Annotated in this window: 53 protein-coding genes and 1 riboswitch (2 of these 54 running past the window's edge); of the genes, 38 read left to right on the top strand and 15 right to left on the bottom strand. The window is 70.7% G+C overall.

All coding sequences use genetic code 11. From position 1 onward, the window contains the following. The 3 genes from murC to H4281_RS25020 all read left to right on the top strand — a co-directional run. Positions 1–140, top strand: the end of a protein-coding gene (gene murC, locus H4281_RS25030; RefSeq protein ID WP_182893369.1) for a UDP-N-acetylmuramate--L-alanine ligase. It extends 1279 nt beyond the left edge of the window; 140 of the gene's 1419 nt are visible here — the last part of the coding sequence; the start codon falls outside the window, past its left edge; its stop codon occupies positions 138–140. Next, a complete protein-coding gene (locus H4281_RS25025; protein ID WP_182893368.1) occupies positions 137–1000 on the top strand; it encodes a cell division protein FtsQ/DivIB in 864 nt (287 codons plus the stop codon). Before murC ends, H4281_RS25025 begins: the two co-directional genes overlap by 4 nt. A 95-nt stretch (positions 1001–1095) precedes the next feature. Beyond that, positions 1096–1929 (top strand): NAD(P)H-binding protein, encoded by an 834-nt coding sequence (locus tag H4281_RS25020; protein ID WP_182893367.1) that lies wholly within the window; start codon positions 1096–1098, stop codon positions 1927–1929. Between the two features lie 215 nt (positions 1930–2144). On the opposite strand, the gene H4281_RS25015 is transcribed toward H4281_RS25020, so the two are convergent. Together H4281_RS25015 and H4281_RS25010 are read right to left on the bottom strand one after the other, a co-directional pair. Beyond that, positions 2145–2858 (bottom strand): DinB family protein, encoded by a 714-nt coding sequence (locus H4281_RS25015; RefSeq protein WP_182893366.1) that lies wholly within the window; start codon positions 2856–2858, stop codon positions 2145–2147. A gap of 117 nt (positions 2859–2975) precedes the next feature. Continuing rightward, complete coding sequence (locus H4281_RS25010) at positions 2976–3410, bottom strand: OsmC family peroxiredoxin (protein WP_182893486.1); 435 nt, start codon at positions 3408–3410, stop codon at positions 2976–2978. Between the two features lie 114 nt (positions 3411–3524). On the opposite strand from H4281_RS25010, the gene H4281_RS25005 reads away from it, so the two are divergent. Next, entirely contained in the window at positions 3525–4034 is a 510-nt protein-coding gene (locus H4281_RS25005; protein WP_182893365.1) for a DinB family protein, read from the top strand. Beyond that, positions 4031–4474: a mycothiol transferase gene (locus H4281_RS25000; protein WP_182893364.1), complete on the top strand. Its 444-nt coding sequence runs from the start codon at positions 4031–4033 to the stop codon at positions 4472–4474. The genes H4281_RS25005 and H4281_RS25000 overlap by 4 nt, the downstream gene beginning before the upstream one ends. On the opposite strand, the gene H4281_RS24995 is transcribed toward H4281_RS25000, so the two are convergent. Beyond that, the gene (locus tag H4281_RS24995) at positions 4461–5240 is read right to left on the bottom strand and encodes a DUF1295 domain-containing protein (RefSeq protein WP_182893363.1); all 780 of its coding nucleotides are present in this window, start codon (positions 5238–5240) and stop codon (positions 4461–4463) included. The two genes, H4281_RS25000 and H4281_RS24995, sit on opposite strands and share 14 nt — an antisense overlap. Next, on the bottom strand, positions 5237–6475 hold the full coding sequence (locus H4281_RS24990; RefSeq protein WP_182893362.1) for an SAM-dependent methyltransferase: 1239 nt from the start codon (positions 6473–6475) through the stop codon (positions 5237–5239). The genes H4281_RS24995 and H4281_RS24990 overlap by 4 nt, the downstream gene beginning before the upstream one ends. 72 nt (positions 6476–6547) lie before the next feature. Here H4281_RS24990 and H4281_RS24985 point away from each other — a divergent pair, with 72 nt between their 5' ends. From H4281_RS24985 to H4281_RS24935, 11 genes are all read left to right on the top strand, one after another. Then, positions 6548–7819 (top strand): NAD(P)/FAD-dependent oxidoreductase, encoded by a 1272-nt coding sequence (locus H4281_RS24985; RefSeq protein WP_182893361.1) that lies wholly within the window; start codon positions 6548–6550, stop codon positions 7817–7819. Further along, positions 7813–8547: a DUF1365 domain-containing protein gene (locus tag H4281_RS24980; protein WP_182893485.1), complete on the top strand. Its 735-nt coding sequence runs from the start codon at positions 7813–7815 to the stop codon at positions 8545–8547. The genes H4281_RS24985 and H4281_RS24980 overlap by 7 nt, the downstream gene beginning before the upstream one ends. Continuing rightward, positions 8540–9148, top strand: a complete 609-nt coding sequence (gene sigK, locus H4281_RS24975) for an ECF RNA polymerase sigma factor SigK (RefSeq protein ID WP_182893360.1) — start codon at positions 8540–8542, stop codon at positions 9146–9148. Before H4281_RS24980 ends, sigK begins: the two co-directional genes overlap by 8 nt. Further along, positions 9145–9906 carry an anti-sigma factor gene (locus tag H4281_RS24970; RefSeq protein ID WP_182893359.1) on the top strand — a complete coding sequence of 254 codons (762 nt, stop codon included), beginning with the start codon at positions 9145–9147 and terminating at the stop codon, positions 9904–9906. Before sigK ends, H4281_RS24970 begins: the two co-directional genes overlap by 4 nt. 228 nt (positions 9907–10134) lie before the next feature. Further along, a complete protein-coding gene (gene ftsZ, locus H4281_RS24965; protein ID WP_182893358.1) occupies positions 10135–11451 on the top strand; it encodes a cell division protein FtsZ in 1317 nt (438 codons plus the stop codon). Between the two features lie 243 nt (positions 11452–11694). Next, positions 11695–12408 (top strand): peptidoglycan editing factor PgeF, encoded by a 714-nt coding sequence (pgeF, locus tag H4281_RS24960; RefSeq protein WP_182893357.1) that lies wholly within the window; start codon positions 11695–11697, stop codon positions 12406–12408. Next, positions 12405–13148 carry a YggS family pyridoxal phosphate-dependent enzyme gene (locus H4281_RS24955; protein ID WP_182893356.1) on the top strand — a complete coding sequence of 248 codons (744 nt, stop codon included), beginning with the start codon at positions 12405–12407 and terminating at the stop codon, positions 13146–13148. Before pgeF ends, H4281_RS24955 begins: the two co-directional genes overlap by 4 nt. Before the next feature lie 82 nt (positions 13149–13230). Further along, positions 13231–13803, top strand: coding sequence for a cell division protein SepF (locus H4281_RS24950; protein WP_182893355.1), 573 nt, complete (start codon positions 13231–13233; stop codon positions 13801–13803). Positions 13804–13918: 115 nt separating this feature from the next. Beyond that, positions 13919–14191: a YggT family protein gene (locus tag H4281_RS24945; RefSeq protein WP_037367937.1), complete on the top strand. Its 273-nt coding sequence runs from the start codon at positions 13919–13921 to the stop codon at positions 14189–14191. A 54-nt stretch (positions 14192–14245) separates the two neighbouring features. Further along, a complete protein-coding gene (gene wag31 / locus H4281_RS24940; RefSeq protein ID WP_037812417.1) occupies positions 14246–15097 on the top strand; it encodes a DivIVA-like cell division protein Wag31 in 852 nt (283 codons plus the stop codon). Between the two features lie 152 nt (positions 15098–15249). Next, positions 15250–15858 carry a hypothetical protein gene (locus H4281_RS24935; RefSeq protein WP_182893354.1) on the top strand — a complete coding sequence of 203 codons (609 nt, stop codon included), beginning with the start codon at positions 15250–15252 and terminating at the stop codon, positions 15856–15858. On the opposite strand, the gene H4281_RS24930 is transcribed toward H4281_RS24935, so the two are convergent. Beyond that, positions 15803–16591 carry an ArsR/SmtB family transcription factor gene (locus H4281_RS24930; protein WP_182893353.1) on the bottom strand — a complete coding sequence of 263 codons (789 nt, stop codon included), beginning with the start codon at positions 16589–16591 and terminating at the stop codon, positions 15803–15805. The two genes, H4281_RS24935 and H4281_RS24930, sit on opposite strands and share 56 nt — an antisense overlap. A 64-nt stretch (positions 16592–16655) precedes the next feature. On the opposite strand from H4281_RS24930, the gene H4281_RS24925 reads away from it, so the two are divergent. Next, complete coding sequence (locus H4281_RS24925) at positions 16656–17999, top strand: MFS transporter (RefSeq protein WP_182893352.1); 1344 nt, start codon at positions 16656–16658, stop codon at positions 17997–17999. A 62-nt stretch (positions 18000–18061) separates the two neighbouring features. Here H4281_RS24925 and H4281_RS24920 read toward each other — a convergent pair whose 3' ends face one another. Beyond that, positions 18062–20809 (bottom strand): soluble NSF attachment family protein, encoded by a 2748-nt coding sequence (locus H4281_RS24920; protein WP_182893351.1) that lies wholly within the window; start codon positions 20807–20809, stop codon positions 18062–18064. Next, entirely contained in the window at positions 20809–22578 is a 1770-nt protein-coding gene (locus tag H4281_RS24915) for an HSP90 family protein (protein WP_182893350.1), read from the bottom strand. The genes H4281_RS24920 and H4281_RS24915 overlap by 1 nt, the downstream gene beginning before the upstream one ends. A gap of 446 nt (positions 22579–23024) precedes the next feature. On the opposite strand from H4281_RS24915, the gene ileS reads away from it, so the two are divergent. The 6 genes from ileS to H4281_RS24885 all read left to right on the top strand — a co-directional run bounded on the left by ileS (position 23025) and on the right by H4281_RS24885 (position 33459). Beyond that, on the top strand, positions 23025–26186 hold the full coding sequence (gene ileS / locus H4281_RS24910; protein WP_182893349.1) for an isoleucine--tRNA ligase: 3162 nt from the start codon (positions 23025–23027) through the stop codon (positions 26184–26186). 138 nt (positions 26187–26324) lie between these two features. Beyond that, entirely contained in the window at positions 26325–27716 is a 1392-nt protein-coding gene (locus H4281_RS24905) for an amino acid permease (RefSeq protein ID WP_182893348.1), read from the top strand. Positions 27717–27843: 127 nt separating this feature from the next. After that, positions 27844–29451 (top strand): penicillin-binding transpeptidase domain-containing protein, encoded by a 1608-nt coding sequence (locus H4281_RS24900; RefSeq protein ID WP_182893347.1) that lies wholly within the window; start codon positions 27844–27846, stop codon positions 29449–29451. A 151-nt stretch (positions 29452–29602) separates the two neighbouring features. Then, positions 29603–30298: an ArsR/SmtB family transcription factor gene (locus tag H4281_RS24895; protein WP_182893346.1), complete on the top strand. Its 696-nt coding sequence runs from the start codon at positions 29603–29605 to the stop codon at positions 30296–30298. Between the two features lie 99 nt (positions 30299–30397). Next, positions 30398–31876, top strand: a complete 1479-nt coding sequence (locus H4281_RS24890; RefSeq protein WP_182893345.1) for a potassium/proton antiporter — start codon at positions 30398–30400, stop codon at positions 31874–31876. Between the two features lie 96 nt (positions 31877–31972). Further along, positions 31973–32087: riboswitch (SAM riboswitch) on the top strand. Between the two features lie 40 nt (positions 32088–32127). Next, positions 32128–33459, top strand: a complete 1332-nt coding sequence (locus H4281_RS24885; RefSeq protein ID WP_182893344.1) for an aminotransferase class V-fold PLP-dependent enzyme — start codon at positions 32128–32130, stop codon at positions 33457–33459. A gap of 107 nt (positions 33460–33566) precedes the next feature. Here H4281_RS24885 and H4281_RS24880 read toward each other — a convergent pair whose 3' ends face one another. Continuing rightward, positions 33567–33959 (bottom strand): hypothetical protein, encoded by a 393-nt coding sequence (locus H4281_RS24880; protein WP_182893343.1) that lies wholly within the window; start codon positions 33957–33959, stop codon positions 33567–33569. 88 nt (positions 33960–34047) lie between these two features. Here H4281_RS24880 and lspA point away from each other — a divergent pair, with 88 nt between their 5' ends. Beyond that, positions 34048–34656 carry a signal peptidase II gene (gene lspA / locus H4281_RS24875; protein ID WP_182893342.1) on the top strand — a complete coding sequence of 203 codons (609 nt, stop codon included), beginning with the start codon at positions 34048–34050 and terminating at the stop codon, positions 34654–34656. Then, on the top strand, positions 34653–35579 hold the full coding sequence (locus H4281_RS24870; protein ID WP_182893341.1) for an RluA family pseudouridine synthase: 927 nt from the start codon (positions 34653–34655) through the stop codon (positions 35577–35579). Before lspA ends, H4281_RS24870 begins: the two co-directional genes overlap by 4 nt. 54 nt (positions 35580–35633) lie before the next feature. On the opposite strand, the gene H4281_RS24865 is transcribed toward H4281_RS24870, so the two are convergent. Beyond that, the gene (locus H4281_RS24865) at positions 35634–36992 is read right to left on the bottom strand and encodes an AsnC family protein (protein WP_182893484.1); all 1359 of its coding nucleotides are present in this window, start codon (positions 36990–36992) and stop codon (positions 35634–35636) included. A gap of 307 nt (positions 36993–37299) precedes the next feature. Here H4281_RS24865 and H4281_RS24860 point away from each other — a divergent pair, with 307 nt between their 5' ends. From H4281_RS24860 to H4281_RS24840, 5 genes are all read left to right on the top strand, one after another. Continuing rightward, entirely contained in the window at positions 37300–40614 is a 3315-nt protein-coding gene (locus H4281_RS24860; RefSeq protein ID WP_182893340.1) for a DUF885 domain-containing protein, read from the top strand. Then, positions 40611–41810, top strand: coding sequence for a fumarylacetoacetase (fahA, locus tag H4281_RS24855; protein ID WP_182893339.1), 1200 nt, complete (start codon positions 40611–40613; stop codon positions 41808–41810). The genes H4281_RS24860 and fahA overlap by 4 nt, the downstream gene beginning before the upstream one ends. Positions 41811–41894: 84 nt before the next feature. Beyond that, entirely contained in the window at positions 41895–42935 is a 1041-nt protein-coding gene (locus H4281_RS24850) for an LLM class F420-dependent oxidoreductase (RefSeq protein ID WP_182893338.1), read from the top strand. 159 nt (positions 42936–43094) lie between these two features. Next, positions 43095–44057, top strand: coding sequence for a Ppx/GppA phosphatase family protein (locus H4281_RS24845; RefSeq protein ID WP_182893337.1), 963 nt, complete (start codon positions 43095–43097; stop codon positions 44055–44057). Positions 44058–44098: 41 nt separating this feature from the next. Beyond that, entirely contained in the window at positions 44099–44302 is a 204-nt protein-coding gene (locus H4281_RS24840) for a hypothetical protein (RefSeq protein WP_182893336.1), read from the top strand. 39 nt (positions 44303–44341) lie between these two features. Here the strand turns inward: H4281_RS24840 and H4281_RS24835 are convergent, their stop codons facing one another. The 5 genes from H4281_RS24835 to H4281_RS24815 form a co-directional block, all read right to left on the bottom strand. Next, a complete protein-coding gene (locus H4281_RS24835) occupies positions 44342–46711 on the bottom strand; it encodes a glycoside hydrolase family 65 protein (protein ID WP_182893335.1) in 2370 nt (789 codons plus the stop codon). Then, positions 46708–47439, bottom strand: a complete 732-nt coding sequence (locus H4281_RS24830) for an HAD family hydrolase (protein ID WP_182893334.1) — start codon at positions 47437–47439, stop codon at positions 46708–46710. The genes H4281_RS24835 and H4281_RS24830 overlap by 4 nt, the downstream gene beginning before the upstream one ends. A 145-nt stretch (positions 47440–47584) precedes the next feature. Next, positions 47585–48742 carry an ROK family transcriptional regulator gene (locus tag H4281_RS24825; RefSeq protein WP_220507807.1) on the bottom strand — a complete coding sequence of 386 codons (1158 nt, stop codon included), beginning with the start codon at positions 48740–48742 and terminating at the stop codon, positions 47585–47587. A gap of 228 nt (positions 48743–48970) precedes the next feature. Then, entirely contained in the window at positions 48971–50275 is a 1305-nt protein-coding gene (locus H4281_RS24820; protein WP_182893332.1) for a carotenoid oxygenase family protein, read from the bottom strand. Positions 50276–50279: 4 nt separating this feature from the next. Beyond that, the gene (locus tag H4281_RS24815; protein WP_182893331.1) at positions 50280–50840 is read right to left on the bottom strand and encodes a hypothetical protein; all 561 of its coding nucleotides are present in this window, start codon (positions 50838–50840) and stop codon (positions 50280–50282) included. A gap of 89 nt (positions 50841–50929) precedes the next feature. Between H4281_RS24815 and H4281_RS24810 the strand changes: the two genes are divergently transcribed. Then, on the top strand, positions 50930–51454 hold the full coding sequence (locus tag H4281_RS24810; protein ID WP_182893330.1) for a PadR family transcriptional regulator: 525 nt from the start codon (positions 50930–50932) through the stop codon (positions 51452–51454). Further along, positions 51409–52014, top strand: a complete 606-nt coding sequence (locus H4281_RS24805; RefSeq protein WP_246412273.1) for an NUDIX domain-containing protein — start codon at positions 51409–51411, stop codon at positions 52012–52014. Before H4281_RS24810 ends, H4281_RS24805 begins: the two co-directional genes overlap by 46 nt. A gap of 23 nt (positions 52015–52037) precedes the next feature. Here the strand turns inward: H4281_RS24805 and mgrA are convergent, their stop codons facing one another. Beyond that, positions 52038–53066 (bottom strand): L-glyceraldehyde 3-phosphate reductase, encoded by a 1029-nt coding sequence (gene mgrA, locus H4281_RS24800; RefSeq protein ID WP_182893329.1) that lies wholly within the window; start codon positions 53064–53066, stop codon positions 52038–52040. Positions 53067–53238: 172 nt separating this feature from the next. Here mgrA and H4281_RS24795 point away from each other — a divergent pair, with 172 nt between their 5' ends. The 6 genes from H4281_RS24795 to H4281_RS24770 form a co-directional block, all read left to right on the top strand. After that, on the top strand, positions 53239–53598 hold the full coding sequence (locus H4281_RS24795) for a hypothetical protein (protein ID WP_182893328.1): 360 nt from the start codon (positions 53239–53241) through the stop codon (positions 53596–53598). After that, positions 53595–54338: a hypothetical protein gene (locus tag H4281_RS24790; RefSeq protein WP_182893327.1), complete on the top strand. Its 744-nt coding sequence runs from the start codon at positions 53595–53597 to the stop codon at positions 54336–54338. Before H4281_RS24795 ends, H4281_RS24790 begins: the two co-directional genes overlap by 4 nt. 19 nt (positions 54339–54357) lie before the next feature. Beyond that, a complete protein-coding gene (locus tag H4281_RS24785) occupies positions 54358–55122 on the top strand; it encodes a hypothetical protein (protein WP_182893326.1) in 765 nt (254 codons plus the stop codon). After that, the gene (locus H4281_RS24780; protein WP_182893325.1) at positions 55109–55600 is read left to right on the top strand and encodes a hypothetical protein; all 492 of its coding nucleotides are present in this window, start codon (positions 55109–55111) and stop codon (positions 55598–55600) included. Before H4281_RS24785 ends, H4281_RS24780 begins: the two co-directional genes overlap by 14 nt. A 156-nt stretch (positions 55601–55756) precedes the next feature. Then, positions 55757–56638, top strand: a complete 882-nt coding sequence (locus H4281_RS24775) for an AAA family ATPase (protein ID WP_009080300.1) — start codon at positions 55757–55759, stop codon at positions 56636–56638. Further along, positions 56635–57671, top strand: the 5' portion of a protein-coding gene (locus H4281_RS24770; RefSeq protein WP_182893324.1) for a vWA domain-containing protein. Its footprint extends 337 nt past the window's final position; 1037 of the gene's 1374 nt are visible here — the first part of the coding sequence; its start codon is at positions 56635–56637; its stop codon lies off the right edge, out of view. Before H4281_RS24775 ends, H4281_RS24770 begins: the two co-directional genes overlap by 4 nt.

The raw sequence follows: 57671 nt of genomic DNA, 5'->3' as shown, positions 1-57671 counted from the left end.
CCGCCTTCGACGTGGCCGCCGGCCTGGTCGCGGATCTCGTCCGGCCGGGCGACCTCGCGATCACCATGGGCGCGGGCGACGTGACGCAGCTCGGCCCGGAGATCCTGGCCGAACTGGACCGGAGGGCCGCGGGGGCATGACCGGGACCCGGCAGCGCCGTCGCTCGCCCGCGCCTCGTGCGGGCGAGGAGCAGCGTGCTGCCCTGGCCCGGGAACGACGCGGGCGGCGGACCGAGGAGGAACGCCAGCGCACCCGCGCCCGCACCTCCGCGCGGTCGGGCCGCTCGACGCGGGCTGCCGCGCGGAAGTCCCGGCCCACGCGCGGCAAGGAGATCCGCCGTCGCTGGGTGGCGCTGCTGACCGTGGTCACCCTGGTCGCGCTCGGGTACCTGCTGTTCTTCAGCTCGCTGCTCGCGGTGAAGACGATCGAGGTGCAGGGCGCCAAAACCGTGTCGGCGGACCAGATCCGCGCGACCGCCGCGGTGCCGCCGGGGCAGCCTATGCTGCGCGCGGACGTCGACGGGATCCGCGACCGGGTGGCCCAGATGCCGGGCATCGCGACCGTCGACGTGTCCCGGTCGTGGCCGACGACGCTGGAGATCGCGGTGACCGAACGGACCGCGATCGCGTTCTTCGACAGCGGTCCCGGCGGCGACGGGGTGCATCTCGTGGACGGCGGCGGGGTCGTGTTCAAGACGGTGAAGACGCGGCCGGTCGGGTTGCCCGAGCTGAAGCTGCCGAAGGTGTCGGTGGACGATCCGGTCACCCGCGCGGTCACTGCTGTGCTCGGGGTGCTGCCGGAGCAACTGCTGAAGCAGACGAAGACGGTCACTGCGCAGACCCCGGCGAGCGTGGAGTTCACGCTGTCCACCGGCAAGACCGTGCGGTGGGGGAACGCGGAGAACACCGATCGCAAGGCGAAGGTGCTGGCTGCGTTGCTGACGCAGCAGGGGAAGATCTACGACGTTTCCGCGCCGGAGCTGCCGACTATCACGTCTTAGGCCCTGTGCCGGCCGGGTGTCCCGGGTTTCGTGGCGCGGAGTTCTCGTATGGCGTACGCTCGTTGTGTTCGTACGCCATACGAGAAGGTGGGGGCATGACGGTTCTGGTGACGGGTGCGACCGGCAACGTCGGACGGCTGGTGGTTGACGAGCTGGTGGCGCGCGGGGTGCCGGTGCGGGCGTTGACAGTGGATCCCGAGCGGGCGGCGCTGCCGGACGGGGTTGAGGTGGTAGTCGGATCGCTGGCCAAGCCTTCTGCGTTGCCTGCGGCGCTGGAGGGCGTCGAGGCGGTCTATTTGGCGCCTTATGCGCGGACTGTTTCGCGGTTTTGCGAGCTGGCCGCGGGGGCTGGGATTCGGCGGGTGGTCGCGTTGTCCGGGTCCAGCGTGGGGGATGCGCATCCGATGTCCAGCGGGCATGGGTTCGCTGCGGTCGAGGCCGCTGTCCGCGGTGCGGGATTCGAGTGGACGTTTTTGCGGCCTGGGGCGTTTATGATGAATTCCTTGGGGTGGGCGTCTTGTATCCGGGAGAAGGGGGAGGTTCGGTCGGTTTATCCTGGGGCTGCTCAGACGCCTATTGATTTGGGGGACATTGCCGCGGTGGCCGCTCATGTGCTCAGCACTGAGGGACATGTGGGGCGGGTTTACGAGCTGAGCGGGCCGGAGGGGATTTCTCTGGAGAAGATGGCGGCGGCTATTGGGGATGCGTTGGGGAAAGCGTTGCCGTTTGTGGAGCTGACTCCGGAGGAGCAGGTTGCCGAGTGGGTCGGGGCTGGGTATCCGGAGGGGGTTGCTTCTTGGTTGCTGGAGAATTTCGAGGTTACTGATCGGGAGCCGCAGGTGCCTACCGGGGTGGTGGAGGAATTGCTCGGGCGGCCGGGGGTTTCGTTCGCGGAGTGGGCCAAGGTTAATGTTGCGGCGTTTTCCTGAGTGAAGTAGGTCGGCTCGTCGCCTGGCGGCGACATTGCGGTCGGGTGGTGAGACGGGCGCCCGATTTTTCAGTGTGACTACGGCGCGGGGGTGCTTGTCTAGGCGGGAAAGATGCCTTGACAAGCACCCCCGCGCCGTGTTTTTGGCTTCGTATCGGGGGCGGGGAGGTGTGGCTGCCCTGTGGGTTGGGTGCACCGGCTGCGGTTTGTGTGTGTTTAGTCCGCGTTTTCGATGAGGGTAAGGTCTCGCGTGCAGAAACCGTGGTGTTCGAAGGTTTCGTTGAGGACTGTGCCCAGGCATTGGCGTACTGTGCGGCCTCGTGCGTAGGGCGGCCAAACGTCGTCGTCGGGGACTGGGGCTTGTGCGGCTAGTTGGTCCGGGGCGACCGTGTTGAGCCAGGCCGCTAGTTCGGCGGCTTGGGCGTTGCGCACGTTCACGATTTCGTCCAGGGACGGGTTCAGCGAGAGGTCCAGTCCGTGTGCTTCGCGGTAGGGCTCGACGGTGGGGCCGATGCCCATGGGGGTGAAGTGCGCTGTCGAGCCCAGGCAGCAGCGGCGGAACCAGGAGTCGTGGACGAAGACCAGGTGGCGCAGTGTTTGCGCGGCCGACCATTCGTCGTTCGCGGAGCGGTGTTCGATGCCGGGAGTGCGGCGGATTCGCTCGATCGTCGCGGTCCAGTCCGCGTGGAGCCGGCGGGCCGCCTCGCGCAGGTCGGCGAGGTCATCGGAACGGATCAGGACGCGCACGGGGTGGCGGCGGTCCAGTTCGGCCTCTACGTACTGGCTGACTTCGACGCCGTTCACCACGAGGTTGGAGACGAGCCCGTCGATCACTGCGTCCTGCATGACCACGCCGATCAGGCGCGCTCCGGTCAGATCGCACTCGCGGAATTCCGCGTCGTGCAGGTCCTCGTCGACATGTCTTTGCATGATCCGCACAGTAGGCCCGAGCACCGACAAAACCGCGCCGTCCCGGTCGATCGCGGGTCGTGAGGGGAACCCCGAGGAGTCAGAGTCCCCGAGGGTTCCCCGCACGGAACGCGGGGGTCAGGCGAGTGCGGCGTCCAGGGTGATGGTGGTGCCGGAGAGGGCCTTGGAGACCGGGCAGGTTCGTTCGGCGGTCTTGGCCAGCTCGGCGAACTGGTCCGCGGTGACGCCGTCCAGTTTCGCGCGCAGGGTGATGGCGATGCCGCTGATTTCGAAGCCGCCGCCGTCGGCCGGGCCGAGGGTCACCTCGGCGGAGACGTCGATGTACTCGGCTTCCAGTTTCTGGGACTCCAGCACGCCGGACAGGTTCATCGCCAGGCAGCTCGAGTGGGCGGCGGCGATGAGCTCCTCGGGGCTGGTCCGCCCGTCCGGATCGCCCGCCCGGGTCGGGAAGGACACCTCGTAGGTGCCCAGGTTCGACGAGTCGAGGGTGACCTCGCCCTTGCCTTTCTGCAGTCCGCCGGTCCAGTGGGTGGTCGCGTCGCGGCTGGGCATCGCTGTCTCCTTGTGGCGGTCGAGGGATAGGTACCCCATGAAGGTAGTGTGCAATTACATTGCGTGCAAGCTAAATCCCTGAAAAGAGTGGCCGGGTGCGGCAGACTACTAGGCGTGACCGATGCTCCTGAACGTCCCGATCCGCCGATGGCGGGGGACGAGCGCACCCAGCTCGCCGGCTTCCTCGACTTCCTGCGCGCCAGCGTCGTGTGGAAATGCTCCGGGCTCACCGACGAGCAGGCCCGCCAGACGCACGTGCCCAGCGAGTTGACCACGATCGCCGGGCTGCTGTGCCATCTCACGCTCGTGGAGAACTACTGGTTCCGCGTCGTGCTCGACGGGCAGCCGGACGAGTGGGCGGATCGGCTCGAGATCGATCGGGACGCCGAGTTCCGGCTCGCGCTGGAGTTGCCGATGACGCAGTTGATCGCCGACTACGAGGCTGAGACCGAGAAGTGCCGTGCGGTCGTCGCGGCGAGGGGGTTCGACGACACAGTGCTGTTCAAGGGGGACAAACCGCTCACGGTGCGGTGGGTCGTCACGCACATGATCGAGGAGACCGCGCGCCATCTCGGGCATCTTGACCTGCTGCGCGAGCTGACCGACGGTCTCACCGGGGAGTGAGCCTCGATCGCGCGCAGCTGGTCGACGACCTCGAACTGCTGCGCGCGACCGTGGCGTGGAAATGCTCCGAACTCACCGACGAGCAGGCCCATTGGCCCGGCGAGCTGATGACCGCTGCCGGGATTGTGTGGCATCTCGCGCTGGTGGAGAACACGCTGCACGACGTCGTCGTCACCGGGCAGCCGCAGCGGTGGGCCGAGCGGCTGGAAGCGGGCCGGGACGCCGCGTTCGAGGTGGGCCTCGACCTGCCGATCGAGGAGGTGCGCAACGCTTACCGGGACAACGTCGAGATGTGTCGCGAGGCCCTGGCGGAGCGGTCGTTGGACGATCCGGTGGGGTTCGCGGACGATCGGCTGGTGACGGTGGGGGCGGTCGTTGAGTACCTGGTGAAGGAGACCTCGCGGCATCTCGAGTTGGTGCGGGAGCTCATCGGGGAGTGAGCTTTTTCGGGGGCAGCGGGAGGAAACCGCTGGTGCGGGCGATGTAGTCGGCGTAGCCCGGGCGAGTTTGCCGCATGCCTTTCTCCAGCATGGGCTTGCCGGTGCCGCGGGCGAGGGTGAAGGTCATCGCGACCGGGGACAGGATCGTCGCCGCGCCGGGCCACGTCGAGCACGCCAGCAGGTAGAGGCCCCACCAGACGCAGGCGTCGCCGAAGTAGTTCGGGTGGCGGGTGTAGCGCCAGAGGCCGGTGTCGAGGACTCGGCCCCGGTTGGCCGGGTTCGCGCGGAAGCGGCGGAGCTGCTCGTCGCCGACGGTTTCGAAGACGAAGCCGACCAGCCACCCCGCCACGCCGAGCCAGGCGGTGACGCCGAAACCCGTGCCGGACATGGCGAATTGCACCGGCAGCGAGACGAACCACAGGACCACGGCCTGCATCAGGTAGGTCCGCACGAAGATCCGGGCGCCGGGGTTCGGGCCGGCGCGTTCGGCGATCTGCTGGTAGCGCGGGTCTTCCGGCTTGCCGCGGTTGCGCAGGTGCAGGTGGACGGCCAGGCGCACGCCCCAGACGACGGTGAGCGCGGCAGTCGTCAGGCGCAGGGCGAGCGGGCCCGAGCCGAAGGGGAACGAGACCACGGCGACGAGGGCGAAACCTAAGCCCCAGAAGGTGTCGATGGTGTCGTAGCGGCGCCGCAGACGAGCGATGCCGAAGGTCAGGGTCACCGCGACCAGGGTGACTCCGGCGGTGAGGCCGAGCAGCGCGATCATGCCCACTCCCTCGTCCACGGCATCGCGGTGCGGCCGGTCGCGTCCGGGCGCACCGCGAGGATCTGGTCGACGCCCATGCGGTTCTCCTCGAAGGCGAGTGCGCCGCCGGCCAGATAAAGCCGCCAGACGCGGGCGCCTGCCTCGCCGATCAGCGCGACGGCCTCGTCCCAGTGCCGCTCCAGGGTGTCGGCCCAGGCTCGGACCGTCGGGACGTAGTGCTCGCGCAACGCGTGCACGTCGCGGATTTCGAAGCCCGCGGTTTCGAGGTGGCCGAGGGTGCGGCTGAGCGGGCGCATGGTCATGTCGGGGGCGATGTAGCGCTCGATGAACGCGCCGCCGCCGGGTGCGACCGCTCCGCGCGACATCTGCTGCAGCAGCAGGCGTCCGGTGGGCTTGAGCATCCGGCAGAGCGTGCCGGCGTAGGCCGGGTAGTTCTCCTCGCCGACGTGTTCGCCCATTTCGATGGAGGCTACGGCGTCGAAGGACTCTCCGGCGAGTTCCCGGTAGTCCTGCCGGCGGACCTCGACGCGGTCGTCCAGATCGTGCTGTGTCAGCCGGGTTTTGACGTGCTGCACCTGCTCGGCGGAGATGGTGACGCCGACGGCCTCGACCCCGTGGTGCTTCGCCGCGTGCACGAGCAGGGAACCCCAGCCGCAGCCGACGTCGAGGAGGCGCATGCCTGGCCGCAGGCCGAGTTTGCGGCAGATCAGCTCGAGTTTGTCGTGCTGGGCGCGCGCGAGATCGGCGTTCTCGGACCAGTAGCCCGAGGAGTACGCCATCGAATCGTCCATGAGCAGCTGATAGAAGGCGTTCGACAGGTCGTAGTGGTGCGAGATCGCGGAGCGGTCCCGGCCGAGGGTGTGCAGCTTCCCGCGCAGCCGGGCTTCCTCGGCGGGCGGTTTCGGCGGCAGGCCGAACACCCCGAGCCGGGCGGCCAGGCGGACGGCCTCGCCGAAGTCTCGTGCGGACAGCTGCGGCCGGTAAGCCCAGGCGCGGCGGAAACCCTCGGTGAGGTCGCCTTCGACGTCCAGGTCGCCGGAGACGTAAGCCCGGGCCAGGCCGAGTTCGCCAGGCGAGTACAGCAGCCAGCGCAGCGCGCGGCGGTTTTTCAGGACGACGGTCGGCCCGGCTGGCCCGGCCTGGTGCCCGTCCCAGGTGCGGACGGCGACCGGCAGCGGGCCGCCGAGGACGCGTTCGGCGAAGTCGGCGAGTCGGTGGGCTGCGGATTTCGGCATGCGGGGGATTCGGAGCCGGCAGCCGCGCGGATTGGTACCCATCCGTGCCGGGGCCGGCTCCGAATCCTCTCCGTGCACCACACCACGGGACAACGCATCGCTGTCATCGGCAGCGGGGTCGCCGGCCTCACCGCCGCGTACCTGCTGCAGCGCCGCTACGAGGTTCTGCTGTTCGAGGCCGACGACCGGCTCGGCGGCCACGCCCACACCCACGACGTGCCGAGCGCGCACGGCGGGACGGTCGCCGTCGATTCCGGGTTCCTCGTCCACAACGAGCGCACCTACCCGACGCTGCTGCGGCTGTTCGGCGAACTCGGCGTCCGCACTCGCGACACCGAGATGTCGATGAGCATCCGCTGCGACGGCTGCGGCCTGCAGTACGCCGGGGCGAAAGGCGTGCGCGGGCTGTTCGCGCAACGGAGCAACGCCGCCTCCGCGCGCTACCTGCTCATGCTGGCCGAGGTGAAGCGGTTCCACCGGCACGCCGCACGGCTGCTGGCCCGCCCCGAAGCGGGTGACGTCCCGCTCGGCGCGTTCCTCGCGATCGGCGGGTATTCGCGGTATTTCGTGGATCATTTCGTGCTGCCGCTGGTGTCCACGGTGTGGTCCGCCGATCGCACCGACACCATGCGGTATCCGGCGCGGTACCTGTTCGAATTCCTGCGCAACCACGGAATGCTCACCGTGCGGAATTCGCCGACGTGGCGGACGGTCGTCGGCGGTTCGCGAGAGTACGTCGAGCGGGCGGCCAAGCAGCTGACCGCGGTGCATTTGTCCACCCCGGTTCGCGCGGTGCGGCGGACCGCGCGCGGCGTCGAGGTGCGCGATGATGCCGATACGGCGCACCGGGTCGACCGAGTCGTGGTCGCGACGCACGCGGACCAAGCGTTGCGGCTGCTGACGGATCCCACTGGGGCGGAACAGAAGCTGCTCGGTGCTTTCCGCTACTCGCGCAACGAAGCTTGGCTGCACACCGATCCCGCCGTGCTGCCGACCGCGTCCGGAGCCCGGTCCTCCTGGAATTACCGGACGCCTGGCTGCGGGGCGGACCTGCACGCTGTCCAAGTCACTTACGACCTGAATCGCTTGATGGGCCTCGACGAAGCGACGACGTACGCCGTCACGCTCAATCCGAGCACGGGCCTCGATCCGGATGCGGTGGTCGCGAAAATGTCTTACGAACACCCGATCTACACGCCGGAATCGGTTGCCGCGCAGAGAAGCCTGCCGGAATTGAACGACGGTGTCGTCGCGTACGCCGGTGCTTATCAAGGCTGGGGATTCCACGAGGACGGCTGTTCCTCCGGCGTCCGCGCCGCGGCCAGTTTCGGGGTGACCTGGTGACCGCTCTCTACGACGCCACCGTCGCGCACGTCCGCCGGGCCGACCCGCCGTACTCCTTCGCGCACCGGATGTACCTGTGGCGGACCGATCTCGGCGACCTGCCGCGGCTGCCGTGGTGGCTCCGGCCGTTCGCCCGCTTCGACGGCCGCGACCACTTCAGCCCCGACGAACCCGGCGACATCCGGTCCAAACTGGACGCCTGGCTCGCGCACCGCGGGGTGGACTTGCGCGGCGGGCCGGTGACGATGCTCGCGTCGGCGCGCGTTCTCGGGTACGTCTTCAATCCGATCACGGTCTACTGGTGCCACACGCCGGACGGCGCGCTCGCCTGCGTGGTCGCCGAGGTGCACAACACCTACGGCGGCCGCCACGCCTACCTGCTCGGGCCCGGCGGGGACCTCGGGGAGCTCCACGCGGAGAAGGAGTTCTACGTGTCGCCGTTCCAGGAGATGGCGGGGGAGTACCGGATGCACCTGCCGCGGCCGGACGCGCTGCTGGCGTTGACCGTCGTCCTGCGGCACGACGGAGACGCCGCCCTGACCGCTACGCTGCGAGGAGTCCGCCGTCCGGTCGGGATCCGCACGCTCGCGCGCTTCCTGCTGGGCAGGCCGCTGCAACCGCAGCGCGTCGCCGCGCTGATCCGCCGCCACGGGCTCGCGCTCTGGCGGCGCAAAGCCCCGCTCGTCGCCCGGACCGGACAGAACACGGCAGGAGCCCTCCATGGATGAGAGCGCACGGGAAGAGAGCGCACGCCCGGCGGACCGGCTCTCCGCGGTGCCGCCGACCAGCGCCGAAGAACTCATGGCGCTGGTCGCGAAGGGGGACGAACGCGCCTTCGAACGGCTCTACGATCAGCTCGCCGGTCCCGTCTACGGGCTCGTCCGCCGCATCGTGCGGGACCCCGCGCAGTCCGAGGAGGTCGCGCAGGAGGTGCTCGTGGAGTTGTGGAAGACCGCGACGCGCTATTCGCCGGCGAAGGGCAGCGTCCTGAACTGGGCGATGACGCTCGCGCACCGCCGAGCGGTCGACCGGGTCCGGTCGGCGAGGGCGAGCACCGAACGCGAGCGGAAAGCGACTTTCGAAGCCGCGCGCGGGCGGCCGTTCGACGAGGTCGCCGAATCCGTCGCGACCCGGCTGGAACGCTCGCAGGTGCGGCGCTGCCTGAAAACGCTCACCGAATTGCAGCGGGAATCCGTCCTGCTGGCGTACTACCAGGGCTACACCTATCGCGAGGTCGCCGACGTGCTGGACACGCCGCAGGGGACGGTCAAGACCAGACTGCGCGACGGGTTGATCCGGCTGCGCGACTGCCTGGGGGTGACGGCGTGACCAGTCCGGAGATGCACACGTTGGCCGGCGCGTACGCGCTCGACGCGCTGTCGGAGGTCGAGCGGGCCCAGTTCCGCCGTCACCTCGAACAATGCGAAGCCTGCGCGCAGGAAGTGCGGGAACTGAGCGAGACCGCGGCCCGGCTCGGCGCGGCGATGGACGAACAGCCGCCGTCCGGGCTCAAGGACCGGGTGCTGGCGGAAATGCGCACGACGCGCCAGCTGCCGCCGCTGACCGGTTCCGGGGAACCGCGCCTGCGCGGACCGCGCCGCTGGCCGATGCTCATCGCCGCCGCGGCCGCTGTCGTCGGGCTCGCTCTGGCCGGCGTGTTCGGCGGGATCGCGCTGCATACCAGCAGCCAGCTGAACAGCGCACAGTCCGAATTGGACGCCGCGCGCGAACGCTACCTGCCGGTGGCCGAATTGCTCACCGCGCCGGACAGCCAGACCTCGCACGTCGCGTCGCCGCGCGGGGGCGGGGGCACGGTGGTGGTTTCGCGGAAACTCGACCGCGTGATGTTCATGCAGTCCGGGCTGCCGCCGGTCCAGTCCGGGCAGGTCTACGAGGCCTGGCTGATGGGCCCGGACCTCGCGCCGCGGCCGGCCGGCCTGCTGCCCGGGGGACCGTCGGGTTCGCTGGTCGTGGCGGACGGGCTGGCCGGTGCGCAGCAGTTCGCGGTGAGCGTGGAGCAGGCCGGCGGGTCGCCGTCGGGGAAGCCGTCGAAGGACGTGGTGCTGGTCGCTTCGGTGCCCGCATAGCAGACCGCGCGCCAGGCCTCGCGGCGGGTTCCGGCCTTGCGCGCGGCTTCGCGTTGTGGCAAAACACCTTTGCCGCTCACGGCGTGGCTACTGGATTAGAGCTTGCGCGGCGCCTACCGTCCTGCCTTGACGCCGGTGGTTGACATAACTCTCACTCTCGGGTTGAGGTTGAGGGTTTCCGGCCCCGGCGGGCGGCATGTGCACATCACGATCAGGAAGGCGGACCCGATGACGCCCCCGCACAACTACCTTGCGGTGATCAAGGTCGTCGGCATCGGCGGCGGCGGCGTGAACGCCGTGAACCGGATGATCGAGGTCGGCCTCAAGGGTGTCGAGTTCATCGCGGTGAACACCGACGCGCAGGCACTGCTCATGTCCGACGCCGACGTCAAGCTCGACATCGGCCGGGAACTGACCCGCGGACTCGGCGCCGGAGCCGCCCCCGAGGTGGGGCAGAAGGCGGCCGAGGACCACCGCGAGGAGATCGAAGAGGTCATCAAGGGCGCCGACATGGTGTTCGTGACCGCGGGCGAGGGCGGCGGCACCGGCACCGGCGGCGCGCCGGTCGTCGCGCAGATCGCCCGCAAGCTCGGCGCGCTCACGATCGGCGTGGTGACCCGCCCGTTCACCTTCGAGGGCAAACGCCGCGGCAAGCAGGCCGAAGAGGGCATCCAGCAGCTGCGCAACGAGTGCGACACGCTGATCGTGATCCCGAACGACCGGCTGCTGCAGCTCGGCGACATCGGCGTGTCCCTGATGGACGCGTTCCGCTCCGCCGACGAGGTGCTGCTCTCCGGTGTCCAGGGCATCACCGACCTGATCACCACGCCCGGCCTCATCAACCTGGACTTCGCCGACGTCAAGAGCGTCATGTCCGGCGCGGGCTCCGCGCTGATGGGCATCGGCTCCGCACGCGGCGAGGGACGGGCGATACAGGCCGCCGAGAAGGCGATCAACTCGCCGCTGCTGGAAGCGTCGATGGACGGGGCGCACGGCGCGCTGCTGTCCATCGCGGGCGGATCGGACCTCGGGCTGTTCGAGATCAACGAGGCCGCGTCGCTCGTGCAGGAATCGGCGCACCCGGACGCGAACATCATCTTCGGCACGATCATCGACGACTCCCTCGGCGACGAGGTCCGCGTCACGGTGATCGCGGCCGGGTTCGACGCGGGCGCGCCCACCCACAAGAAACTCGACCCGCCCGCGTTCGGCGGCAAACAGGGCAACGGCACCGCGTCCGCCGCGGCGGGCCAGGTCGGCGGCGGCTCGGCCGCGCAGACCCCGCCGCAGACCGGGGCCACGCCGGTGCCGCCGGCGGGCAGCTCCGGCTACCCGGTGGCTCCGCCGAGGACCCCGCCCTCCGGCCTGCCGCAGCCGGGCGCCGGCACCCCGCCGGGCGGCCTGCCCCAACCGGGCGGCGGCTCGCGCGGCTATTCGCCGATCGGCTCGGGCTCCGCGACGGGCGGCCTGCCGAGCCGCCCGACGACGGTCCACGACGACCCGACCGACGACGACGTGGACGTGCCGCCCTTCATGCGGCGCTGATCCGTCCGCTTTCCGTTTCCGGCAACGGCCGTCCCGACACGTTCGGGGCGGCCGTTGCCGTGTCCGGACCCTCGTGAGCGGCGATCCCGGTTAGCGCCGGCACAAACCACTCACGAGGGCCCGGACCCGACTCGCCCGGGCCAAGCCGGCTGCTGCGGCGGAGTGGCGATCCCGGTTAGCGCCGGCATCGCCGCGCACGAGGCTCGCCCCGGCGGCCGCCGCGGTTTTTGGCAGGATGGCGGGGTGCGAGTACGACGAGTGGTCACGACCAGGGCGGGCGGGGCTTCCCGGCCGCCGTACGAGAGTTTCAACCTCGGCGACCACGTCGGCGACGACGCGGGCGACGTCTACGCCAACCGCAAGCGGCTGGCGTCCGAGCTCGGTCTCGCCGAGGACAAGCTGGCCTGGATGGAGCAGGTGCACGGCCGCACCGCGACCGTCGTGGACGGCACCGAGACCTCTGCCGCCGAAGCGACCGACGCGCTGGTGACCGATCGTCCGGGCGTCGCGCTCGTGGTGCTGGTCGCGGACTGCGTTCCGGTGCTCATGGCGGATCCGGAAGCGGGCGTCGTCGCCGCGGTGCACGCGGGCCGGGTCGGCGCGCGCGTCGGCGTGGTGCCCGCCGCGCTGGAGGCGATGCGCGAACTCGGCGCCGAACCGGGCCGGGTCGAGGCGTTGCTGGGCCCGGCGATCTGCGGCGACTGCTACGAGGTCCCGGCCGCGATGGCCGCGGACGTCGAGAAACATCTGCCCGGCAGCGCCTGCGAAACGCGCAAGGGCACGACCGGTCTGGACCTGCGCGCCGGGCTCTGGCGGCAGCTGGCCGACCTGGGCGTCGGACGCGTCGGCGCGGATCCGCGGTGCACGGCGGAGGACAAGACGTTGTTCAGCTTCCGCCGCGACGGCACCACCGGCCGCATCGCAGGCATCACCTGGCTGGAAGAGGAGAAGGCGTGACCGGGGACCCGGCAGACCAGCGGCGGGCGGAGCTGGCGGCGGCGCTGGCCGCGGTCGAGGAGCGCATCGCGAACGCCTGCGCGGCGGCCGGCCGCTCCCGCGACGAGGTGCGGTTGCTGGGCGTCACCAAGACCTTCCCGGCGGCCGACGCCGCGTTGCTGACCGACCTCGGGCTGCTGAACCTCGCCGAGAACCGCGACCAGGAAGCAGGTCCGAAGGCGGCCGAGGTCGCGCAGCTGCGCCCGGAAGCGGCCCCGCGCTGGCACATGGTCGGGCGGCTGCAGCGGAACAAGGCGCGGTCGGTCGTGCGCTGGGCGGCCGAGGTCCAGTCGGTCGACTCGGCGCGGCTCGCCGACGCCCTCGCCCGCGCGGTCGCCGCCGCGCAGGAGTCGGGGGAGCGGACCGGACCGCTCGACGTACTGGTCCAGGTGAGCCTCGACGGCGACGTCGCGCGCGGCGGGACCCCGCTCGAGGAGCTCGACGCCCTCGCCGACCGCATCGCCCACACGGGGGAGCTGCGGTTGCGAGGCGTGATGGCCGTGGCCCCGTTAGGGGAGGACCCGGGCACCGCTTTTGCCCGCCTGTCCCACGCGGCGGAAAGAGTCCGGGCCCGGTATCCGGAAGCGGCTGACGTCTCCGCCGGAATGAGCCATGATCTGGACCAGGCGATCCGGCACGGCTCGACGTGTGTGCGTGTCGGAACCGCGTTGCTCGGCGGGCGCGGTTTAGCCTCGCCGTAGGGAGTCCGCCCGGTGGTCACGTTTCGTGTCCGGCCGGGCGGGGCACAACGGTGCGGGAGCGGCAAAGGGCTAGGGAGAGGCTATGAGCGCGCTGCAGAAGCTGAAGGCCTACTTCGGGATGGTGCCCGCGGACGAAGACGGCTACGACGACGGTTACGACGAATACGACGACGGCTACGACCAGCCGCCGGCGCGGTCCCGGGCGCGCTACCGCGACGTCGAAGAGGCTTACGACGAACCGGCCGCGCGCGTGCGGTCGCGGTCGATGGCGGCCGAGCCCGCGACGCACGGCGCGCTCGCCGTGGACCGCCAGCCGGAGCCGGTCGCCCGGCTGCGGCCGGTCGCCGAACCGGTCGCCGCGCCGGCCCGGGACCCGCTCAGCCGGATCACCACGCTGCACCCGACGAGCTACATCGAGGCGCGGGCGATCGGCGAGCACTACCGCGAGGGCATCCCGGTGATCATCAACCTCACCGAGATGGACAACGCGGACGCCAAGCGGATCGTGGACTTCGCGGCGGGGCTGGCGTTCGCCGTGCGGGGGTCGATGGACAAGGTCACCAACAAGGTGTTCCTTCTCTCACCGCCCGATGTGGACGTGACCGCCGAGGACCGCAGGCGGATCGCCGAGGGCGGATTGTTCCTGCGCGGGTGAACACGGCCGGACCGCTGGGCGCAGCCAGACGTGATTTTGTCGACTATGTCGCCCTCGGGGCGGCTGGTCGCGCCCAATCCGGCCGTCCCCCGCTAGAGTGGTCGCCGTGAATGCTGTGTGGCTTGCGATCTGGTACGTGCTGTTTGCCTTCTGGCTGCTGCTCACGGCCCGGATCGTGGTCGAGCTCGTGCGGACTTTCGCACGGGAATGGCGTCCCGCCGGAGGGGTTGCGGTGACGCTCGAGACCATCTACACAGTGACCGACCCGCCGGTGCGGTTGTTCCGCAGGATCATTCCGATGGTCCGGATCGGCGGCGTAGGACTGGACTTGTCGATTATGGTGCTGCTGTTGGTTGTGTTCTTCGCGATGCAACTGACACCCAGGTGATCGGGGAAAACCCGGGTGTGTCCTTGCAGGCCATGGAGTGCGTGAGGTGATCTGATGTCGTTGACCCCCGCTGACGTGCATAACGTCGCGTTCAGCAAGCCGCCCATCGGCAAGAGGGGCTACAACGAGGACGAGGTGGACGCGTTCCTCGACCTGGTGGAGACCGAGCTTGCCCGGTTGATCGAGGACAACAACGAGCTGCGCCAGCAGGTCGAGCAGCTCGACTCCGAGCTCGAGTCGACCCGCTCGGAGCTCGAGAACGCGAAGGTCGCCGGCCCGCCGCCGGGCCGCGACCCCGAGCCGTCGCGGCGGCTCGCCCCGGTGCCGCCGCCCGCTTCGGCGATGGAGCAGACCCAGGCGCACTCGATGGTCCCCGACAGCGGCGAGCCGAACGTCCAGGCGGCCAAGGTGCTCGGCCTGGCGCAGGAAATGGCCGACCGGCTCACCGCCGAGGCGAAGACCGAGTCCGACGGGATGCTGGCGGAGGCGCGGACCAAGTCCGAGCAGCTGCTGTCCGACGCCCGGGCGAAGTCCGACTCGATGGTGAACGAGGCGCGCACGCGCGCCGAGACGATGCTGAACGACGCGCGCACGCGCGCCGAGACGCTGGAGCGCCAGGCGCGCGACAAGGCGACCACCATGGAACGCGAGTCGCAGCGCAAGTACACCGAGACGATGAACAACCTGAACGCCGAGAAGGGCGCTCTGGGCAAGAAGATCGAGGAACTCCGCACGATCGAGCGCGAATACCGCACCCGGCTGCGCGGCTTCCTCGAGTCCCAGCTGCGCGAGCTCGACGACCGGGGCTCCGCGGCCCCGGCGTCGGCGTCCTCGGGTTCGAGCCAGTCCTCGACCGGAAGCAGCGGCCAGGGCTACTCGTTCGGCCCGCGCGCCGAGGCCGGCTGACCGAACCGCCGTACGCACCCCGCCGGATGACCTTCCGACCCGGCGGGGTTTCGGCGTGTCCGGGTCCGGCGCCGCCACGGTGGGGAACCGGCGGGGTACGCCGCGTGGGCGGGTCGCAGCGGGAAACCGGGCGGCGCGTGTTGTAATTCAGCGTGCTCTACATCGTCCTCCTTCTGGTGCTGGCGGCTCTCGGGCTGCTCGTCACGGCGCTCGTCACGGGCACCTCTCTGTGGGCCTGGGTTTCCATCGGCCTCTCCGTGCTCGCCGGGCTTCTTCTGCTCGTCGACTGGCTGCGCCGGCGCAAGCGCGCGGACGCGGACACCGGCTCGGAGGAGGACTCGGCCGAATCCGATGCGGACGCGGACGCGGCGGAGGAGAAGGGCGAGGAGACTCCGGCCGAGGAGGACGCCGAGCAGACCGCGCTGATCCCGGCGACGGGCGAGCTGGGCGATCCGGCGGACGTGCCGGAACCGGAGATCGAGAAGCCCGCCGGGGAAGCCGGACCCAAGTCCGAGGCGAAGGCGGTCCGCGACACGCCGCCCGGCGTGGAGGAGACCGCGCCGGAGGACCTCGAGGTGGTCAAGGAACTCGAGGACGAGGTCGTGGTCGTCGACGAGTACCCGCGCTACCACCTGGTGGACTGCGGCTGGCTGTCCGGCCGCGACACGATCCCGATCGGCGTCGGCGAGGCACGGCAGCTCGGTTTCACGCCGTGCGCGCGGTGCGGTCCGGACGCGGTGCTGGCCGCGGCGCATCGCTGACGCCCAGCACCTCCTCAAGCACCTTCGCGCCGGTTTCGGTGAGTTGAACCGCTCGGTGTGCCTTCGCGCGCGAGCGGAGCCATCCCGCGTCCATGAATCGTCGGGTCACCGCCGCGCCCAGGGCCCCGGCGAGGTGGTGGCGTTGCTCTGTCCAATCCAGACAGAACCGCAGCAGCGGTCGTCGGCTCTCCGCGGCCGCTGCGACATCCACGCCCAACGCCGCGAACACGTCGTCGGCAGCAGGTCCCAGCACGTACGGATGTTCTTGCAGCTGGGAGGAAATCCGGTCCCCGGGCCGTCGCTGGGTGGTCGGGTCGCCGTCCACAGTGGCCAGTGCGCCGCGGTCGAGCAAGGCGGCCGTGACGGCCACGCCGAGGCGTCCGGCGACATGGTCGTAGCACAGTCTCGCGGTGCGCAAGGCTTCCGCGCGCGTGCCTTCCCGCAGCGAGCGGACGGGGCGCGCGGGGGAGTGCCGGGCGAGGGCTTCCAGCAGATCCGGGGCCGCGCCGGCGATGCGGTAGAACCGGTGCCTGCCCGACTTTTCCGCCGTCACCAGCCCCGCGGCCAGCAGTTTCGACAGGTGCGCGCTCACGCCCTGCGCGGTCAGGCCCGCTTCGCCGGCCAGCACGGACGCGGCCAGCGACCGGCCGTCCGCCAGCGCCATCAGCACGCGGACCCGCGCCGGATCGGCGAACAGGGCGGCGGTGCGCGCGATGTCGGCGTCTCCTTCCATGCCTCCAGCATGCCCCCGGCACACTTCCACCGCGACGGAAGCGTTCCCGGTGTCTGCTGGACCCATGCGCACCGCGATCTTGTTCACCATGTGCGCCGGGATGTTCCTGGTGCAGCTCGACGTGACCGTCGTCAACGTCGCCCTCCCCACGCTCGGCAGCGAGCTGAACGCGAATGTTCCGCAGTTGCAGTGGGTGGTGGTCGGCTATTCGGTCGTGCTCGCCGCTTTGCTGCTGGCCGGGGGAGCGCTCGGCGACGTCGTCGGGCACCGCGGCGTGGTGCTGACCGGGCTGGCCGTTTTCGGGGCTGCTTCGGCGGCGTGCGGGCTGGCGCAGTCGGCGGGCTGGCTGGTCGCGGCTCGGGCGGTGCAGGGGGCCGGGGCGGCGTTGTTGCTGCCGGGCACGATGGCGGTGATCACCGGGACGTTCCCCGGCCGTACGGAACGGGCCCGGGCATGGGGGATCTGGGCCGGGATTTCAGCGCTCGCCCTGCCCGCGGGACCGTTGCTGGGCGGGATTCTCGTGCAGACGGCCGGATGGCGGCCGGTGTTCTGGCTGAACGTCCCGATCGTCGCCGCGGCGGCCGTCGCGACGCGGCGGTTGGTGCCGCCGGACGTCCGGAAACGGGGCCGCGTGGACGTTCCCGGGGCGGCGACCGCGGCGTTGGCACTCGGCTCCGGGGTGTACGCAGTGATCGCGAAGACGCCGTGGGTCGGACTGCTCGCGGTGGCGGCGGCAGTGGCGTTCGTAGTGGTGGAACGGCGTTCGGCGGCGCCGATGCTGCCGTTGCCGCTGCTGCGCTCGCGGCAGACGGCGGGCGCGAACCTGGTGTCCGCGGCGATGAACTTCGTCGGCCTGGGTTCGGTGCTGGTGTTCACGCTCTACTTGCAGGACGTCCTCGGCGCGGACCCGATCGCCGCGGCCGCGGCGATGCTGCCGATGTTCGTCCCGATGGTGCTGCTCGGCCCGGTCTCCGGACGGCTCACCGCGAGGTTCGGCCCGCGTCCGCAAATCGTGGCCGGGCTCCTTCTCGGCGTCGCGGCGATGCTGAACCTGCTGCGGATCGGCCCCGGCACCGGGTATTGGACGCTGCTCCCGACGCTGTTCGTGCTCAGCGTCGGAATGGGACTGCTGACCGCCGCCGTGGTGACTGCCGCGGTCGCCGACGCGCCGGATGAACGCGCGGGCATCGCGGGCGGGGTCAACAACGCGGCCCGGCAGGCGGGCGGAGCGCTTGGGGTGGCGGTTTTCGGTGCGGTGGCGGGAGAACCAGCGGCGCGCGGGTCGTTTGTGCACGGCCTGCACTTGCTCGGGTTGATCTCGGCGGGGCTGTGGTTCGCGGCTGCGGTGCTCGCGGTGGTGACGGTGCACGGGCGGGTTCGGGGCAAGCGGCTTGAGCCCACGGGGTGAGCCGCGGCCGGGACGATCTCCGTCGGGCCCGCCGGAAAACCCGTGGGCCCGACGGAGATCGCTTACTCCTCGTCGAGATTCGCCAGGAGGTATTCGAGCCGTTCGATCTGCTCCGTCGCCTCCGGCGGCAGGCCTTCGATCGCGGCCTCCGTTGCGGCTCGCGCTTCGGCGGGGCGGCCCAGCTCGACCAGCAGCTGAGCGCGCAGGCCCGCGGCGATCGCCGCCTCGGTGGTCGCGCCAAGGGCCAGGAACAGTTCGACAGCCGCGGTCGCCCGGATCAGCGCCTGGCCGGGCTGTTCCGCGGAAGCCAGCAGTTTGCCGCCGTTCAAGGCGACCATGGCTCGTTCCCAGAGGACCGGCGGCTCGTCGCCTTCGAGGTCCGCGGCGCTCTTTTCCGCTTCGGCCAGCACCGAGAGGGCCTGGTCCGATCCCTTCGCCCACTGCCACGTCAGCGCCGCCTGGCGGAGGTTGCGCACGGTGTCGACCGGGATTTCGGCCGTCCTGAAGTGCTCCGCGGCGCGCTGGTAGGACTCGGCGGCCTCGCCGTCGCGGTCGAGTTCGTCGAGGATGTCGCCGATGGTCTCGGCCGCCTGTCCGGCCGCGGGCTCGTTGCCTGCGGCGGCGAAATGCCCGAGCACCTGCTCCAGCAGGGCCAGCGCCGGATCCCGCTGGCTGAGCGTGCGGTGCGCCCCGGCGAGCAGGTAGCGCGCCCTGGCCAGTTCGTCTTCGTCGCCGCCCTTCTCCAGGACCTCGATCGCGGACTCGGCGGCGTCGGCGGCGGTCAGCGCGTCCCCGGCGCGCCCGGCCGCGGCGGCCAGCCCCAGCTGGGCGAGCGCGGCCCCGGTCACGTCTCCGGCCTCGGCCAGGTCGGCGACCTCGCCGCGGTAGTGGTCCGCCGCCTCCTCCGGCAGGTCGAGGTCGGACGCGAGCAACCCGAGGGTGTGCCGCACCTGGGCGCGCAGGCCCGGAGTGACGGCGGACTCGGCGCGCCGCACCGTGGCGTAGGCCGTCTCGAGGTCGCCGGTCGCGGCGGTCATCCGCCCGGCCATGAGCCGGGCCCACGCCGCCTGATCGGCGAACCCGGCTTCGGCGAACAGCTCCGCCGCGCGACCGGCCGGTTCTCGCGCCTCGTCCAGACGGCCGCTGCGGGCGGTGAGTTCGCCGCGCAGCAGCAAAAGCCGGGCGGTCAGGTCAACGGGTACCTCAGCGGCGACGGCGGCGTCGGCGCGGCCGAGGATCTCGAACGCGGCGTCGAGGTCGTCGGTCGCGGCGAGCGCCATGGACCATCGCAGCAGTGCGCGGACGTGCTGTTCCTGATCGCCGAGCCCGGCGAGCGCCTCGGCCGCGCCGGAGAGCGCGACGAGGGCGGCTTCGGGCTCGCCCAGCTGGTGCCGGACGAATCCGGCCTTGCTCGCCGCGGCGTGCCGGGCGACCTCGTCTCCCTCGGCCGCGAACAGTTCGGCCGCGCGCAGCCAATCGCGCTCGGCGGCTTCGGGGTCGGCGTCCACGGACGAACTGGCGGATCCGGACAGCCGCCGGGCGAGCAGCGATCCGGCCGGTTCCGGGCACAGTTCGTCGAACTTCGCCCAGACAGCTTCGGCAGCCGCGTCTTCACTGCGCCGGAGGTGCTTCTCGGCGAGGTCGGCCAGCTCCTCGGGAGTGTCCGGAAGCGACGGTGCGGCGGACTTCCGCGGCGGGGAAGCAGGACGCGGGCTGGTCAAGGACAGCGGAAGGTGGTCCACGATCGGCTCTGCGGCGAGGACGGCGCGGACCAGATCGCTCTGCTCGCCGGTCCCGTTCCGGGCGTCGAAGCGGGCCGCGATGCCCAGCGCGCGTTCGGAAAGCTCGTCGTGCAGTGCCTGGACGGAACTCTCGCCGCCGGGCCGCCGCACGGTCGTGCCGCCGTGCCCGGACTCGGCGACCAGCCGCAGGTTCAGCGCCGCGGCCGCGCAGAACTCCATTTCGACGAACGGGGAGGGCGCCTCGTCCAGCCAGCCGAGATGCCGTTCGAGGATTTCCAGCCCGCGCACGTGGTTGCCGGTGCGGGCGCAGAACCGGAGGTGGTGGGGGATGAGGTACACGTTCAGCCGGTTGTGCCGGATGGTGCGGTAGGCCTGCCGGTGCGCACTGGCCGCCTCCTCCAGCCGTCCGGTGCGGACATAGGGGAGCAGCAGCGCGGAGAGGATCGCGTTCGGCTGCTCGGTGCAGGTGAACGTGCCGCCGACCACTGGTTCGGCCACCGCCACGGCTTCTTCGAACCGGCCGTAGCGGCTCAGGTAGGCGACCTTTTCGGACGGTTCGCAGCCGATGCAGTCCGACATCTCGCCGCGCGGCGCGGCATTCCAGAGCCGGTACTGCTCGGCGGCGGTTTCGTGGTCGCCGACGTGCCGCGCCACGAGCTGCCGGTGCTGGTGCACCGGGTTCATCGTGTGCCCTGCCGCCCGGTACCGGCGCTCCATGTCGTCGAGCACGGCGTAGGTGCGGTCCAGCGGCACCTCGGGAAAGTCGGCCAGAGCCGCGACAGCGGCTTTGAACGACCAGAAAAGACTGTGGTCCCAGTCCTCGTCGCCCTCGCCCTGGTCTCGCTTGGCGAGGCACCAGGCGAACGGCACGAACGCCTTCGCCGGCTCGTCGCCCTGGTTGTACGCGCGGATGAGCGAAATCCGGGCGGCGTACCGCAGTTCCGGAGTTCCGTCGGCGTCGGCGGCCCGGACCAGGCTCTCCGTCTCGGCGATCTGCCCCTTGCCGAAGGGCAGGCTCCGGGAGGACCACAGCCGGCTCCACAGCTCTTGTTCGGTCGGTGCGGCCATCAGTTCTCCCCGTTCGGGACGGCGTGGTCGAGAAGGCTGAGGAAAGCCCGGTTGAGCAGGGCTGAGTCGGCGGGCCGGATCGGATGCCTGCCGAGCAGCAGCGCCTGGCCGTAGAGGGATTCGACGGCCAGCGCGGTCAGTTCCGCGTTCTCCAGCCGGGAAATGCGCCGCACCAACGGGTTCCGGTAGTTGAGCACCAGCTGCGGGCGGTCCCGTTCCGGCTTTTCGAAGGCCGAGAGCACCCCGGCCCACAGTTCGTCGACGGTCTCCTTGGTCGCGCGCAGCTCGCCGGCGAACGCGGCGGCACGGTCGACGAGATAGAGCACCGGGAGCGACGCGGGCTCGAACTCGCGCACCACCACTTCGCAGCCGAGCCGGTCGACGCAGCGTTGCGCGGCCGCGACGAACGGACGGACCGCCAGGGCGGTGTCCGGGTCGAGATCGGCGAAGGCGGTGGTGAGGTCGCTCGGATCGAGCCGGTCGACGCGCACCTCCGGTTCGAGCGCGCGGACGCGTTCGACGAGCTCGCTGTCGTAGGTGTAGCCGCCGTTGATCACCGGCAGGTTCTGCGCGGCCGCGACACCGGCGAGCTGGTCGAATTCGTCGGCGGTCGCGCAGTAGCGGAGCACGCCGTAGCGCGCGCGGAACTCGGCGAGCGTCATCCGGCCGACGTTCGTTTCCAGCGGCCACCACTCGTCGACCAGCCGCAGCATGTCGTCGTCGTGCAGCGCGAGCGCTTTGACCCCGAGGTGGTGGATCTTGAGGAACTGGTTCAGCCGCTGCGGATTCGTGGCGGAGAGCCCGACGAGCCAGCCGCGCAACTGCTCGCCGAGCGCTTCGCGGGTCGCGGCGAGCTGATCGTCGTCATACAGCGCTTCGCGGCTCGCGGTGGGCCGCAGCTCGCCCGTGTCCACGACGCAGCGCGCGAAGAACGCCCAGTCCGGCAGCAGTCCGGGCGCGTTCTCCGCGAGCAGCATCCGCTTGAGGTACACGCGATGCCCGGCTTGCTCGGCCGGGTTCGCCGGGAACGGAAGCACGTAGGCGACGCCGGTCAGCCCGGCCTCCGGCACGTCGAGGTCGACGATGTCGAACGGAGTGAAGCCGAGCACCTCCTGCGCGTAACCGACGAGGTCTGCGGAACGGTGCCCGGGGGAGCGCTCGTCGGCCTGCCACGGGACGCCGGGGCCGCTGATCGCCTTGCCGTTCACGGTGATTTCGAACGGCAGCATCGAGCCGTACAGCGTCGCGAGATCGACGACGGTCTCCGGCACGAACCACTGCTCGGCGCCGCGGCGCGCGGTGAGGGTGACGGTGGTGCCGATCGTGTCCCGTTCGCCGGGGCCGACGGCGTAGGTGCCGTCCGCGCGGCCGGTCCACGAGACGGCGGGAGCGCCGGTCGCGGAGCGGGTGACGACGCGGGTTTCGTCGGCGACCAGGAAGGCGGACAGCAGCCCGATTCCGAACTGGCCGAGGAAATCCCGCCGGCCGTAGCCGAGCTCGTCCCGTTTGGAGCTGCGGCCGATCGTCGCGAGCAGTTCGTGCACCTGCGCCTCGGACAGGCCGATGCCGGTGTCGGTGATCCGCAGCGTCCCGCCGGCGACGTCGATCGCGATGCCGGCGGGCGCCGCATCGTCGGCCGCCCGTCGCGCGGTGACCGCGTCCACGGCGTTCTGGAGCAGTTCCCGCACGTACACGCGCGGACTGGAATAGAGGTGCTGGCTCAGCAGGTCGACGACCCCGCGAAGATCCACCTGGAAACTACGGTTCACCCGTGCTCGACTCCTGTGCTGTGGTGTGGGCGGGACTTCTGCCCGGCGAGTCCGCGCCCGCCGCCCGGCCGTCACCGTATCGGCGAGACCCGGTGCCGGACACCGGGTTTTTCCCCGCGGCGCGCGCAATCGTTACCTGGTTTCCCGGCACCGGCCCCGCGGCGGGCGAGCACGGCCGGGGCAGGGCGAAAGCGAATTGCGCGACGGGTTAACCTTGAGTCAGCAAGGCGTCGATCCGGCCATCACCGGGGAGCCTCCGGAAGAACCGGGCGTTCGCCGCCCGCAGTAGAACCGGACGGGTGCGGCCCGTGACAGCCGTGCGAACGAGTGGCCCGGGAGCAGCGTGCCGGGCAAGCGGGGTGGTACCGCGTGACGCGCGAGCGTCTCGTCCCCGTGTGGACGGCCGCCGGCCGCCCGTACGAGCGACGAACGCAAGGAGCACCCGGATGTACCCCCAGGCTTCGCCAGGCGGAGAGACCACGGTCCCGTCCCAGCCGTCGTTCCCCGCGCTGGAGGAGAGCGTCCTCGCGTACTGGGAGAGCGACCGGACCTTCCAGGCGACGATCGACGCGCGTCCCGAGGGCACGAACGGCGACAACGAGTACGTCTTCTACGACGGCCCGCCCTTCGCCAACGGCCTCCCGCACTACGGGCACCTGCTCACCGGGTACGTCAAGGACATCGTCCCGCGCTACCAGACGATGAAGGGCAAGCACGTCGAACGGCGGTTCGGCTGGGACACCCACGGCCTGCCCGCCGAACTCGAAGCGATGCGGCAGCTCGGGATCACCGAGACGACCGAGATCGAAGAGATGGGCATCGCGAAGTTCAACGAGGCTTCGCGCGAATCCGTGCTGCGCTACACGGACGAATGGCGCGACTACGTGACCCGCCAGGCCCGCTGGGTCGACTTCGACAACGACTACAAGACGCTCGACGTCACCTACATGGAGTCGGTGCTCTGGGCGTTCAAACGGTTGTGGGACAAGGGACTCGTCTACGAGGGCTACCGCGTCCTGCCTTACTGCTGGCGCGACGCGACGCCGCTGTCCAACCACGAGCTGGGCATGGACGCCGACGTCTACCGCAACCGGCAGGACCCCGCCGTCACGGTCGGGTTCCGCCTGGAGGGCAACGACAACGACCTCGACGGCACGTACCTGCTGATCTGGACCACGACGCCGTGGACGCTGCCGTCGAACCTCGCCACCGCGGTGCACCCCGAGGTGCAGTACGTCGTGGTGGAAAGCGACGGCAAGCGGTACCTGCTCGCCGAGGAGCGCGTGGCGGCGTACGCCCGCGAACTGGGCGAGGAACCGGCCGTCGTCGCGCGCTACACGGGCGAGCAGCTGCTCGGCTCCCGTTACGCGCCGCCGTTCCCGTACTTCGTGGGCACGGAGAACGCGCACCGCGTGCTGTCCGCGGACTATGTCACCACCGAAGACGGCACCGGCGTCGTGCACATCGCGCCCGCCTACGGCGCCGAGGACAAGGTGGTCACCGACGCGGCCGGGATCGCCCCGGTGACGCCGGTGGACGACCACGGCAAGTTCGACGCCACCGTGCCGGACTACGCCGGGCAGCAGGTGTTCGACGCGAACCCGAACATCGTGAAGGACCTCAAGAACGGCACCGGCGGCGCGGCGGCGCAGGGCGCGGTGCTGCTGCGGCACGAGACCTACGACCACTCGTACCCGCACTGCTGGCGCTGCCGGAACCCGCTGATCTACCGCGCGGTGTCGTCGTGGTTCGTCGCGGTGACGCAGTTCAAGGACCGGATGGTCGAGCTGAATCAGCAGATCACCTGGTACCCGGAGAACGTCAAGGACGGCCAGTTCGGCAAATGGCTGGAGAACGCCATCGACTGGTCGATCTCCCGCAACCGCTACTTCGGCACGCCGATCCCGGTGTGGCGAAGCGACGACCCGGCCTACCCGCGCATCGACGTCTACGGCTCGCTCGACGAGCTGGAGGCCGACTTCGGCGTGCGGCTGGACAACCTGCACCGGCCCTACATCGACGAGCTGACCCGGCCGAACCCGGACGACCCCACCGGCAAGTCCACCATGCGCCGCGTGCCGGACGTGCTCGACGTGTGGTTCGACTCCGGGTCGATGCCGTATGCCCAGGTGCACTATCCGTTCGAGAACCGCGAATGGTTCGAGCACCACTACCCGAGCGACTTCATCGTCGAGTACATCGGGCAGACCCGCGGCTGGTTCTACCTGCTGCACGTGCTCGCGACCGCGCTGTTCGACCGGCCGGCGTTCCGCACCTGCGTGTCGCACGGCATCGTGCTCGGCTCCGACGGCCAGAAGATGTCGAAGTCGCTGCGGAACTACCCGGACGTCAACGAGGTCTTCGACCGCGACGGGTCCGACGCCATGCGGTGGTACCTCATGGCGAGCCCGATCCTGCGCGGCGGCAACCTGATCGTGACCGACCGGGGGATCCGCGACGCGGTGCGCCAGGCCGTGCTGCCGCTGTGGAACTCGTACTACTTCCTTGCCCTGTACGCGAACGCCGAAGGCAAGCAGGGGCAGTGGCGCACGGATTCCACGCATCTGCTCGACCGGTACGTGCTCGCGAAAACGCACGAACTCGTCACCGACGTCGAGTCCGCGATGGACGGTTACGACATCGCGGGCGCGTGCCAGACCGTGCGGGACTTCCTCGAGGTGCTCACGAACTGGTACGTCCGCCGCTCGCGCGACCGGTTCTGGGCGGGCGAGCAGGACGCGATCGACACGCTGCACACGGTGCTGGAGGTGACCTGCCGGGTCGTCGCGCCGCTGCTGCCGCTCACCGCGGAAACGGTGTGGCGCGGGCTGACCGGCGGCCGTTCGGTGCACCTGACCGACTGGCCGAACGCGCTCGACCTGCCCGCCGACGCGGCGCTGGTGACCGCGATGGACAAGGTGCGGCAGGTGGCGTCGTCGGCACTGGCGCTGCGCAAGGCGAACAAGCTGCGCGTGCGGCTGCCGCTGGCGAAGCTCGTGGTCGCGGCCGAGGACGTCGAACCGCTGCGCGGGTTCACCGAGATCCTGCGGGACGAGGTGAACGTGAAGTCGGTGGAGCTGACCGCCGACGTCGCCGCGCACGGCACGTTCGAGGTCGCGGTGAACGCGCGGGCGGCCGGGCCGCGGCTGGGCAAGGCCGTGCAGCAGGTGATCAAGGCGGTCAAGGCGGGCGACTGGACGACGAACGAGTCCGGCGCGGTCGTGGCGGCGGGCGTCGAACTGGCCGAGGGCGAGTACGACCGGCGCCTGGTCGCCTCCGGCGGCGGCGCGGCGGCCGAACTGCCCGGCGGGGCCGGTCTGGTCGTGCTGGACACCGAGGTCACCGAGGACCTGGCGGCCGAGGGCCTCGCCCGCGACCTGGTCCGCGTGGTCCAGCAGGCCCGCCGCGAGGCCGGTCTGGACGTCGGCGACCGGATCTCGCTGACCGTGGACGCCACCGCCGAGGTGACGGCCGCGGCGCGCAAGCACGAGGAGTTCGTGGCGTCCGAGACGCTGGCGACGTCGGTGTCCTACGGCGAGGTGGCCGAGGGCTTCGACGGCACGGTGGGCGAGGGCGTGAAGGTGCGCGTGGCGGTCGCGAAGGCGTGAAGGGAAGCGGTCTTGCTCCGGGTGAGATGCCCGGAGCAAGACCGCGTCGGCGAAGTCCTCGGCTTGTCGCGTCGTGTCTCAGCTGACTCCTGACGGACCGAGCGACGGTGCCCGGGGAGCGTCTGCTAGGGATTCCCCATGACTTCAGAAGCCGCCGCCGAACCGGCCGCCGAGGGACTGGCCGCCGGGTTGCGCCAGCGGCACCTCGCCATGCTCGCGATGGGCGGCGTGATCGGGTCGGGACTGTTCGTCAGCTCCGGCGTCGGGATCAAGCTCGCCGGGCCCGGCATCGTGCTGTCCTTCGTGCTCGCGGGCACGCTCGCGATGCTGGTCATGCGCATGATGGCGGAAATGGCCGCCGCGATCCCGTCCAGCGGGTCGTTTTCGGTGCACGCCGAGCGCGCGTTCGGGCCGTGGGCCGGGTTCGCGATCGGCTGGCTGTACTGGGCCGCTTTGGTCGTCGTGCTCGCCGTGGAGGCGACCGCGGCCGCCATCATCGTCAACGGCTGGCTGCCCGGCATTCCGCAGTGGGCGCTGGTGCTGATCTTCATGGCGGTGCTGACCGCGGTCAACTTCACGGCGGTGTCCCGCTTCGGCGAGCTGGAGTTCTGGCTGGCGCTGATCAAGGTCGTCGCGGTCGTGGCCTTCCTGGTCCTCGGCGTGCTCGCGTTTCTCGGCGTGCTGCCGGGAACGTCCTTCGTCGGCACGGCCAATCTCCTCGGCCACGGCGGGCTGCTGCCCCACGGGTGGCAGGGCGTCGGCACCGGTTTGCTCGCGGTGGTCTTCACCTTCGGCGGCCTGGAAGTGGTGACCATCGCGGCCGCCGAATCCGACGATCCCGCGCACGCCGTCGGCAAGGCGGTCCGCAACGCGGTCGTGCGGATTTCGGTGTTCTACATCGGTTCCATGCTGGTCATCGTCTCGCTGCTGCCGTGGCCGAGCGTCCAAACCGGACAGAGCCCGTTCGCCGCGGTGCTCGGACGGATCGGGATCCCGGCGACCGGGCAGGTCATGAACGTGGTCGTGCTGTTCGCCTTGCTGTCCACGCTGAACACCAACATGTACGGCGCGGCCCGCATGGTGTACTCGCTGGCGCGCCGCGGCCACGCGCCGCGCGCACTGACCAAAGTGGACCGCAACGGCGTGCCCGTCTTCGCTGTCGCGGCCTCGGTGCTCTTCGGGTTCGTCGCCGTGGCGCTGAACGCGCTCTGGCCGGACACGGTCTTCCAGTACCTGCTCAACGCGGTCGGCTCGGTGCTGCTGATCGTCTGGATCCTGGTCGCCTGCACGCAGTTGCGGGTGCGCAAGCAACTCGAACGCACCGCGCCGGAAAGCCTCACCGTGCGCATGTGGGGCTTCCCGTACCTGACCTGGGCGACGCTCGCCGCGATGGTCGCGATCCTGGTGGTGATGGCCGGCGACGCCGACGCCCGGATCCAGCTGATCAGCTCGGGCGTCCTCGTCGCGGTGCTGGTCGTGGCCGGGATCTGCTGGCAACGCGCCCGCCGGGAAGCCGAACAAACTGTATAACGACCTATACGGCTCGGCGTTGATCACGAATCTGTCGCATTCCCCGAGGTAACACCCGCTTCCGCGCGGCGATGGAAAGCTGAGCGAGGGACGCGGGCGGACCGCGTTGGGCGAGGGGGAGGCGACGGTGAGTCCTGCCGGGAAGAAGGGCGTGCTGATCGGGGGCGCGCTGGCCGTGATCGCGATCGTCGTGGCAGCGTTCGTGCTGCTCAACGGCGAGGGAACGACGGCGGCCGCACCGGATACGGGTTCAGGGACGTCGCCGACGGCCGCGGAGCCGAGCGATCCGACGTCGGCGGCCCGCACGTACCTGCTCGCCTTCGCGAAGAAGGACCCGGACGCCGCCAGCAAGGCCACCGACGCTCCGATGGACGCCTCGGCCGCGCTGCAGGACGCGTGGGCGACGCTGCGGCCCAAGGAGCTGACCGCCAAGCTCGGCGACGTCGGCGCGGCGCAGGGCGACAAGGCCACGGCGGGCTACACGATCACCTGGAACCTCGGCACCGGCCACGTCTGGACGTACACCGGCAGCCTCGGTCTCGTCCAGGCGCAGGGCGCATGGCGGGTCCACTGGGCGCCGACGGTGCTGCACCCCAAGCTGGAAACGGGGCAGCGGCTGGCGATCGCGTCCTCGGACGTCCCGGCGGTGGTCGACCGCGACGGCAAACCGCTCGTCGTTTCCGGCGGCGGCGGGCTGAAGCTGGCTGACGACAAGGCGTTCCCGCTGCTCCGTTCGGCGCTCACCGGGCACGGGCAGGCGTCCCAAGCGTTCGCGGTCGAGCGCGTGGACGCTTCGGGCAAGAACCTGGAGGCGCTGTTCGGAAACCCCGAAGGCGACCGCAAACCGGCCGCCACCGGGCTCAGCATCGCGACGCAGAACGCGGCCCAGGCAGCGGTCGACGGGTATCGCGGCAAGGCCGTTCTGGTCGCCATCCAGCCGTCGTCCGGCGACTTGCTCGCGGTGGCGCAGAACGGCAGCGTCACCAACGCCGCGTCGGCGTTCAGCGGCCAGTACGCGCCGGGGTCGACGTTCAAGATCGTCACCGCGACCGCGGCGCTGGAAGCCGGGCTCGTCACGCCGGATTCCTCGGTTCCGTGCCCGCTGACCGACCGGATCGGCACCCGCACGCTCTCCAACGAGGGTTTCGACCTCGGCACGACCACCGTGCACAAGGCGTTCGCGAAGTCCTGCAACACCACGTTCGGCAGGCTCGCGTCGCAGCTGCCCGCCGATGGGCTCGCGAAGGCGGCCACCCAGTTCGGTCTCAACGCGGATTTCGGGATCGAGGGCCTTTCCTCCGAAATGGGCCGCGTCGACCCGGCAGCGAGCCCGGACGAGCAGGTCGAGGACGGCATCGGCCAGGGAAAGGTGCAGGTCAGTCCGATGGGAGCGGCGGTGATGGCGGCGACCGCGGCGTCCGGGCACGCGGTCGTGCCGCGGCTGTGGGAAGGCGGGACCAAGGTCAACACCGGCTACCAGCCGCCGTCCGGCTCGGTGCTGGCGGCGCTGCGCGGGATGATGCGCGAGGTCGTGACCGGCGGCACGGCGACCGGCCTGGCGCACTCCGGCTCGGTGTTCGGCAAGACCGGCACCGCGCAGTTCGGGTCCGGCGCCGAGGCGCACGGCTGGTTCGTCGGCTACCGCGGCGACCTGGCGTTCGCGGTGTTCCTGGAGGGCGCCAACGACTCCAAACCGGCCGTCTCGCTGGGCGCGAAGTTCCTCGACGCGCTGTAGGGGCTCGTGAGTGCTGATCACGGTTCTTACCGCGATCAGCACTCACGAGCCGCCTCCAGGAGCCCGGGTGTGCGGCGGGGGCGCACGCCACGGCTGCTGAGCAAACGTCAGTTCGGCCGCGGCCGAAGTGTCGCCGTTCTACCGTAGGGACATGGAAACCGTCGCACTGGCCGAAGTCGCCGCTGTGCTCGCCGATCCGAGCCGCGCGACTATGTGTCTCGCCCTGCTCGACGGCCGTGCCTGGACGGTGGGCGAACTGGCCGCCGCGGCGCGGATCGCGGTCTCGACGGCGAGCGAGCACGTGACACGGCTGGCCGAGGCCGGGTTCGTCGCCCGGGTGAAGCAGGGGCGGCACGCGTACGTGCGGCTGGCGAATCCGCGGGTCGCGGAGCTGATCGAGCATTTGGCGCAGCATGCCGAACTGAAACGGCCGTCCGGGCTGCGGACTTCGTTGCGGGTGCAGCGGTTGTCGTTCGCGCGCAGTTGCTACGACCATTTGGCCGGGACGCTCGGCGTCGCTTTGCGGGACGGGATGGTCGAACGGGGCCTGATCGACGTGTCGGACGGGCTCGCGCTCACCGACGCCGGACGCGACGTCCTGGCCGGTCTCGGCGTCACCGTGCCGGATCGGCCGCGGCGGCCGCTGCTGCGCGACTGTCTGGATTGGACAGAGCGGCGGGAGCACCTCGCCGGCGCGGTTCCGGCGGCGGTGCTGGAGCGGGCGGTCGAGGCGGGCTGGCTGACGCGGGACCAGCAGCGCGCGGTCCGCGTCCTGCCGGGCGCGAGGGGCCCGTTCGCCGCGCTGGGTGTCGATCTCGCGACGGTGAGTGCCGCCGAGGCGTCGTAACACACCTGCGAGGTCCCCCGGACCGGTGGTGCGCGCTCGGGAACCGGACACTGCCTCACTATTCTGGACGCCTGCGGGCGACGGGAGGGAGGCGGGCGAGTGGACGAGCTTCCCATGGTGCTGGGCGTCGGAGCGCTGGTTCTGGTCGTCTCGGTCGTCGCGGTGCGCGTGTCCATCCGGCTCGGATTCCCGTCGCTGCTGCTGTATCTCGGGATCGGCGTCGTGCTCGGCGAGGCCGGGTTCGGCATCCGCTTCGACAATCCGGCGCTCACCCAGTCCCTCGGGCTCGCCGCGCTCGTCCTGATCCTCACCGAGGGCGGGCTCACCACGCGCTGGTCCGCGGTGAAACCCTCGCTGGGGCCCGGAATCCTGCTGTCCACAGTGGCCGTGGTGATCAGCATCGCGGTCACCGGCGCGGCATTGCACTGGCTGCTCGGCCTCGACTGGCGGCTTTCCCTGCTGTGGGGCGCGGTCCTCGCGTCCACCGACGCCGCGGCGGTGTTCTCCGTGCTGCGCAGCGCCGGCGTCGGCAAACGGCTCGTCGGCGCGCTGGAACTGGAATCCGGCATCAACGACGCGCCCGCCTACATCGCGGTCGTCGTGCTCGCGTCCGGCGAGGCGGTCGACTGGTCGCTGCCGCTGCTGGTGGTCTACGAACTGCTCACCGGCCTCGCGCTCGGCCTCGCGTTCGGCTGGCTGGGCGCGCAGGCGCTGCGCCGGGCCGCGCTCCCGGCGACCGGCCTGTACCCGCTCGCCACGGTCGCGGTGTGCGTGCTCGCGTACTCCTCGGGCCAGCTGGCGCACGCGTCCGGCCTGCTCGCCACTTACGTCGCCGGTCTGGTACTGGGGAATTCCAAGCTGCCGCACCGGTCGGACACCTTGTCGTTCGCCGAAGGACTCGGCTGGCTCGCGCAGATCGGGCTGTTCGTGCTGCTCGGCCTCTTCGCGTCGCCGACCCGGCTGCTCGAAGCGCTCGTCCCGGGCCTCGTCGCGGGCGCGGTGGTGCTGCTGCTCGCCCGGCCGCTCTCGGTGGTCCTGTCGCTGCTGCCGTTCCGCTTGCCGTGGCGGGAGCAGACGTTCCTCTCCTGGGCGGGCCTGCGCGGTGCGGTGCCAATCGTGCTCGCGATGATCCCGCTGTCGGAAGGCGTGCCCGGCGCGCAACGGCTCGTGGACGCGGTTTTCGTGCTCGTCATCGTGCTCACCGTGCTGCAGGGCGCGACGCTCAGCCCGCTCGCGCGGATCCTCGGGCTGGCGAAGGCGACGGAGGCGCACGAGATCGAGGTCGACGCCGCGCCGCTCGACGAACTCGGCGCGGAACTGCTGCAGGTGCGCATCCAGAAGGGGTCGAAGCTGCACGGCGTGTACCTGTCCGAGCTGCGGCTGCCCGCCGGGGCGACGGTCAGCCTCGTGGTCCGCGGCGGGACGGGCTTCACCCCGCAGAAAACGAGCCGATTGCAGGTCGAGGACCAGCTTCTGGTGGTCACGACCGCCGCCGACCGCGACGCGACCGAACGGCGCATCCGGGCCGTCGACCGGGCCGGCCGCCTCGCCCGCTGGCACGGGGAGTCCGGGGCCTGATCCTTCTGTCCTTTGTGGACACTACTTGTGACTGCCGTCTCAGATCACGGGACGGGTCTGGTTTCCCGCGCGAGTTTTCCGCTATCGTCGGGTTCAGGTCATGAGTGCCAGCGCGAAGCCCCGGCTTGCTGGCCGGCAACCCTCCTACCGCGGTGGGGTGCCCCGGGTGAGGACCAGGCCGGTCGCGCAGCGCGGCGGGCAAGCGCGGGCCCCTCGCCGGGGGTCCCCCGGAACGCCGAGGAGGCGCCGTCATGACTCTCGCACTCGACCGGTCCACGGAAACTGTTGTCGCTGCTGTTCCCGCTGTCGCTGGTGCGACGCTGCGGGTCCCGCTGGTGACCGGCGGCGACATCGGCTACGCCAACCTCGACCACGCGGCGAGCGCGCCGTGTCTGGACGCGGTGCACACGGCGGTCGACGAGTTCCTTCCCTGGTATGCCAGCGTGCATCGCGGCGCGGGCTTCGCTTCGCAGGTCTCGACGCGGCTGTACGAACGGACCCGGGACGTGTTGCGCCGGTTCGTGGACGCGCGCACCGGCGACTCGGTGATCTTCACGCGCAACACCACTGACGCGTTCAACCTGCTGGCGAAGGCGTTGCCGCGCAAGACTTCCGTGGTCGTGTTCGACAGTGAGCACCACGCGGCGCTGCTGCCGTGGCGGGGTCCGAACGTCCGGCGCGTGCAGTTGCCGCGGACCCGGCTCGCCGCGGTGTCCGTTGTGGACGAAGCGCTGGCGGAATGCCCGCAGGGGCCGCGATTGGTGGTCGTCGCTGGTGCCTCCAATGTGACTGGCGAACTGCTGCCGGTCGCCGAGATCGCCGCGGTGGCCCGGAAACACGGCGCCCGGGTGGCCCTGGATGCCGCGCAGCTCGCTCCGCATCGGCGGATTTCGTTGCGGGAGCTGGATGTCGACTACGTCGCGCTGTCCGGGCACAAGCTCTACGCCCCGTTCGGGGCTGGCGCGCTGATCGGCCGCAGCGACTGGCTGCGTGCCGCGGAGCCGTACCTGGCCGGTGGCGGCGCTACGAAGCTGGTGACCGAGGAAGCCGTGGTGTGGAACAGCGGCGAGGAGCGGCACGAGGCCGGGTCGCCGAATACCGTTGGCGTGTATGCGCTTGGGGTGGCGTGCGAGCAGCTGGCGGCTCAGTGGGATGCCGTGGGTTCGCACGAGGCTGCGTTGCTGGAGCGGCTCCGCAAGGGGCTCGAGGGCTTGCCCGGATTTGCCGAGCTGCGGTTCTTTGACGCGCCGGTGGACCGGGTCGGCACGGTGAGCTTCGTGGTCGACGGCTTCGAGCCGGGCTGGCTGGCCGCGGTGCTGTCGGCTGAGTACGGGATCGGCGTGCGGGACGGGGCGTTTTGCGCGCACGTGGCCGCCCGGCGGTTGATCCGTGAAGCCGGGAGCGAGGGCCAGCAGGCGGTTCGGGTGAGCCTCGGGCTGGGGAGCACCGAAGAGCACGTGGACCGGTTGGTGCTCGCGCTGCGGCAGATCGTGGCCCGGGGAGCCCGGTGGGAGTACGCGAAGGTGGACGGGCGGTGGGCGCCGGTCGGGGACACGCGGGAGCTGCCGCCGTTCTGCGCCTGACGGCGCGGGGGTGCTGGGCCTGGCGCGGCAGGAAACTTGACCACAACGCGGGATCGCGCCGACGTTTGGGCTGAGCGGCGTGACAGGCCGAAGGCCCCTCGCGTCGCTCAGCCCAAACGTCGGCTTAAGGGCGATCCCGCCGCGGCGGCGGAGCCGACGCCATTAAACACAGTGCGGAAGATGATCGCGTGCAGGTCGTTCAGCAGGCCGCGTTCGCTGAGCTGGCCGTTGAGCAACAGCCGGGCCAGATGGGTGAACGCGGCGTCAGCCGCGTCGGCCACCGCGGGAATGGGAGTGCGGCAGTCGGCCAAGGCCGCCTCCTGCACGTCGTGGATCTCCCGCGGTTCGGTGCGGGACAGGCCCGCCAGACGGCGCAGGTGCTCGCCGTCCTCGCCGTCGGCCAGCCAGTGGGCTGCCCAGAGCGGGAGGTCGTCGGTGGGAGAGAGGTCGAGGGCGATCCAGGCCGCGGCCGCGGCGGGGCTGGGGATGTCGGCGGGCACGGAGCCGATGATGGCGGGCGAGGGGCGTGCGGGGCGACTGAATTCGGCCGCTGTGACCTGCTCGGGCGCGGTTGTGGACAATGGGGGTGTGAGCACCGATCCTTCGCCGTCCGAATCCGAGGTCGAGCCGTCTGCGGAACCGCCTGAGCGGGAGGCTGCCGAGGACGCCGTGCCGCTGCCCAAGCGGCGCGTCTGGGTGGTGTTCGCGGTCGCGGCGCTGCTGTGGGCGATCGACCTGATCACGAAGAACCTCGTCGTCGCCAACCTCGAGGGCAAGGAGCCGAAGCCGATCCTCGGCGGGCTGATCTACTTGCAGGTCATCCGCAACCCGGGAGCCGCGTTCTCGATGGCGACCGGCATGACGTGGGTGCTCGCGCTGGTCGCGATCGGCGTCGTGATCGCGATCGTGTGGATCTCGCGCAGGCTGCGCTCGGTCGGCTGGGCGATCGGCCTCGGGCTCGTGCTCGCCGGCGCGCTCGGCAACCTGACCGACCGGTTCTTCCGCGAGCCGGGACCGCTGCGCGGCCACGTCGTCGACTTCATCTCCGCGTTCGCGCCCAACGGCCAGGGCTTCGCGATCTTCAACATCGCCGACTCCGCGATCTGCGTCGGCGGCGCGCTGATCGTGCTGCTGTCCCTGCTCGGCAAGGACTACGACGGCACCTCCACCCGCGGCAAGAAGAAGGAATCCGAGTGAGCGCGCGCATGCTGCCCGTCCCCGACGGGCTCGACGGGATGCGCGTCGACGCCGGCCTCGCCAAACTGCTCGGCCTGTCCCGCACCGCGGTCGCGGACCTCGCCGCGGCGGGCGACGTGCTCCTCGACGGCCGTCCGGCGGGCAAATCGGACCGGCTGGCCGCGGGCGGACTGCTGGAGGTGACGCTGCCGGAACCGGAACGTCCGGCGGAAATCGTCGCGGAGCCGGTCGAAGGCATGAAGATCCTGCACGATGACGACGACATCGTGGTGATTTCGAAACCGGTCGGCGTCGCCGTGCACCCCAGTCCCGGCTGGACCGGCCCGACGGTCGTCGGCGGCCTCGCCGCGGCCGGGCTGCGCATCTCGACCTCCGGCGCGGCCGAACGACAGGGCGTCGTGCACCGCCTCGACGCGGGCACCACCGGGGTGATGGTGGTGGCGAAGAGCGAACACGCGTACACCGTGCTGAAGCGGGCGTTCAAGGAACGGACCGTCGACAAGGGCTACCACGCTGTCGTGCAGGGCCACCCGGATCCGACGCGCGGCACCATCGACGCTCCGATCGACCGCCATCCGCGGCACGACTACAAGTTCGCGGTCGTCGCGGGCGGACGGCCGAGCGTCACGCACTACGAGGTAGTCGAGGCGTTCCGGGCGGCTTCGCTGGCGCACGTGAAGCTGGAAACCGGCCGCACGCACCAGATCCGCGTGCACTTCTCCGCGCTGCGCCACCCGTGCGCGGGCGACCTGACCTACGGGGCGGACCCGGTGCTGGCCAGGAAACTCGGCCTGACGCGGCAGTGGCTGCACGCGCGGACGCTCGGTTTCGCGCATCCCGCGGACGGCCGGTGGGTGGAGTTCGAGGCGGAGTACCCCGACGATCTGGCGAGTGCGCTGGAGATCCTGCGCGACGGGAACTAGTGGCCTCGTGAGTGTTTTTGCCGGTTCCAACCGGCATGAACCCTCACGAGCCGGCTAGCCGACGGCCCAGGTCAAGGTGCGCTCGTCTGGCTCGGGCCGGGGGCTCCAGCGCACCGAGACCACGCGGGTCGCGGTGGGAAGCACGTAGACGGTGTGCCCGCCGAGCGTCTCGCCCGGCTGCACGCCGATCTTGTGCGGCGGCCGGGAGGTCAGCGAAACCGGGGCCTTCGCGATGGTCTCGCCGCTGTCGGTGACGAGTTCCAGGTAGTTGTCGGGCAGCGACGCGAACGGGATCGGCCCGCGATTGGTGATCTCGGTGTGCACGACGACCGCGCGCTCGCCGTCCTCGAGCCGGTAGCCCGCCGCGCCGAAGAGGAAGTCGGCGGGATCCTGGACCTCCAGCAGTTGCACGGAAAGCTGTTCCCCTTCGAGCCCCTGCGACTGCATCGTCTCGCCGATCCGCCCCTGCTTGGCCGGCGCCGCGGCGGGCCGGGGTTCGTCGCCGCGGGCCCAGGACGCGGTCTGCGGAACGCCCCACGTGCTGACGACCGGATCCGGGGCCGGGTACGGTCCATTGTGGACGCTCGGGCCGGCGGGCGGCAGCTGCCCAGGGCTGTACGCGCCGGAGACGCCCGGCCCGGCGGGAATCCCGTTCGGTCCAGGGGGATACGCGCCCGAAACCCCGGGAATCCCGGCCGGTCCGGGTGCGTACGCGCCGGACACCCCCGGCGCGTAGCCGCCGGAGGGGCCCGGAATTCCGGTCTGTGCGGGGGGATACGCGCCGGAGGTCCCGGGGCCGGGCAGGCCGGTTTGCCCAGGGGAGTACGCACCGGAGGTTCCGGGGCCGGGCATTCCGTGCTGTCCCGGCGGATGAGGGCCGGAGTGTCCCGGCATCCCGGGTGAATCGGGACCGGGGACCCCGTTCGGTCCGGGCGGGTGCGGGCCGGAGGCGCCTGGCATCCCGGAGCCTTGCGCGCCCGACGTTCCGCCTCGAACCGGGACTCCCGCCGACGCCGGGCTGTTCATCGGGCCAGGGCCGGAGGGCATGGCGCCCGGCGTCGCACCCGGGCCGGAAGCCATCGGCCCGGGAATCCCGCCCGGGTTCGGTCCAGGCATGCTGCCCGGGTTTTGCCCGGCCGCGGGGAACGGCGCCGACCCGGGCCCGCCCGGATACCCGCCCCCGGGGCCTTGCGGACGCTGCCACGACGCCGGAGCCCCGGAGATCGCCGCGCGGAGACCGTTCGGGTCGCTTTCGACCCCGACCAGCAGCGGCAACCCGCTCCCGGACAGCGCGACCAGCCGGTACGCGACCTCCCGCGGGTCCATCCCGACCTTCGCCGCCAGCTCGTGCACAGCCCCCTTGCCCAGCTCGGCGAGCGCGGCGAGCAGGCGGATGTCGGCGGGATCGGTCACGGCCACTCCGGCAACGCTACCGCCTCGCCCGCCCCGCCCGGCCGCACCACGCGCCCGGCGTGCCCCGCGCCACCGAGACGTCGGCGGAACACCGGCCGGTGCGCACCCGCGAATGCCGGTGCACGGCGATCCGTGAACCGTGCACGCACTGCCCGGCCGTCCCGCCGCCCGCGGCCCCAGGTTCCACGCCCCGGAACGCCGCTGCCCCCGGACGGAGGCCGGCCGCCGAGGACACGGGCGTCCGCACCCCGGTCTCGATTAGGGTCGGCGTCAGCACTCGCTCCGCCTACCCTGGGGGTCCACGCCGATGACCGTCGTTTCCGATCTCGCCGACGAACTCGTCGAGGTGTCGTTCGACCACGAACCGCTCGACGCCGCCATTCTGGGCATCCGGCCGGACGCGCCGGGGCTCGGCGATCCGTCGGCCGCGGCGGAGGCGGCGCTGCGCGAGAAGCTCGCCGGGATCCGGGAGAGGGCCGAGGCGATCGACCCGGCCGGGCTCGACGAGGTCGACCGCGTCACTCGCGACGTCCTGCTCAGCTCCATCGACGGGAACCTCGACCGGATGGACAGCCGGGTCGTCGACTTCACCGTCACCGACCTGTTCGTCGGGCCCGCTTCCGGGCTGCTGTCCGCGCTGCCGATGGTCACCGTCACCGCGGAAACCGCGGAGGCGCATCTCGGCAGGCTCAGCGCGATCCCCGAGTACCTCCGCGCTGTCGCACACCGGCACCGCGACGGCATCGCCGCGGGGCTGCTGCCGATCGAACGCCTGGTCAAGGCCGCGATCGCGCACCTCGACCGCTACCTCGCCGAGCCCGAGAACGACCCGCTGCTGCGCCAGCCCGCGCCGGACGCCGAGTTCGCCGCCCGCCGCGAGCAGATCCTCCGCGACGTCGCCCGGCCCGGTTTCCGCGAGTACCGAGACTTCCTCGAGGCCGAGGTCCTCCCGCACGGCCGCCCGGACGACAAGGCAGGCGTCTCCTGGCTCCCCGGCGGCGACGAGATCTACGCCCGCCTCGCCCGCACCCACACCACCAGCGACCGCACCCCGCAGGAGCTGCACGACACCGGCCTCGCGATCATCGCGGGCCAGGTCGAGCAGTACCAGGCCCTCGGCGAGCGCGTGTTCGGCACGCGCGAGCTGCCGGAGATCTTCGAGCGGCTGCGCACCGACCCGAAGCTCCGCTGGACGAGCGCCGGGGACCTCCTCGAAACCGCCCGCACGGCCATCTCGCGCGCCGCGGCCGAGGCGCCGAACTGGTTCGGCCACATCCCGCAGCACCCGTGGACCGTCGAGGCGGTGCCGGAGGATTCCGCGCCCGGCGCGCCCCCGGCGTACTACATGCCGCCCGCCGCGGACGGGTCCCGGCCGGGCGTCTACTTCGCGAACACCCATCAGGCCACCGAACGGTTCCGGCACACCGCCGAGGTCATCGCGTTCCACGAGGCGATCCCTGGCCACCACTTCCAGCTCAGCACCGCGCTCGACCTCGCCGACCTGCCGCTGCTGCGCCGGATCGGCAACTTCACCGCCTACGCGGAGGGCTGGGGCCTCTACACCGAGCGCCTCGCCGACGAGATGGGCCTGTACTCCGACGACGTGTCGCTGCTCGGCATGCTGACGATGGAGTCCATGCGGGCCGGGCGGCTGATCGTCGACACCGGCCTGCACGCGCTGGGCTGGAGCCGCCGGCAGGCGGTCGACTACCTGCTGGAGCACACGCCGATGGCGCAGGTCGAGATCGAGTCCGAGGTCGACCGGTACCTCGGCTACCCGGGCCAGGCGCTCGCGTACATGGTGGGGCGGCTGGAGATCGAGCGGCTGCGCAAACAGGCAGAGCAGCGGCTCGGCAGCCGGTTCGACGTCAAGGCGTTCCACGACACGGTCCTCTCCGGCGGCTCCCTTCCGCTGTCGGTGCTGGACGCCGTGGTCACCGGCTGGGCGGCCGGCCACGGCGACACCGTCGCCGGCCTGGCGGACGAGCTGGTCGAGCTGGACTTCGAACGGGAACCGCTGGAGCGCACCGTCCTGGGCCTCCCCGGCGACCACACGAAGCTCGCCGACCCGAGTCTCGCCGCCGCGGAGCGCGACCGGGCCAAGTACGCCGCGATCGCCGAACGCGCCGACGCGCTCGACCCGGCCGGGCTGACCGCGTCCGAGGTGATCACCCGCGAGGTGGTGCGCACGCACGCCCGCGGCGCGATCGACACGATCGACTCGCGGTTGTCCGGGTTCGCGGTGAGCGACGGGTTCAGTTCGCCCGCGCTCAACCTCATGACCATCCTTCCCGCGCTGACCCCGGACGACGCGGACAAGGCGCGCGGCTATCTCACCCGGCTGGCGGCGATCGGCGGCTACCTCGACGCGGTGATCGAGGCGCAGCGGACGACCGTCGCGGACGGGTTCGCGCCGCCGGACTTCCTGGTGCGCATCGGGATCGAGTACGTCGAGCGGTACCTCGCGAACGAGGACGGCGACCCGTTCCGCGTCACGCCTTCGGTCGAGGTCGAAGGCTTCGCGGCGGAGTGCGACCGGCTGCTCGCCGAGGTCGTGCGGCCCGCGTACCGCCGCTACCGCGACTTCCTCGCCGAGGACGTGCTGCCGGTTTCGAAGACCGACAGCCAGCCGGGCATCAGCCACCTGCCGGGCGGGCTGGAGAAGTACCAGGGCCTGATCCGCGCGCACACCACCACCGACCGCACCGCGCAGGAACTGCACGACACCGGTCTGCGGATGGGCGAAAAGCTGGCCGAGGAGTATCGCGAACTGGGCTCCCGCGTGTTCGGCACCGGGGAGCTGCGGGAGATTTTCGACCGCCTCCGCACCGACCCGGAACTGCGCTGGCGCGACGGCGAGGAGCTGCTGGAAGGCGCTCGCACCGCCATCGCGCGAGCGGAAACCGTCGCCCCGCAGTGGTTCTCCCGGGTGCCGGACGCGAAGTGCGCGGTCGAGCCGGTCCCGGAGGCGGACGCGGCGAGCGGCACCATCGCCTACTACCTCCAGGCCGCGTTCGACGGTTCCCGGCCCGGCACGTACTACGCCAACACCTACGAGGCGAGTTCGCGGCCGCGGTTCACCAGCGAGGGGATCGCGTTCCACGAGGCCGTTCCCGGCCACCACTTCCAGCTCACGTTCGCGCAGGAACTCACTGATCTGCCGCTGCTGCGCCGGATCGCGCCGTTCAACGCCTACATCGAGGGCTGGGGCCTGTACGCGGAACGCCTCGCCGACGAGATGGGCCTGTACTCCGACGACGTCGCCCGCTTCGGCATGCTCGCCCAGGACTCGATGCGGGCCGGACGGCTCGTCGTCGACACCGGGTTGCACGCGCTGGGCTGGACCCGTCAGCAGGCGGTCGACTACCTGGTCGAGCACACGCCGATGGCGAAGATGGAGATCGAGGCGGAGATCGACCGGTACGTCGCGAATCCGGGCCAGGCGCTGAGCTACATGGTGGGACGGCTGGAAATCCAGCGCGTCCGCGCCGAGGCCGAACAGGCGCTGGGAGACCGGTTCGACATCCGCGCGTTCCACGATGTGATCCTCGGCAACGGAATTCTCCCGCTGTCGGCATTGGACACCGTGGTCGGCGCGTGGATCGCGGAGGCTTCTGCGTGAGCTGGCTCGACCTTCCGGCCGGCACCCTCTTCGGCCTCGGCAACCTGCCCTACGGCGTCTTCTCGCACGGCGAGCGGACCCGCCGGGCCGGTGTCGCGGTCGGAGACCAGGTGCTCGACCTGACCGCGGCGGCCGAGGGGGAGTCCTTCGGCCGCCTGCTCGCCGCGGGCGTGCTGAACCCGTTGCTCGCCGCCGGTCCGGACACCTGGGCCGACGTGCGGGCGCGGGTCCGCGAATGGCTCACCGAACCGCGGCACGCCGACCGGATCCGGCCGCATCTGGTGCCGCGCAAGGACATCGTGAGCCATCTGCCGGTGGAGGTCGCGGATTACGCCGACTTCTACTCCAGCGAGCAGCACGCGCTCAACGCCAGCCGGATCTTCACCGGCGCGGACGATCTGGTGCCGGTGAACTGGAAACACCTGCCGATCGGCTACCACGGCCGCGCGGGCACCGTCGTCGCGTCCGGCACGCCGGTGATCCGCCCGGCGGGGCAACGGAAGCCGCGCAAGGCGACGGAACCGTCGTTCGGCGCGGCCAAGCGGCTGGACTTCGAGGCGGAGGTCGGGTTTGTCGTCGGCGCTCCGTCCGAACTGGGCAAGCCGGTGCCGATCGACGAGTTCCCTCGCCACGTCTTCGGCGTCTGCCTGGTCAACGACTGGTCGGCGCGCGATCTGCAGGGCTGGGAATCGCAGCCGCTCGGCCCGTTCCTCGGCAAATCGTTCGCCACGTCCATGTCGCCCTGGCTGGTTCCGCTGGCCGCGCTGGAGCACGCCCGCGTCCCGCAGCCCGCGCAGGATCCGGAGCCGTTCGCATACCTGCGCGCGGCCGAGCCGTGGAGCCTCGACCTGACGCTGGAAATCCGGATCAACGGCCATCTCGTGTCCAGTCCGCCGTTCGCCACGCAGTACTGGACGGGTGCGCAGCAGCTCGCGCACCTCACCGTGAACGGCGCGAGCCTGCGCACCGGCGACCTGTACGCGTCCGGCACGGTCACCGGCCCGGCGAAGGACCAGCGCGGCTCGCTGCTGGAGCTGAGCTGGGGCGGTCGCGAACCGCTCGCGGTCGGCGAGGAGACCAGGGCGTTCCTGGAAGACGGCGACGAGGTCGTCATCAGCGCCTCCGCACCCGGCCCAGGCGGCGCCCGGATCGGGTTCGGCGAGGTGCGCGGGACGGTGGCGCCCGCTGTGGTGTGACCCACGCCGTAGCGTCGTCACCCGAGCGGCCGCATAATGAGCAAACGCTTAGTCACAGTCGACCGGCACGGGAATGAGGGATCGATGAGGATCGGCACCGGCGTCAGCTACTCGGGCGGGTTCGCCGAAAGCGTCGCGGACATCGTGGAGCTGGAACGGGTCGGGCTCGACATCGTGTTCGTCCCCGAGGCCTACAGCTTCGACGCGGTGAGCCAGCTCGGCTTCCTCGCCGCGAAGACCGAGCGCGTCGGCCTGATGTCGGGCATCTTCCAGATCTACACCCGCACGCCGAGCCTCACCGCGATGACCGCGGCCGGGCTGGACTTCGTGTCCGACGGCCGGTTCACCCTCGGCCTCGGCGCGTCCGGACCGCAGGTCATCGAGGGTTTCCACGGCGTGAAGTACGACGCGCCGATCGGCCGCACCCGCGAGATCATCGAGATCTGCCGCCAGGTGTGGCGGCGCGAGCGCGTCGTGCACGACGGCAAGCACTACACGATCCCGCTGCCCGCGGACCAGGGCACCGGGCTCGGCAAGCCGCTCAAGCTGATCAACCACCCGGTGCGCGAGCGGATCCCGGTCGTGCTCGCCGCGCTCGGGCCGAAGAACGTCGCGCTCGCCGCCGAGCTCGCCGAGGGCTGGCAGCCGATCTTCTTCCACCCGGAGAAGGCCGCCGACGTCTGGGGCGCCTCGCTGGCCGAGGGCAAGGCCAAGCGCGACCCGGAGCTGGGCGAGCTGGACGTGTTCGCCGCGCCGCCGCTGGCCATCGGCGACGACGTCGAGGGCCTGCTCGACTGGGTGCGCCCGGTGTTCGCGCTGTACATCGGCGGGATGGGCGCGCGCGGCAAGAACTTCTACAACACGCTGGCCTGCAACTACGGCTACGAGGCCGAGGCCAAGAAGATCCAGGACCTCTACCTCGACGGCAAGAAGGAAGAAGCCGCCGCGGCGGTCCCGGCGGAGCTGCTGCGCGCCACGTCGCTGGTCGGTCCGGCGGGGTATGTGAAGGAGCGGCTGGCGGCGTTCAAGGAGGCCGGCGCGACGACCCTGGCGGTCAACCCGCTGCAGCCCGGACGCGAGGCGCGAGTGGCCGCTGTCGCCAAGCTGAAGGAGCTGCTCGGGTAGGTCCGCTATGATGCGGGCTACTGAGAGTGTGAAAAAACCGCACTTCAGGTCGATGCCGCCGTCGAAATGCCGTCAACTCCCCGCGCGGGGCGCGAAGTCGGGAGTAAGAACGGGTTCAACGGGGAATCCGGGCGGGGCGAAAGCGAGGTAGGCCGGGCTGTGCGCAGAATCGAAGGATCCGCCGCCGCGGTGCTGGACGTGGGTTCGTTCAGTGCCCGGCTTGTCGTGCTCGAACCCGGCGGATCCCCGATCGACCCGGCATTGACGCACCAGACCCGGCTGCGGCTGGACCGCGAGCTGGACGACGACGGACGGCTCAGCGAACGCGGCATCGCCGCCATCGCCAAGGCCGTCGCGAACGGGATGGAATTCGCCCGCGAGCACGGCGTCGAGGACGTATTTCCGCTGGCCACGTCGTCTATTCGGGACGCGGTCAACTCTCGCGACGCGGTCCGTGCGGTCGCCAGGGAAACCGGGGTCGAACTGCGGTTCCTCTCCGGCCGCCGGGAGGCGGAATTGACTTACGTCGGCGCGCGCCGCTGGTACGGCGCGTCCGGCGGCCCGCTGCTGGCGCTCGACATCGGCGGCGGCACGGTCGAGCTGTCCGCCGGAGCGGGCGAGCAGGCCACTTTCGCGCGGTCGCTGCCTCTCGGCGCCCGATCGGTCACGCGCGATTGGCTGCCCGCCGAACCGCCGGTGCGCAGCAAGCAAGTGCGTGCGCTGCGTGACCACGTGCTGGAGGAAGTCTCCGCCGCCTTGGGCGATGTGAAGGACGAGCTGGCCGAACACCGGGTGGTCGGCTGTTCGAAGGTGCTGCGGCAGCTGGCCCGGCTGGCCGGCGACCGTCCGGGCAAGGCCCGCGAGCTGCACCTGGACGACGTGCGCGCGTGGATTCCGCGGCTGTCGGCGATGCCGTTCGCGCGGCGCGCGCAGTTGCCGGGGATTTCGCGGCAGCGGGCGCAGCAGGCGCTCGGCGGCGCGGTCGTCGCGGAGGCGTTGCTGACGGTCGCGGGCGGGAGCCTGTCGATCTGCCCGTGGTCGACCCGGGACGGGCTGCTGCTGACGCTGCTGGATCAGCTCACGGACGCGACCGGCAAGCAGCGCTCGCGTCCGGCCGCGTGAACTCCCTGGTGCGCGGGCGGTAAACCGGGTATCCCGGAACCATGACCCCGCGCAGCGAATTCCTTCCCCGCGACCGGTCCGAGGACGACGACGAGGAAACGCCGTTCCCCGCGCGCCGCAAACGCGACCTGCCGGACTCGGACGAGCTGGCCGGCGAGGTGGCCACCGCGCCGGGGCCGGATCTGAGCCCGTCCCGCACCGACGAGGTGCCGCGGGTGCCGGGCACGGACGAAACGCCGTCGTGAGCGGCGATGCCGGTGAGCACCGGCATCGCCGCTCACGAGTCAGACGTGGTCGTACTGCCGCACCTTCGACGCGTCGCGGCGCGCCGGTGCCCGGCCGATCGGCTGGACCGGCGCGGGGCCCGGGTCCAGCTTCGGGATCGGCAGCTCCACCGGGTCCTCGGTCACCGTGAACCGTTCGCCGTGGTGGATCAGGTCCAGCGGCGGCCCGTTGAGCACCCGGTACGTCGCCGCGCCGTGCCGGATCGACACCTGGAACCGGGTTTCGCGGAAGGCGAGGCGGAAGGTGAGGCCGCCGAGTTCGTCGGGCAGCCGGGGCGCGAAGGACAGCTGGCCGCCGTAGTCGCGGAAGCCGCCGAATCCGGCCACCGCGGCTTGCCACGCGCCGGCCAGTGACGCCATGTGCAGGCCGTTGCGGACGTTGTTGTGCACGTCGTGCAGGTCGGTCAGCGCGGCTTCGGCGAGATAGTCGTAGGCCAGTCGCAGGTGACCGACCTCGGCGGCGATGACGGCCTGCGTGCCCGCGGACAGCGAGGAATCGCGGACTGTCCGTGCTTCGTAGTAGGCGAAGTCGCGGGCTTTTTCCTCCGGGCTGAACGAATCGCCGCACAGGTGCAGGGCGAGCACGAGGTCGGCCTGCTTGACGACCTGCTTGCGGTACAGGTCGAAGTACGGGTAGTTCAGCAGCAGCGGGTAGAAATCCTCGTCGGTGGCGGCGAAATCCCACTCGTCGTGCTGCAGGAAGCCTTCCGACTGCGGGTGCACGCCGAGTTCCTGGTCGTACGGCAGCGCCATCGCGTCCGCCGCGGCGCGCCAGGAATCGATCTCGGGAGCGTCCACTTCGAACTGTTCGGCGACGTCGGGATGCCGTCGGCACACCTCCGCCGCGGCGAGCAGGTTCCTGCGCGCCATCAGGTTCGTGTAGACGTTGTTGTCCGCCACTGCGGAGTACTCGTCCGGCCCGGTGACACCGTCGATGCGGAAGTGCCCGTGGTGGTCGAAATGCCCGAGGGACGCCCACAGCCGCGCGGTTTCCAGCAGCAGTTCCGCGCCGCAGGTGCGTTCGAAATGCTCGTCCTGGGTGGCGTTCACGTACCGCACGACGGCATCGGCGATGTCCGCGCTGACGTGGAACGCGGCGGTGCCCGCGGGCCAGTACGCGGAGCATTCGGCGCCGTTGATGGACCGCCACGGGAAAGCCGCGCCGCGCAAGCCCAGCTGGGTCGCGCGTTCTTTGGCTTTGTCTATTGTGGAGTGCCGCCAGCCGAGCGCGTCGCGGGCGGCGTCCGGCATCGTGTACGTCAGGACCGGCAGGACGAACGTCTCGCTGTCCCAGAACGCGTGCCCGTCGTACCCCGGTCCGGTGAGGCCTTTTCCGGCGATCGCACGGGTTTCGCCGCGGGCGCCGGCCTGCAGCAGGTGGAAGAGCGCGAACCGGACGGCCTGCTGGAGCTCCGGGTCGCCGTCGATTTCGATGTCCGAAGTGGCCCAGAAGTCGTCCAGGAACTGGCGTTGCTCGGCGGCCAGCCCCTTCCAGCCGGTCTGCCGCGCGCCCGCGAGCGCGGCTTCGACCTGCGCCCGCAGCGCCGGGGCGGACCGTTGCGCGGACCAGCCGTAGGCGAGGAATTTGGTGACCCGCAGGCGCCCGCCCTTGGGCACGTCGACCGCGGCGGTGAGCCGGGCGAGGTCCTCCTCGGCGTGGATGCGGGTGCGCAGGCCGTCGTCGACCTCGATCTTGTGGTCCATCGCGGCGGCGACCCGCAGCCCGGACATCCGGGTCTGGTGCACCAGCACGGCCTGGTAGCCCGCGGCGTGGCTGAACTCGCCGACCAGCGGCGCGTCGAGCGCGGCGGCGACGCGCGGGTCGTGCGTGTCGGACTCGACCGGTTCGTTGGCCAGCAGGTCGGACTGCACGACGAGCTGCAGGTCCTCGTCGAGCGGCTCGACCTCGTAGCGGATCGCGGCGACCGCGCGCTGGGTGAAGGAGACCAGCCGTTCGGTGGTCACCCGCACGCGCCTGCCGGTGGGGGAGGACCATTCGGTGACGCGCCGCAGCGTGCCGCGGCGGAAGTCGAGCACGCGGTCGTGCGCGGTCGCGATGCCGTAGCGCATGTCCAGCGGCTCGTCCTCGACCAGCAGCCGGATGATCTTGCCGTCGGTCACGTTGACGACGGTCTGGCCTTCCTCCGGATAGCCGTAACCGCCTTCGGCGTAAGGGAGTTCGTGCTGTTCGTAGAAGCCGTTGAGATACGTGCCGGGCAGCCCGCGCGGTTCGCCTTCCTCAAGCGTGCCGCGCAGTCCGATGTGTCCGTTCGACACCGCGAAGGCGGATTCGGTGCGTTGCAACGCATCCACGTCGAGACCGCGCCAGCGCAGCTCCCACGGCGCGCATTCGTAACCGGATTCCGTCACTTGTCCTCCAGCAACTCGGCGAGGTCGTCCACCACGACGTCGGCGCCGTGCGCGCGCAGTGCTTCGGCCTGGTTCTCGCGGTTGACGCCGACGACGTAGCCGAAACCGCCCGCTTTGCCTGCCTGGACGCCGGATTGTGCGTCCTCGAACACCACCGCCTGCTTCGGATCCACGCCGAGTGCCTTGGCTCCGGCGAGGAACGAATCGGGCGCGGGCTTGCCTTTCAAGTGGTCTCGGCGGATGACCAGGCCGTCTACGCGGGCTTCGACGAAGCGGGAGAGGTCGGCGGCGGCGAGGACTTTTTCGCCGTTCGCGGAGGAGGTGACTACGGCGATCCTGAGCCCGGCTTGCTTCGCTGCTTCGAGGTAGCGCACGGAACCGGGGTAGGGGTTCACGCCGCGTTCGTCGATGATTTTCAGGACGAGTTCGTTTTTGCGGTTGCCGATGCCGTTGACGGTCGGCGCGTCGACGGGGTCGTCGGGGGTGCCTTCGGGGAGGTCGATTCCGCGTGAGCGAAGGAATTCCCGGACTCCGTCGGCTCGGGGGCGGCCGTCCACATAGGTCGCGTAATCGGAGTCGGTGAATTCTCGGAAGTTCGCGGCGTCACGGGTGCGCAGGTATTCGTCGAACGTCCGTTTCCACGCCTCGCGGTGGAGCACGGCCGTCCCGGTCAGTACGCCGTCCAGGTCGAAGAGGCAGGCGGTGATGGTGTCGGGCAGTCCGATCATGCCTGCAAGGTACCGGTCTCGGGTGAGGTTCGCGGGCTGTTGGGCGGGCGGGGTGTTGGGGGGTGCTTGGCTGAGGCGGTGCGGCGCTGCGGTTTTAGTGCTGTGAGGGGACCCCTGAGTTCCTCCGGGGTCCCCTCACGGAACGTTAGGCGGCGCCTACCCGGCGATCGAAGACCAAGCGTTCCGCGGCGCGCAGGCCGACGCTGATGGCGCCGGTGAGGACGCCGTCGTCGCCCAGTTCGCCTTGCACCACAGTCGTTGTGAGCGGGGTGAAGGCGCGGAGGGCTCGGTCGATGGGTTCCAGCAGCAGGTCTGCTGCCGTTCCGACGCCGCCGCCCAGGACGATGAGTTCTGGGTCGATTACCGCGGCTACCGAGGCGACGGTGTAGGCGAGGCGGTCGGCCTCCGCGGACACTGCGCGTTGGGCCAGTTCGTCACCCTCGCGGGCGAGGCGGAAGACTTCGCGCGCCGATCGCGCTGTGCCCAGGCCGAGTTCGCGGGCGCCGCGGACCACCGACTGAGCGGCGGTGGCCTCCTCCAGATGTCCGCGCGCGGGCGGTTCGCCGGGTTCGTCGGACACGCGGGTGCGACCGTAAGGCAGGTAGCCGATTTCGCCCGCCGCACCGGTGGCGCCGCGGAAGACCCGGCCGTCCACCATCAGTCCCATGCCGACGCCGGTGCCGATGGTGATGCAGCCGACCACCGACGCTCCGCGGGCGGCGCCGCTTTCCCATTCGCCGACCGCGGTGAGGTTCGCGTCGTTCTCCACCACCAGTTCCGGGCCGAGGACCTGTTCCAGGTCGTCGAGCAGGCCGGGACGGCCCCAGCCGGGCAGGTTCGGCGCGTGCCGGAAGCAGCGTTTCACCGGGTCCGCGACGCCGGGGGAGCCCAGCACGCGGACCACGATGTCGTCGTTCGTCAGGCCCGCCTCGGCCACGATGTCCGTCGCCAGTTTGCCCAGCGCGGAGATCAGCGCGCTGCCGGAGCGGGCCGTGTTGCGCACGTCGCGCCGGGCGACCGTGGTGCGGCCCAGGTCGGCGACCGCGACCCGGATGTGCTCGCGGCCGATGTCCAGGCCCAGCACGTACCCCGCGGTCGGGTCCGCCTCGTAGAGCACCGCCGAACGGCCGGTGCCGGTGGACGTGTGCCCGGTCGCGCGGGCGAGCCCGGCGGCCTCCAGCGCCAGCAGCGCCTGGCTCACCGTCGGCTTCGACAGCCCGGTGTCCTTCGCCACCTGCGGCCGCGTCGCGGGCCCGCCGCGGCGCAGCAGGTCGAGCACCGCCCGCTGGTTGATCATGCGCATCCCGGCCGGGGTGCCGACCGGTGGTGTACCCGACCCTGCCACCTGCTGAGTTTCCTTCCCGTTCGGACTTCCGTCCTGCCACGGTAACCGGATTCGCCCCGCTTTGGCAGGAAAGTTTCTTTTCTTCCGGCTCGGGAGGGCAGGCGGGAGGTCTTGCCCGACGATACGGGCTCGGCGGGCGGAACCCGGGGACGGCACGCAGAGTTTGCTTCCCGCTGGCTGACCGGATCAGGCGTCGGGCAGCCAGTTGCCGTGGAAGCCGGCGGGCACGCGGCCGGGCAGGCGGACCGTCGCGACCGGATCGGCTTCGAGGTCCTGCGCGTCGAGCACCACCAGATCGCTGCGGTCGTTCGGTCCGTCGTAGACGTAGGCGAGCAGCCAGCCCGCGCCGTCCGGACGATCGTCCGCCGGAACGAATACCGCTTCGCCGGGGATGTGCCCTTGCGGGAACAGATGCTCGCGCGAGGCGTTCGTGTGCAGGTCGTAGCGGCGCAGCACGAGCGGACCCTGCGGACCGTGCCGTCCGGTGACGTGCCCGAAGCGGGCGTCGAGCCCGGCGAGCCGGTCGTCGATGCGGGGGAACTCGCCGTCGCGGTCATCGAGGAGATCCTCGGCGACAGTGCCCGCGCGCGGGTCGATCGTCCACCGCCACAGCGCGCCCTTCGGATCAGGGACGCCCGGCTTGGACAGATGCTCGTACCGGACGACGTGCACCACGATCCGGCCGTCGGCGGTGTCGTGCGCGTTGAGGGTGTGGAAGACGTAGCACGGGTCGATCCCGAACCAGCGCACGCCGTCCCCCGGCCGGTCGCGGCTGAGCAGGCCGAGGCGCGCGCCGTACGTATCGCTCCAGCGGTACGGGATGCCGCCGTCGGTTCCGTGGTCGAACACCACCGGAAGGTCGAAGAAGACCACGTGCCGCCGGGTGAGCGCGAAATCGTGCATCATCGTCAGCCCGGGAACGTCGATCGGCTGCCGCAGCACGAGTTCCCCGGCGGCGTCGGCGCGGTAGTAGCTCACGTGCGGGGCGGTGATGCTGCCGTAGCCGAAGAAATGCAGTTCGCCGGTTTCCGGGCAGATCTTGGGATGCGCGGTCATCGCATCGGCGAGCTTGCCGTCGAAATCGTAGACGCCGACGGTGTCGAGATCCGTGGTGATTTCGTACGGCAGCGAGGATTCCACGAGCGCGAGCGTGCGTCCCGCGTGATTGACGACGTGGGTATTGGCGACGCTCCACCGGAGATTCCGCGTTCCGTCCGCGTTGTAAAGCGCCGGATCCGGGATGTCGAAGCTCTCGGTGCGCACCCAGCGATTGCGATACCAGGCGGCACGGCCGTTTTCGAGCCGTACGCCGTGCACCATGCCGTCGCCGGTGAACCAATGCGCGCTGTCCTGGCGCGGATTCGGCCCGTTGCGCAGATACCAGCCGCTGAGTTCCGGCGGGAGCGCACCGGTGACCGGGAGGTCGTAGGCGGTGAGTTCGTCGTGGACCGGGGCGTAATGGTCCTTGAGGTGGAAATCTGTGGTGGCCATGGATTCACGCGGCTTTCTGGGCGCGGGCCCGGACGATGCGCGGATAGCGGACGGTGAACGAGATCGGAATCGCGAAGCCGAGCACCTTGATGACGATCAAGCCGATGGTGTTGTGCGGCGCGTAATGCAGCAGGACGGCCTCGGCGATTCCGGCGACCGTGAAACTGGCCGCCCACACCGCGGTGATGACGACGTTGACCCGGCGGAATACCGCGGTAGCGGCGATTTCCGGCGGAACCATGGTCTTCGCGATCCCGAGCGTGAACGGCCGTTTCGCGGCGAGCGACCCCCAGGCGGTCGCCGCCAGCCAAAGATCGGTGAGCGCGCCGACGTAATCCCGCAGCGGCGAGGCGGGATCGCTGAACGACCAGAGCGAAAGCGCCGCGAAGAAAACGACCGCGGAGACCTCGATGAACAGCGTGTCCCAGCCCTTGCCGCGCCGGCGTTCGAGCAGGAGCAGCCCGCCCGCGAGCACCAGCCCGGTCAGCCCGGACCACCGCCAGTCGGCCTGCGTGGACACGACCGCGAAGGCGATCCACGGAAGGAAACTCTTCAGGTAGTTCATCGGTGCCCCTCGCTCACATTCCTGTAGTGACATGTCAAAGCTAGAACGTCCGGAGTGCACATGTCAATAGTGGAAGGTAGGGTGGGCGCATGACCTTGCGACACGCGGTGCTGGGACTGCTCGCCGCCGCCCCTGGAAGCGGCTACGACCTGCTGAAACGCTTCGAAACGGCGATGTCGAGCGTCTGGACGGCCACGCAGAGCCAGCTGTACGGGGAACTGGGCAAGCTCGAGAACGCGGACCTGATCAAGGTCTCCGCGGAGGGTCCGCGCGGCCGCAAGGAGTACGCGATCACCGACGCCGGCCGGTCGGAATTGCGCAAGTGGCTGCTGGAGGAGCGGCCGCCGGCGGCGCGGCGGAACGAGATGCTGCTGCGGGTGTACTTCCTCGGCGAGGTCACGCCGGAGGAGGCCCGCGGATTCCTGCGCAGGCACGGCGCTTTCGCCGAGGGGCTGGTCGACGAACTGGCGGCGATCGACGCGTCAGTGGACTGGGACGACAGCGATCCGTCGCTGTACGGCCGCCTCGCGCTGGAATGGGGCAAGCGGTACGCGGCGATGGAACGCGATTGGGCGGACTGGGCGGCGGAGACGATCCGCGCGGCCCGCGGCTGATCATGACGGACCACCCAGCCGGCCACTGCGGCGACGAGGCCGTTTTCGCGCGCGATCTTCGGGACGAGGGCGGGCCGGAAGCCGAGTTCAACCCCGGTATCGCGGCCCGGTTTCCGCGGAAGAACGCGGCCGCGGGAGCTCTTGTGCGCGACGAGCACGGCCGGATCCTGTTCGTCTGCCCGACCTACAAGCCGTTCCTGGAGATTCCGGGCGGCTTGGTCGAGGACGACGAATCACCGCTGGCGGCGTGCCGTCGCGAGGTCCGCGAAGAACTCGGCATCGACGCGCCGGTCGGTCGCCTTCTCGTCGTCGATTGGCTGCCCACGCACGGCGTCTGGCGGGACAGCCTGCAGTTCATCTTCGACGGCGGCGTCCTGAGCCGCGAGCAGATCGGCGCCATCCGGCTGGCCGCGGACGAAGTGAGCCGGTTCGAGTTCCTTGGCCTCGAAGCCGCGCGATCGCGATTGCGGCCCTCGAAGGCTCGCCGGGTTGCTCTGGCGCACCAAGCGTTTCTGGACGGGGAGACGGTCTACGGCGAGTTCGGCCGGAGGCTCGGGTAGCCCCTCGCCTCCGGCCGTGCCGGTCATCCGTCAGAAGACCGCTTCCAGATGTTGATGTCTTCTTCGGTGGCGTGCTGGTCGATCTCGGCCAGTTCCTCCGCGGTGAACGAAAGGTTGTCCAGCGCGGCGACGTTGTCCTCCAACTGCTGCACACTGCTGGCGCCGATCACCAGCGACGTCATCCGCGGATCCCGCAGCGCCCACGCCAGCGCGAGCTGCGCCAGGGTCTGCCCCCGCCGCGCCGCGATCTCGCCCAGCGCCCGGATCTTGCCGAGCTTCTCCTCGGTGATCGTGTCCGGGTTCAGCGATTTCCCTTGCGCCGCGCGAGAATCCGCGGGCACCCCGGACAGGTACTTGTCCGTCAGCAATCCCTGCGCCAGCGGGGAAAACGCGATGCACCCGGCCCCGGCCTGCTCCAGCGTCCCGAGCAGATCGTCCGTCTCGGTCCAGCGGTTGAACATCGAGTACGACGGCTGGTGGATCAGCAGCGGCGTGCCCAGTTCCCGCAGCAGCTGCGCGGCTTCCGCGGTCCGCGCGGAGTTGTAGGACGAGATCCCGACGTACAGCGCCTTGCCGGACCGGACCGCGCGGTCGAGCGCGCCGACGGTCTCCTCCAGCGGCGTCTCCGGGTCGAACCGGTGCGAGTAGAAGATGTCGACGTAGTCCAGTCCCATCCGCCCGAGCGACTGGTCGAGGCTGGCCAGCAGGTACTTCCGCGAACCCCATTCGCCGTACGGCCCGGGCCACATGTCGTAGCCCGCCTTCGTGGAGATGACCAGCTCGTCGCGGTAGGGCTTCAGGTCGCTCGCCAGCAGCCGGCCGAAGTTCTCCTCGGCGCTGCCGTACGGCGGGCCGTAGTTGTTGGCCAGGTCGAAATGCGTGATGCCGAGGTCGAAGGCGCGCCGGACGATGTCGCGCTGGACGGTGAGCGGGCGGTCGTTCCCGAAGTTGTGCCACAGCCCGAGCGAGATCGCGGGCAGCTTCAGGCCGCTGCGCCCGCAGCGGCGGTAGGGCATCGAGTCGTAACGGGCGTCAGCGGCAGCGTAAGTCACGCCGCGATGCTAGCCGCGAGGCGCTGCCGGGGCCCGCGCACGGTGGGCGACCTCCAGCTCGGCGGGCAAAAGGCGGTTTTGCGCGCGACATCCCATTTGACTACGTACTATGCGGGCTGTGGCGCCCGTCACGGGCCGGGCAAGCCGCCAGCGAACGAGGGAGGAACTCGCCATGGCCGGCTACAAGGTCATCACCAGTGCCTTGCGCACCGAAGCGAAGAAGTGGGATCCGCACGCGGAAAAGATCGCCGGTGTGCACACGGCGGTTTCCGGCATGACGCTCGACACCTCGGCCTTCTGGATCGGCGACGGCGTGAACTACTTGCTGACGGCCGAGGTCGCGGCGATCGACAAATCCGCCTACGACCAGCTCCAGCAGTTCATGGAGCAGAAACTCTCCACGGCGGGCGCGACCATGAGCCACATCGGCGACGTGCTGGTCAAGGCGGCCACGACCTACGCCCAGAACGAAAAGATCGTCGAACTCGAGCTCGGCGACTGGTCGAAGAAGATTCCGGAGGGCGAGTCGTGAGCGAGGACGCGGACAGCACCACCGCCGAATTCAACAAACTGATCGACCAGCTGGTCCAGTGGGTCGACGACATGATCGACGGGTTCCGGCGGTTCGTCGAGAAATGGGCGGATTCCCAGTGGCGGTACGTCCTCGGCCCGGCCGTCATCGCCTTCGACCGGGGAATGAAGGAGCTCAACGAGAAGATCACGAAGATCGCCCAGGACGTCCAGACGATCCTGGACCATTCGACCCCGATCGTCTCGGTCATCGTCCAGGGGTTCTCCTGGCTGGAGAACGCCCAGAAGCCCGCGTCCGAGCTCCAGGGCATCGTCAAAGAACACCCGGACCCGAACTTCGAGTACTGGGAAGGCGCGGCCCGGAACACCTACGACCACGCCGTGGACGCGCAGCACGCCGCGCTGGGCGCGATCAAGACCAAAGCGGACAACATCAGCAGCTGGCTGCTCGACATCGCCAAGGCGAACATCATGTTCGTGAAGGAACTCGGCGACGCCTTCGCCGCGATAGCGGGCGAGTTCGTCGCCCTGCTGGTCGCCGCGGGGAGCATCATCGGCGCGCTGAAAGCCATCGATGAAGGCGGCGAGCTCGTCGAGAAGCTCGTCACCACCGCGGGGGAACGGCTCACCAAGGTGGTGGAGATGTACAGCGAGGCGGTCGGGCGCACGCGCGACGCCACCAGCATCCAGTACGACGGCTCGGAATTTCCGTACGGCAAGTGGCCGAGCATCGCGGGCTAGTCTCCGGAAGGGAACGACAATGACCGACCCGGTCGCCTTGGCGAACACGCTCGACGCGGGACTGGCAGCACTTCGGCACATCGGCGCGCGGCTCGATCGGGCCCCGGCGCCGCAGCCGCTCCCGACCGTCGCCGAACCTGTGCTGGTCGGCACCGGAAAGGCACGCGGTTTCCGTGCGTCCGACCGGACCGGCGTCCTCACGATCACCCTGGACGAGGACCTCAAGCTGGTCGACGCGAGCGTCCTGGACCACTGGAAAACCCAGGTGGAGCCGGCTCTCCTCGGGCAGGCGCTGACGGAGGCATACCTGGCCGCGCTGGATTCGGCGGTGCAGGAAAGGTCCGCGCGCTTGGCTCCGGAACGGCCGCCTGCCGCGGCTCCGGCCGGCGCCGCGGGCGGGCCCGCGGCTATCCCGACCCTCGACGAAGTCGTCGCGGCGGCCCGGGCCAGCCGGGAGCGCAACGAGAACGAACGGCTCCGGCAGCAGCGGGAGCGCGGCCCGGCCGCGGAGCCGGAACCGCCGCGCGAGGTGAGCGGGGACTTCGGCTATCTGAGCCTCCGCTTCCAGGCCGGCGCGATGATCTCGGCGAGCCCGAACGTCGACGCGCTGGCCAACGCGCGCACGGATTACCTCCGCGACGACATCGAAGCCGCGTTCGGCAACGCGGGGCTGAAATCGCCGCACGCTGTCTCGGAATCGGGCAATGTCCGCCCGGACAAGTCCGCCGGTCGCGAGCACGACGACGAAGAGGACGCGTGGCAAGGGTTCCATGGCAACGCTTAGACGGCTCGCGCCCGGGCTGGCGCTCGTCGTGCTGGCAGCGGGATGCGGCGGCGATCCGGCGGAGACGTTCGCGAAAACGAACGCCTGCGAGTTGCTGGCGACCGCCGCGCGGGGCACGCCGATCGACCCGCGGCACAGCGAGTACAAGCTGGCGGACTCCGGGGCGTCGGGAGGCGTCGGCGGCTGCCGCACCGAGTGGAACCCGCCGTCCGGCAAGCTGACCGGCGGCGACCTGGCCGCGACGCTGGAGCTGGGCGAGGCGGAGGACTGGAGCGGGCACAGCGAAGCGAGCACCCAGGGCGGGCACGAAGTCCGGAAGGACACCACGAAAGCCGGCGGCGGATGCCGGTACCAGGTCCAGATCCCGGACACGGATTCGGCGGTGCGCATCTGGTACCTCGACCGGTCCGTGAGCAACGAAGGGTCCTGCCCGGTGGCGAAGCGGTTGGTGGACCAGGCCATTCCCGGCCTGCCGTAACGCGGGTCCGCGGGCTCGGCAGACATCGGAGGAATACCGGGTTCGCTGTGCGCTGGCGGTCTTGCGGGCGCGCTTAGGTCCGATGTCTGGTCGCCGGGACGCCTTCGGTGGCGACCGCCCAGTACAGTGCGGGTGAGCGATCGCTTAGGAGGCCACGTGGGCACCGGGTTTTTCTCGTCCGTCGACGACGTGTCGGCGCAGCTGGCCGAGGCCGGGTACCTCGCGTCGACCGCGGTCGCGACCACGGTGTTCCTCGCCGACCGGCTGGGGAAGCCGCTGCTGGTCGAGGGTCCGGCCGGGGTCGGCAAGACCGCGCTGGCGACGGCGGTCGCCGAGGTCACCGGCTCGCGGCTGGTGCGGTTGCAGTGCTACGAGGGCATCGACGAGGCCCGCGCGCTGTACGAGTGGAACCACGCGAAGCAACTGCTGCGGATCACCGCGGGCCGCGACGAGACGTGGGACGAGGCGCGCACCGACATTTTCGGCGAGGAATTCCTGCTGCGCCGCCCGCTGCTCACCGCGATCTCCGGCACCGAGCCGACCGTGCTGCTGATCGACGAGACGGACAAGGCCGACGTCGAGATCGAGGGCCTGCTGCTGGAGGTGCTCGGCGATTTCCAGGTGACCGTGCCCGAACTCGGCACGATCACCGCGACGCAGCAGCCGTTCGTGGTGCTGACGTCGAACGCGACGCGCGAGCTGTCCGAGGCGCTGCGGCGGCGGTGCCTGTTCCTGCACATCGATTTCCCGGACGAGGACCTGGAACGCGAGATCGTCCGGCTGAAGGTGCCCGGCATCGAGGCCGCGCTCGCGGATTCGGTGGTGCGGGTGATCGCCGCGCTTCGGGCGATGGACCTGCGGAAGCTGCCGTCGGTGGCGGAGACCGTCGACTGGGCGCGCACGCTGCTGGAGCTCGGCGCGGGCGCGCTCGACGAACGCGTGGTGCGCGAAAGCCTCGGCGTCGTGCTGAAGCACCAGGACGACATCGCGAAGGCCGGGGCCGGGCTGCGTCTCGACCAGGTGCTGGACGCGTCGTGACCGCCGCGCCGGGCCTGACCGGACGGCTCGCCGAGTTCGTGCGGGCCTTGCGGGCGCAAGGCATCCCGGCCGGACCCGGCGAGACGGCCGACGCGGCGGCCGCGCTGGAAGTGCTCGGCCTCGACGACCGCGAACTGGTCCGCGAAGGACTCGCCGCCGCGCTGGTCCGCCGAGGCGGGCAGCGCACGGTGTTCGACGCCGCGTTCGACCTGTACTTCCCGGCTGGCGTCGGCGCTCCCGAGCTGGCGCGCGAAAACCCGCCGCAGGACCGGGAGGAACTGCGGGAAGCACTCGCCGCCGCCCTGGCCGAAGGCGACGACCAGGCGTTGGACCAGCTCGCCGGACTCGCCGTGGACCTGCTGGGCCAGTACGGCGTCGGAACCGGCCCCGGCGGCGGATATTCCGCGCACCAGACGCTGGACCGCCTGCAACCGCAGACGCTCATCGCACAGGTGCTGGCCGCCATGCGGGCCGCGGGTGCCGCGGACGAGTTCACCGACCGGCTCACCCGCGACGAGATCCGCCGCCGCGTCGAAGGTTTCCGCGGCCGGGTGCGGACCGAAGCGCGCCGCCGAGCCGCCGAACTCCGGGGCCGCGAACGGATCGCCAAACACGCGATCGCCCCCGCCGCCGACCGCGTCGACTTCCTCCTCGCCAGCCGTACGCAATTGGCCGAGCTGCGGCGCACGATCCAGCCGCTGTCCCGAAAACTCGCCACCAGGCTTGCCGCACGCCGCAAACGCACCACCCGCGGCCAGATCGACTTGCGCCGAACGCTGCGTCGTTCACTCTCCACTGGCGGCGTGCCCTTGCGTCCAGCCTACCGGCACCGCCGCCCCGGCCGCCCGGAAATCATCCTCCTGTGCGACCTTTCCGGTTCGGTGGCGGGTTTCGCGAACTTCACGATGCTGCTGGTGCAGGCTTTGCGGGACCAGTTCAGCAAAATCCGCGTTTTCGGCTTCGTCGACAGCACCGACGAGGTCACGCACCTCGTAGACACCGGCGCTGCCGATCCCGAACAGCTGGGCGCCCG

It is taken from the genome of Amycolatopsis dendrobii (assembly GCF_014145675.1).
Lineage (GTDB): Bacteria > Actinomycetota > Actinomycetes > Mycobacteriales > Pseudonocardiaceae > Amycolatopsis > Amycolatopsis dendrobii.
The sequence above is the reverse complement of the archived record's forward strand: the minus strand, read 5'-3'. Positions and strand labels throughout refer to the sequence as shown.

Bases quoted from the DNA above. Each gene is read 5' to 3' on its own strand.
- H4281_RS24810 (WP_182893330.1), top strand. From the start codon at position 50,930: ATGACCTTGCGACACGCGGTGCTGGGACTGCTCGCCGCCGCCCCTGGA.
- H4281_RS24780 (WP_182893325.1), top strand. From the start codon at position 55,109: ATGGCAACGCTTAGACGGCTCGCGCCCGGGCTGGCGCTCGTCGTGCTG.
- ftsZ (WP_182893358.1), top strand. From the start codon at position 10,135: ATGACGCCCCCGCACAACTACCTTGCGGTGATCAAGGTCGTCGGCATC.
- H4281_RS24820 (WP_182893332.1), bottom strand. From the start codon at position 50,275: ATGGCCACCACAGATTTCCACCTCAAGGACCATTACGCCCCGGTCCAC.
- H4281_RS24950 (WP_182893355.1), top strand. From the start codon at position 13,231: ATGAGCGCGCTGCAGAAGCTGAAGGCCTACTTCGGGATGGTGCCCGCG.
- H4281_RS24850 (WP_182893338.1), top strand. From the start codon at position 41,895: ATGAGGATCGGCACCGGCGTCAGCTACTCGGGCGGGTTCGCCGAAAGC.
- H4281_RS24840 (WP_182893336.1), top strand. From the start codon at position 44,099: ATGACCCCGCGCAGCGAATTCCTTCCCCGCGACCGGTCCGAGGACGAC.
- H4281_RS24830 (WP_182893334.1), bottom strand. From the start codon at position 47,439: ATGATCGGACTGCCCGACACCATCACCGCCTGCCTCTTCGACCTGGAC.
- H4281_RS24895 (WP_182893346.1), top strand. From the start codon at position 29,603: ATGGAAACCGTCGCACTGGCCGAAGTCGCCGCTGTGCTCGCCGATCCG.
- H4281_RS24815 (WP_182893331.1), bottom strand. From the start codon at position 50,840: ATGAACTACCTGAAGAGTTTCCTTCCGTGGATCGCCTTCGCGGTCGTG.
- H4281_RS24785 (WP_182893326.1), top strand. From the start codon at position 54,358: ATGACCGACCCGGTCGCCTTGGCGAACACGCTCGACGCGGGACTGGCA.
- H4281_RS24995 (WP_182893363.1), bottom strand. From the start codon at position 5,240: ATGATCGCGCTGCTCGGCCTCACCGCCGGAGTCACCCTGGTCGCGGTG.
- H4281_RS24925 (WP_182893352.1), top strand. From the start codon at position 16,656: ATGCGCACCGCGATCTTGTTCACCATGTGCGCCGGGATGTTCCTGGTG.
- H4281_RS25020 (WP_182893367.1), top strand. From the start codon at position 1,096: ATGACGGTTCTGGTGACGGGTGCGACCGGCAACGTCGGACGGCTGGTG.
- H4281_RS25015 (WP_182893366.1), bottom strand. From the start codon at position 2,858: ATGCAAAGACATGTCGACGAGGACCTGCACGACGCGGAATTCCGCGAG.
- H4281_RS25010 (WP_182893486.1), bottom strand. From the start codon at position 3,410: ATGCCCAGCCGCGACGCGACCACCCACTGGACCGGCGGACTGCAGAAA.
- H4281_RS24795 (WP_182893328.1), top strand. From the start codon at position 53,239: ATGGCCGGCTACAAGGTCATCACCAGTGCCTTGCGCACCGAAGCGAAG.
- H4281_RS24905 (WP_182893348.1), top strand. From the start codon at position 26,325: ATGACTTCAGAAGCCGCCGCCGAACCGGCCGCCGAGGGACTGGCCGCC.
- H4281_RS24885 (WP_182893344.1), top strand. From the start codon at position 32,128: ATGACTCTCGCACTCGACCGGTCCACGGAAACTGTTGTCGCTGCTGTT.
- H4281_RS24860 (WP_182893340.1), top strand. From the start codon at position 37,300: ATGACCGTCGTTTCCGATCTCGCCGACGAACTCGTCGAGGTGTCGTTC.
- H4281_RS24825 (WP_220507807.1), bottom strand. From the start codon at position 48,742: ATGCGCATGATCAACCAGCGGGCGGTGCTCGACCTGCTGCGCCGCGGC.
- H4281_RS24930 (WP_182893353.1), bottom strand. From the start codon at position 16,591: ATGGAAGGAGACGCCGACATCGCGCGCACCGCCGCCCTGTTCGCCGAT.
- ileS (WP_182893349.1), top strand. From the start codon at position 23,025: ATGTACCCCCAGGCTTCGCCAGGCGGAGAGACCACGGTCCCGTCCCAG.
- H4281_RS24920 (WP_182893351.1), bottom strand. From the start codon at position 20,809: ATGGCCGCACCGACCGAACAAGAGCTGTGGAGCCGGCTGTGGTCCTCC.
- H4281_RS24990 (WP_182893362.1), bottom strand. From the start codon at position 6,475: ATGCCGAAATCCGCAGCCCACCGACTCGCCGACTTCGCCGAACGCGTC.
- H4281_RS25025 (WP_182893368.1), top strand. From the start codon at position 137: ATGACCGGGACCCGGCAGCGCCGTCGCTCGCCCGCGCCTCGTGCGGGC.
- sigK (WP_182893360.1), top strand. From the start codon at position 8,540: ATGGATGAGAGCGCACGGGAAGAGAGCGCACGCCCGGCGGACCGGCTC.
- wag31 (WP_037812417.1), top strand. From the start codon at position 14,246: ATGTCGTTGACCCCCGCTGACGTGCATAACGTCGCGTTCAGCAAGCCG.